The sequence below is a fragment of the Streptomyces sp. NPDC037389 genome, from assembly GCF_040636475.1.
GTDB classification, from domain to species: domain Bacteria; phylum Actinomycetota; class Actinomycetes; order Streptomycetales; family Streptomycetaceae; genus Streptomyces; species Streptomyces hesseae.
On record NZ_JBEZUS010000007.1, the window covers coordinates 277,813 to 327,785 of the forward strand.

General features: G+C 71.2%; 47 protein-coding genes, 1 tRNA gene and 1 riboswitch. Of the genes, 24 read left to right on the forward strand and 24 right to left on the reverse strand.

The window, feature by feature from the left end; genetic code table 11:
* Positions 1–144: 144 nt before the first annotated feature.
* Positions 145–282, forward strand: coding sequence for a hypothetical protein (locus AB0E98_RS17955; protein ID WP_361703291.1), 138 nt, complete (start codon positions 145–147; stop codon positions 280–282).
* Between the two features lie 3 nt (positions 283–285).
* Here the strand turns inward: AB0E98_RS17955 and AB0E98_RS17960 are convergent, their stop codons facing one another.
* From AB0E98_RS17960 to thrC, 5 genes are all read right to left on the reverse strand, one after another.
* Complete coding sequence (locus AB0E98_RS17960) at positions 286–1,935, reverse strand: DNA repair helicase XPB (RefSeq protein WP_361703294.1); 1,650 nt, start codon at positions 1,933–1,935, stop codon at positions 286–288.
* A 172-nt stretch (positions 1,936–2,107) separates the two neighbouring features.
* A complete protein-coding gene (groL, locus tag AB0E98_RS17965; RefSeq protein ID WP_189453299.1) occupies positions 2,108–3,730 on the reverse strand; it encodes a chaperonin GroEL in 1,623 nt (540 codons plus the stop codon).
* A gap of 323 nt (positions 3,731–4,053) precedes the next feature.
* Positions 4,054–4,257, reverse strand: a complete 204-nt coding sequence (locus AB0E98_RS17970) for a cold-shock protein (RefSeq protein WP_004954158.1) — start codon at positions 4,255–4,257, stop codon at positions 4,054–4,056.
* A 493-nt stretch (positions 4,258–4,750) separates the two neighbouring features.
* Positions 4,751–5,026, reverse strand: a complete 276-nt coding sequence (locus AB0E98_RS17975) for a MoaD/ThiS family protein (RefSeq protein WP_361703298.1) — start codon at positions 5,024–5,026, stop codon at positions 4,751–4,753.
* Positions 5,027–5,089: 63 nt separating this feature from the next.
* Positions 5,090–6,373 (reverse strand): threonine synthase, encoded by a 1,284-nt coding sequence (gene thrC, locus AB0E98_RS17980; protein ID WP_361703300.1) that lies wholly within the window; start codon positions 6,371–6,373, stop codon positions 5,090–5,092.
* Between the two features lie 17 nt (positions 6,374–6,390).
* Positions 6,391–6,534, reverse strand: a riboswitch (SAM riboswitch).
* A gap of 152 nt (positions 6,535–6,686) precedes the next feature.
* On the opposite strand from thrC, the gene AB0E98_RS17985 reads away from it, so the two are divergent.
* The 3 genes from AB0E98_RS17985 to AB0E98_RS17995 all read left to right on the forward strand — a co-directional run bounded on the left by AB0E98_RS17985 (position 6,687) and on the right by AB0E98_RS17995 (position 10,211).
* On the forward strand, positions 6,687–7,634 hold the full coding sequence (locus tag AB0E98_RS17985) for a glucosyl-3-phosphoglycerate synthase (protein ID WP_361703302.1): 948 nt from the start codon (positions 6,687–6,689) through the stop codon (positions 7,632–7,634).
* 126 nt (positions 7,635–7,760) lie between these two features.
* Positions 7,761–9,266 carry a trehalose-6-phosphate synthase gene (locus tag AB0E98_RS17990; RefSeq protein WP_361703304.1) on the forward strand — a complete coding sequence of 502 codons (1,506 nt, stop codon included), beginning with the start codon at positions 7,761–7,763 and terminating at the stop codon, positions 9,264–9,266.
* Between the two features lie 186 nt (positions 9,267–9,452).
* The gene (locus AB0E98_RS17995) at positions 9,453–10,211 is read left to right on the forward strand and encodes a hypothetical protein (protein WP_361703307.1); all 759 of its coding nucleotides are present in this window, start codon (positions 9,453–9,455) and stop codon (positions 10,209–10,211) included.
* An 18-nt stretch (positions 10,212–10,229) separates the two neighbouring features.
* On the opposite strand, the gene otsB is transcribed toward AB0E98_RS17995, so the two are convergent.
* The 3 genes from otsB to AB0E98_RS18010 all read right to left on the reverse strand — a co-directional run bounded on the left by otsB (position 10,230) and on the right by AB0E98_RS18010 (position 12,685).
* Entirely contained in the window at positions 10,230–11,069 is an 840-nt protein-coding gene (gene otsB / locus AB0E98_RS18000) for a trehalose-phosphatase (protein WP_361703308.1), read from the reverse strand.
* A gap of 73 nt (positions 11,070–11,142) precedes the next feature.
* Positions 11,143–11,382: a DUF3263 domain-containing protein gene (locus AB0E98_RS18005; protein ID WP_311616289.1), complete on the reverse strand. Its 240-nt coding sequence runs from the start codon at positions 11,380–11,382 to the stop codon at positions 11,143–11,145.
* 49 nt (positions 11,383–11,431) lie between these two features.
* Complete coding sequence (locus tag AB0E98_RS18010; protein WP_361703311.1) at positions 11,432–12,685, reverse strand: extracellular solute-binding protein; 1,254 nt, start codon at positions 12,683–12,685, stop codon at positions 11,432–11,434.
* 265 nt (positions 12,686–12,950) lie between these two features.
* On the opposite strand from AB0E98_RS18010, the gene AB0E98_RS18015 reads away from it, so the two are divergent.
* The 5 genes from AB0E98_RS18015 (at position 12,951) to AB0E98_RS18035 (ending at position 18,168) form a co-directional block, all read left to right on the forward strand.
* Entirely contained in the window at positions 12,951–13,856 is a 906-nt protein-coding gene (locus tag AB0E98_RS18015) for a sugar isomerase (protein ID WP_361703313.1), read from the forward strand.
* 264 nt (positions 13,857–14,120) lie between these two features.
* Complete coding sequence (locus AB0E98_RS18020) at positions 14,121–15,092, forward strand: ROK family protein (RefSeq protein WP_361703315.1); 972 nt, start codon at positions 14,121–14,123, stop codon at positions 15,090–15,092.
* Positions 15,092–16,246 carry an N-acetylglucosamine-6-phosphate deacetylase gene (gene nagA, locus AB0E98_RS18025; RefSeq protein ID WP_361703318.1) on the forward strand — a complete coding sequence of 385 codons (1,155 nt, stop codon included), beginning with the start codon at positions 15,092–15,094 and terminating at the stop codon, positions 16,244–16,246. Before AB0E98_RS18020 ends, nagA begins: the two co-directional genes overlap by 1 nt.
* A gap of 112 nt (positions 16,247–16,358) precedes the next feature.
* Complete coding sequence (locus AB0E98_RS18030) at positions 16,359–17,279, forward strand: 1-phosphofructokinase family hexose kinase (protein WP_361703321.1); 921 nt, start codon at positions 16,359–16,361, stop codon at positions 17,277–17,279.
* A gap of 64 nt (positions 17,280–17,343) precedes the next feature.
* The gene (locus tag AB0E98_RS18035; protein WP_361703323.1) at positions 17,344–18,168 is read left to right on the forward strand and encodes a class II fructose-bisphosphate aldolase; all 825 of its coding nucleotides are present in this window, start codon (positions 17,344–17,346) and stop codon (positions 18,166–18,168) included.
* Here AB0E98_RS18035 and AB0E98_RS18040 read toward each other — a convergent pair.
* Both AB0E98_RS18040 and cdgB read right to left on the reverse strand, forming a co-directional pair.
* Positions 18,161–19,126, reverse strand: a complete 966-nt coding sequence (locus AB0E98_RS18040) for a carbohydrate-binding protein (protein ID WP_361703326.1) — start codon at positions 19,124–19,126, stop codon at positions 18,161–18,163. The two genes, AB0E98_RS18035 and AB0E98_RS18040, sit on opposite strands and share 8 nt — an antisense overlap.
* A gap of 122 nt (positions 19,127–19,248) precedes the next feature.
* On the reverse strand, positions 19,249–21,060 hold the full coding sequence (gene cdgB, locus AB0E98_RS18045) for a diguanylate cyclase CdgB (RefSeq protein ID WP_361703327.1): 1,812 nt from the start codon (positions 21,058–21,060) through the stop codon (positions 19,249–19,251).
* A 425-nt stretch (positions 21,061–21,485) separates the two neighbouring features.
* Between cdgB and AB0E98_RS18050 the strand changes: the two genes are divergently transcribed.
* Entirely contained in the window at positions 21,486–22,049 is a 564-nt protein-coding gene (locus AB0E98_RS18050) for a flavin reductase family protein (protein WP_361703649.1), read from the forward strand.
* A gap of 22 nt (positions 22,050–22,071) precedes the next feature.
* Here AB0E98_RS18050 and arfB read toward each other — a convergent pair whose 3' ends face one another.
* Positions 22,072–22,500, reverse strand: a complete 429-nt coding sequence (arfB, locus tag AB0E98_RS18055; protein ID WP_361703330.1) for an alternative ribosome rescue aminoacyl-tRNA hydrolase ArfB — start codon at positions 22,498–22,500, stop codon at positions 22,072–22,074.
* Positions 22,501–22,699: 199 nt separating this feature from the next.
* Here arfB and AB0E98_RS18060 point away from each other — a divergent pair, with 199 nt between their 5' ends.
* A complete protein-coding gene (locus AB0E98_RS18060; RefSeq protein WP_311613763.1) occupies positions 22,700–23,275 on the forward strand; it encodes a TerD family protein in 576 nt (191 codons plus the stop codon).
* A gap of 105 nt (positions 23,276–23,380) precedes the next feature.
* Here the strand turns inward: AB0E98_RS18060 and AB0E98_RS18065 are convergent, their stop codons facing one another.
* Together AB0E98_RS18065 and AB0E98_RS18070 are read right to left on the reverse strand one after the other, a co-directional pair.
* Positions 23,381–24,034, reverse strand: coding sequence for an NAD(P)H-binding protein (locus tag AB0E98_RS18065; RefSeq protein ID WP_361703651.1), 654 nt, complete (start codon positions 24,032–24,034; stop codon positions 23,381–23,383).
* 17 nt (positions 24,035–24,051) lie between these two features.
* Positions 24,052–24,906, reverse strand: a complete 855-nt coding sequence (locus AB0E98_RS18070) for an EamA family transporter (RefSeq protein WP_361703332.1) — start codon at positions 24,904–24,906, stop codon at positions 24,052–24,054.
* Positions 24,907–25,005: 99 nt separating this feature from the next.
* Here AB0E98_RS18070 and AB0E98_RS18075 point away from each other — a divergent pair, with 99 nt between their 5' ends.
* Entirely contained in the window at positions 25,006–25,503 is a 498-nt protein-coding gene (locus tag AB0E98_RS18075) for a MarR family transcriptional regulator (RefSeq protein ID WP_361703334.1), read from the forward strand.
* Between the two features lie 19 nt (positions 25,504–25,522).
* On the opposite strand, the gene AB0E98_RS18080 is transcribed toward AB0E98_RS18075, so the two are convergent.
* Entirely contained in the window at positions 25,523–26,305 is a 783-nt protein-coding gene (locus tag AB0E98_RS18080) for a MerR family transcriptional regulator (RefSeq protein WP_361703337.1), read from the reverse strand.
* A gap of 170 nt (positions 26,306–26,475) precedes the next feature.
* Between AB0E98_RS18080 and AB0E98_RS18085 the strand changes: the two genes are divergently transcribed.
* Complete coding sequence (locus tag AB0E98_RS18085; protein WP_361703340.1) at positions 26,476–26,667, forward strand: antitoxin; 192 nt, start codon at positions 26,476–26,478, stop codon at positions 26,665–26,667.
* Between the two features lie 15 nt (positions 26,668–26,682).
* On the opposite strand, the gene AB0E98_RS18090 is transcribed toward AB0E98_RS18085, so the two are convergent.
* The gene (locus AB0E98_RS18090) at positions 26,683–27,246 is read right to left on the reverse strand and encodes a GNAT family N-acetyltransferase (protein WP_361703342.1); all 564 of its coding nucleotides are present in this window, start codon (positions 27,244–27,246) and stop codon (positions 26,683–26,685) included.
* A 252-nt stretch (positions 27,247–27,498) separates the two neighbouring features.
* Here AB0E98_RS18090 and AB0E98_RS18095 point away from each other — a divergent pair, with 252 nt between their 5' ends.
* From AB0E98_RS18095 to AB0E98_RS18110, 4 genes are all read left to right on the forward strand, one after another.
* The gene (locus AB0E98_RS18095; RefSeq protein ID WP_361703344.1) at positions 27,499–29,121 is read left to right on the forward strand and encodes a M4 family metallopeptidase; all 1,623 of its coding nucleotides are present in this window, start codon (positions 27,499–27,501) and stop codon (positions 29,119–29,121) included.
* A gap of 111 nt (positions 29,122–29,232) precedes the next feature.
* A complete protein-coding gene (locus AB0E98_RS18100) occupies positions 29,233–29,727 on the forward strand; it encodes a hypothetical protein (protein WP_361703345.1) in 495 nt (164 codons plus the stop codon).
* 136 nt (positions 29,728–29,863) lie between these two features.
* Positions 29,864–30,877: a zinc-binding dehydrogenase gene (locus tag AB0E98_RS18105; RefSeq protein WP_361703652.1), complete on the forward strand. Its 1,014-nt coding sequence runs from the start codon at positions 29,864–29,866 to the stop codon at positions 30,875–30,877.
* A 144-nt stretch (positions 30,878–31,021) separates the two neighbouring features.
* Positions 31,022–32,509 carry an MFS transporter gene (locus AB0E98_RS18110; protein WP_361703348.1) on the forward strand — a complete coding sequence of 496 codons (1,488 nt, stop codon included), beginning with the start codon at positions 31,022–31,024 and terminating at the stop codon, positions 32,507–32,509.
* 42 nt (positions 32,510–32,551) lie between these two features.
* On the opposite strand, the gene AB0E98_RS18115 is transcribed toward AB0E98_RS18110, so the two are convergent.
* Positions 32,552–33,658 carry an aminopeptidase P family protein gene (locus AB0E98_RS18115; RefSeq protein ID WP_361703350.1) on the reverse strand — a complete coding sequence of 369 codons (1,107 nt, stop codon included), beginning with the start codon at positions 33,656–33,658 and terminating at the stop codon, positions 32,552–32,554.
* Positions 33,659–33,908: 250 nt separating this feature from the next.
* Here AB0E98_RS18115 and AB0E98_RS18120 point away from each other — a divergent pair, with 250 nt between their 5' ends.
* Positions 33,909–36,059: an MMPL family transporter gene (locus AB0E98_RS18120; RefSeq protein WP_361703353.1), complete on the forward strand. Its 2,151-nt coding sequence runs from the start codon at positions 33,909–33,911 to the stop codon at positions 36,057–36,059.
* Positions 36,060–36,152: 93 nt separating this feature from the next.
* On the opposite strand, the gene AB0E98_RS18125 is transcribed toward AB0E98_RS18120, so the two are convergent.
* Positions 36,153–36,225 (reverse strand) — tRNA-Thr (locus AB0E98_RS18125).
* Positions 36,226–36,386: 161 nt separating this feature from the next.
* Between AB0E98_RS18125 and ugpC the strand changes: the two genes are divergently transcribed.
* The 3 genes from ugpC to AB0E98_RS18140 all read left to right on the forward strand — a co-directional run bounded on the left by ugpC (position 36,387) and on the right by AB0E98_RS18140 (position 38,885).
* Positions 36,387–37,499 (forward strand): sn-glycerol-3-phosphate ABC transporter ATP-binding protein UgpC, encoded by a 1,113-nt coding sequence (ugpC, locus tag AB0E98_RS18130; RefSeq protein WP_361703354.1) that lies wholly within the window; start codon positions 36,387–36,389, stop codon positions 37,497–37,499.
* Positions 37,500–37,697: 198 nt separating this feature from the next.
* Positions 37,698–38,108, forward strand: a complete 411-nt coding sequence (locus AB0E98_RS18135; protein WP_311613774.1) for a hypothetical protein — start codon at positions 37,698–37,700, stop codon at positions 38,106–38,108.
* A gap of 54 nt (positions 38,109–38,162) precedes the next feature.
* A complete protein-coding gene (locus AB0E98_RS18140; RefSeq protein WP_361703357.1) occupies positions 38,163–38,885 on the forward strand; it encodes a nucleotidyltransferase family protein in 723 nt (240 codons plus the stop codon).
* 136 nt (positions 38,886–39,021) lie between these two features.
* Here AB0E98_RS18140 and AB0E98_RS18145 read toward each other — a convergent pair whose 3' ends face one another.
* From AB0E98_RS18145 to cysS, 3 genes are all read right to left on the reverse strand, one after another.
* Positions 39,022–40,638: a DoxX family membrane protein gene (locus AB0E98_RS18145; protein WP_361703359.1), complete on the reverse strand. Its 1,617-nt coding sequence runs from the start codon at positions 40,636–40,638 to the stop codon at positions 39,022–39,024.
* 192 nt (positions 40,639–40,830) lie between these two features.
* The gene (rlmB, locus tag AB0E98_RS18150) at positions 40,831–41,781 is read right to left on the reverse strand and encodes a 23S rRNA (guanosine(2251)-2'-O)-methyltransferase RlmB (protein ID WP_361703362.1); all 951 of its coding nucleotides are present in this window, start codon (positions 41,779–41,781) and stop codon (positions 40,831–40,833) included.
* Between the two features lie 75 nt (positions 41,782–41,856).
* Positions 41,857–43,251, reverse strand: a complete 1,395-nt coding sequence (cysS, locus tag AB0E98_RS18155) for a cysteine--tRNA ligase (RefSeq protein WP_361703365.1) — start codon at positions 43,249–43,251, stop codon at positions 41,857–41,859.
* A 250-nt stretch (positions 43,252–43,501) separates the two neighbouring features.
* Between cysS and AB0E98_RS18160 the strand changes: the two genes are divergently transcribed.
* A complete protein-coding gene (locus tag AB0E98_RS18160; protein WP_361703368.1) occupies positions 43,502–44,638 on the forward strand; it encodes an acyltransferase in 1,137 nt (378 codons plus the stop codon).
* Between the two features lie 231 nt (positions 44,639–44,869).
* Positions 44,870–46,045: an acyltransferase gene (locus tag AB0E98_RS18165; RefSeq protein ID WP_361703371.1), complete on the forward strand. Its 1,176-nt coding sequence runs from the start codon at positions 44,870–44,872 to the stop codon at positions 46,043–46,045.
* Between the two features lie 11 nt (positions 46,046–46,056).
* On the opposite strand, the gene AB0E98_RS18170 is transcribed toward AB0E98_RS18165, so the two are convergent.
* The 4 genes from AB0E98_RS18170 to AB0E98_RS18185 all read right to left on the reverse strand — a co-directional run bounded on the left by AB0E98_RS18170 (position 46,057) and on the right by AB0E98_RS18185 (position 48,633).
* Positions 46,057–46,458, reverse strand: a complete 402-nt coding sequence (locus AB0E98_RS18170; RefSeq protein ID WP_361703373.1) for a PPOX class F420-dependent oxidoreductase — start codon at positions 46,456–46,458, stop codon at positions 46,057–46,059.
* 110 nt (positions 46,459–46,568) lie between these two features.
* Positions 46,569–47,060, reverse strand: coding sequence for a 2-C-methyl-D-erythritol 2,4-cyclodiphosphate synthase (gene ispF, locus AB0E98_RS18175; RefSeq protein WP_361703375.1), 492 nt, complete (start codon positions 47,058–47,060; stop codon positions 46,569–46,571).
* Positions 47,050–47,826, reverse strand: a complete 777-nt coding sequence (ispD, locus tag AB0E98_RS18180) for a 2-C-methyl-D-erythritol 4-phosphate cytidylyltransferase (RefSeq protein WP_361703378.1) — start codon at positions 47,824–47,826, stop codon at positions 47,050–47,052. The genes ispF and ispD overlap by 11 nt, the downstream gene beginning before the upstream one ends.
* Before the next feature lie 324 nt (positions 47,827–48,150).
* Positions 48,151–48,633, reverse strand: a complete 483-nt coding sequence (locus tag AB0E98_RS18185) for a CarD family transcriptional regulator (protein WP_009716930.1) — start codon at positions 48,631–48,633, stop codon at positions 48,151–48,153.
* A 582-nt stretch (positions 48,634–49,215) separates the two neighbouring features.
* Between AB0E98_RS18185 and AB0E98_RS18190 the strand changes: the two genes are divergently transcribed.
* Positions 49,216–49,890: a DUF461 domain-containing protein gene (locus tag AB0E98_RS18190; protein WP_361703380.1), complete on the forward strand. Its 675-nt coding sequence runs from the start codon at positions 49,216–49,218 to the stop codon at positions 49,888–49,890.
* Positions 49,891–49,973: the final 83 nt, after the last annotated feature.

Here is a 49,973-nt window from a genome sequence, read left to right on the forward strand (position 1 = left end):
TTTTTCCGCGCGCCCCTGGGAAGGCTCAGGGGCGCCGTCCATCTCCGGTAGGGCACCCCATGGGCCTGGGGTAGTACGCCCCACCCGCGCGTTTACACCGGCAGGCCGACGCCCGAGGGCATTCCGGAAACCATCATGGAAGACATGACCACCACTTCCGTCACCCCGGACACCGCCCCCTCGTTCACCTTCGCGGCGGCCCTCCGCGCGATCAAGGCCTTCGCGGGCGCGGCCGTCAGCGTCGTCGTCCTGGGCGAATACGCCGACAAGCGCCAGGCGTAAGGCTCAGGCGTCCTCCCCCGCCAGCAGCGAATCCGCGTCCACGATCCGGTACGCATATCCCTGCTCCGCCAGGAACCGCTGGCGGTGCGCCGCGAAGTCCTGGTCGACCGTGTCACGGGCGACCACCGAGTAGAAGCGCGCCTCGTGCCCGTCGGCCTTGGGGCGCAGCACCCGGCCCAGTCGCTGGGCCTCCTCCTGCCGGGAGCCGAAGGTGCCCGACACCTGGATGGCGACCGTCGCCTCCGGCAGGTCGATCGAGAAGTTGGCGACCTTGGAGACGACCAGTACCGAGATCTCGCCCGCCCGGAAGGCGTCGAAGAGCTTCTCGCGCTGGGCGTTGGACGTCTCACCCTTGATCACGGGCGCGTCCAGGTGCTCGCCCAGCTCGTCCAGCTGGTCGATGTACTGGCCGATGACCAGCGTCTGCTCCCCCTTGTGCTTGCGCACCAGGGCCTCCGTGACCTTCCGCTTGGTGGCGGTCGTCGCGCAGTACCGGTACTTCTCCTCCACCTCGGCCGTCGCGTACGCCAGCCGCTCGGAGTCGGTGAGGTTGACGCGCACCTCGACACAGTCCGCCGGGGCGATATAGCCCTGCGCCTCGATCTCCTTCCAGGGCGCGTCGAAACGCTTGGGGCCGATGAGGGAGAAGACGTCGGACTCCCGCCCGTCCTCGCGCACCAGCGTCGCGGTCAGCCCGAGCCGCCGCCGGGCCTGGAGGTCGGCGGTGAACTTGAAGACGGGCGCCGGCAGCAGATGCACCTCGTCGTAGACGACCAGGCCCCAGTCGCGGGAGTCGAAGAGCTCCAGATGCGGGTAGACGCCCTTCCGCCTGGTCGTCAGCACCTGGTAGGTGGCGATGGTGACCGGGCGGATCTCCTTCCGCGTACCGCTGTACTCGCCGATCTCGTCCTCGGTCAGCGAGGTCCGCTTCACCAGCTCGTGCTTCCACTGACGCGCGGAGACGGTGTTGGTGACCAGGATCAGCGTCGTCGCCTTCGCCATGGCCATCGCGCCCGCGCCCACGAGCGTCTTGCCGGCACCACAGGGCAGCACGACCACACCCGAGCCGCCGTGCCAGAACCCCTCCACGGCCTGCCGCTGGTACGGGCGCAGCGCCCAGCCGTCCTCGGCGAGCTCGATCGGGTGCGCCTCGCCGTCGACGTATCCGGCGAGGTCCTCGGCGGGCCAGCCCAGCTTGAGCAGCGTCTGCTTGATCTGCCCGCGCTCGGAGGGGTGCACGGCGACGGTGTCCGGGTCGATCCGGGCCCCCACCAGCGGCTGGATCTTCTTCGAGCGGAGGATCTCCTCCAGCACGGGCCGGTCGGTGCTCTCCAGCACCAGGCCGTGGGTGGGGTGCTTGAGCAGCTTCAGCCGCCCGTAGCGGGCCATGGTCTCGGCGATGTCGACGAGCAGGGCGTGCGGCACGGGATAGCGGGAGTACGAGACGAGCGCGTCGACGACCTGCTCGGCGTCATGCCCGGCGGCCCGCGCGTTCCACAGCCCCAGCGGGGTCACCCGGTAGGTGTGGATGTGCTCGGGCGCGCGCTCCAGCTCCGCGAAGGCGGCGATGGCGCGCCGGCACTCGTCGGCCCGCTCGTGGTCCACCTCCAGCAGCAGGGTCTTGTCGCTCTGGACGATCAGGGGTCCGCTCACGCCTCGGCCTTCCATTTCGCGCACGGGGAGAAGCTTCCAGTGTCCCCCATCCGGGGCGGTACGGGCGTGGGCGCCCGGAATCGGGGGCGGAAACGCCACCGGGGCGGCACCCCCCGTGAGGAGGGTGCCGCCCCGGTGAACCGCAGGACGGTCGATCAACCTGTCAGGTCGATCAGAAGTCCATGTCACCGCCCGGCATGCCGCCCGGAGCGGCCGCGGCGGCCTTCTCCGGCTTGTCGGCGATGACGGCCTCGGTGGTCAGGAACAGCGCGGCGATGGACGCGGCGTTCTGAAGGGCGGAGCGGGTGACCTTCGCCGGGTCGATGATGCCCTCGGCGATCATGTCGACGTACTCGCCCGTGGCGGCGTTGAGGCCGTGGCCCGGGGTCAGGTTGCGCACCTTCTCCACGATGACGCCACCCTCGAGGCCGGCGTTCACGGAGATCTGCTTCAGCGGGGCCTCCAGGGCCAGCTTCACAGCGGCGGCACCGGTGGCCTCGTCGCCCTCGAGCTCGAGCTTCTCGAAGACCGAGGAAGCCTGGAGCAGGGCCACGCCACCACCGGCGACGATGCCCTCCTCGACGGCGGCCTTGGCGTTGCGGACGGCGTCCTCGATGCGGTGCTTGCGCTCCTTGAGCTCCACCTCGGTGGCGGCACCGGCCTTGATGACGGCCACGCCGCCGGCCAGCTTCGCCAGGCGCTCCTGGAGCTTCTCGCGGTCGTAGTCCGAGTCGCTGTTCTCGATCTCGGCGCGGATCTGGTTGACGCGGCCCTGGACCTGCTCGCTGTCACCGGCACCGTCGACGATCGTCGTCTCGTCCTTGGTGATGACGACCTTGCGGGCGCGGCCGAGCAGGTCGAGACCGGCGTTCTCCAGCTTGAGGCCGACCTCCTCGGAGATGACCGTGCCACCGGTGAGGATGGCGATGTCGCCCAGCATGGCCTTGCGGCGGTCGCCGAAGCCCGGGGCCTTGACGGCGACGGACTTGAAGGTGCCGCGGATCTTGTTGACGACCAGGGTCGACAGGGCCTCGCCCTCGACGTCCTCGGCGATGATCAGCAGCGGCTTGCCGGACTGCATGACCTTCTCGAGGAGCGGCAGCAGGTCCTTGACCGAGCTGACCTTCGAGTTGACGATCAGGATGTACGGGTCCTCGAGAGAGGCCTCCATACGCTCCATGTCGGTGGCGAAGTACGCCGAGATGTAGCCCTTGTCGAAGCGCATACCCTCGGTGAGCTCCAGCTCCAGACCGAAGGTCTGGGACTCCTCGACGGTGATGACGCCTTCCTTGCCGACCTTGTCCATGGCCTCGGCGATGAGCTCGCCGATCTGGGTGTCGGCGGCGGAGATGGAGGCGGTGGAGGCGATCTGCTCCTTGGTCTCCACGTCCTTGGCCTGCTCGAGCAGGGCGGCGGAGACGGCCTCGACGGCCTTCTCGATACCGCGCTTCAGGGCCATCGGGTTGGCACCGGCGGCCACGTTGCGCAGACCCTCGCGGACCAGCGCCTGGGCGAGGACGGTCGCGGTCGTCGTGCCGTCACCGGCGACGTCGTCCGTCTTCTTCGCGACCTCCTTGACCAGCTCGGCGCCGATCTTCTCGTACGGGTCCTCGAGCTCGATCTCCTTGGCGATGGACACACCATCGTTGGTGATCGTGGGGGCGCCCCACTTCTTCTCGAGGACGACGTTCCGGCCCTTGGGGCCGAGGGTGACCTTGACGGCGTCGGCGAGCTGGTTCATCCCGCGCTCGAGACCGCGCCGTGCCTCCTCGTCGAACGCGATGATCTTGGCCATGTGAAGTGGTCCTCCCAGGACGGGGTGGAGAGACTGCTCCGGACCGCGCTGGCGCCCGCGACGGACGGCCTGCGTGCCCTGCGGTTCCTTGCCCCGCTTGGCCCGTAGACCTCACCGACGGTCCAAATCTGTCACTCTCACTCGGAGAGTGCTAAGCCCAATGATTAGCACTCGACCCCTGCGAGTGCAAGCGCCTCACACCAACCTGCCCCGCGCCGGGGGAACCCACACATGGACGTGGCACGGGACGCACGAGGGGCCCGCGTCATGGAAGACGCGAGCCCCTCGGCGAGCTGAGTGAGCCGGTGGTCGATGCGCGCCGGTCAGGCGGTCACCTTGACCATGTCCGCCTGCGGCCCCTTCTGGCCCTGCGAGATCTCGAACTCGACCCGCTGCCCCTCCTCGAGGGTGCGGTAGCCGTCCATCTGGATCGCGCTGTAGTGGACGAAAACATCCGCACCACCGTCGACCGCGATGAAGCCGTACCCCTTCTCCGCGTTGAACCACTTGACGGTGCCCTGAGCCATGCCTAACTCCCCTATTACTGGCCCTTGCGCAGGACCGCACCTCGCGGACCCGGGTCAGACCTCACCCCCAGACAGGATGGGGGTGTGCGCCGGAACGCGTCGACCGCCGCTGAATGTATCTGCACGGATGCCGTCTGCAACAGGTCAGTCGGACGAGAATTCCGGGCGCGGCCGATCGGTTATTACCACCGATTTCGCCAGCTTCTTGGGCAAGTCGGACCGGGCATAACGCAACCAACCCGGCAATTCGTGCACATGTCGTGGGCACAATTTGACGGGTTCTCATATGCGTTCGGCAGTGACACCGGAGGGGGAACGCCCCAACTGTATCGCGCTTCAACAGACGGAATCACCCCGTCCGTTTTACGGGCGGGGTGATTCCGGTGAATTCCGCAGGAACGCTTCGAAAGGGTCGGGCCAAGGGTCCGGCGGCCCGGACCCCGGCACGGCCCCGGGCCGCCCAAGGGCCGTGCCGGGGCCGGGCCGCCCTCGGTCAGCCGCCGGCGACCGCGGGAATGATCGACACTCCGGCGCCATCCGGAGTGGCCGCCTCCAGTCCGCCCTCGAACCGTACGTCGTCGTCATTGACGTACACATTGACGAAACGGCGCAGCTTTCCGCTCTCGTCGAGAACGCGCGCGGCGATTCCGGGGTGGTTCTTCTCCAGTGAGGCGATCACTTCACCGAGAGTGGCTCCCTCGGCGGGGACTTCCGCCTTACCGGCGGTGTAGGTGCGAAGGATGGTGGGGATTCGGACATTGACGCTCATGGGGTCACCTTTGATTGAAAGGCTGGTTTAAGAGACCGGGGAAAGGGAAACGGCGACGTGCGTTTAAAGCCCCGCCGCCCGGAAAGCGTCGAGCGAAGGCGGAATCGTCGCCGTCGGCCCCGCCGCCACCGCGTCCAGCGTCTTGAGGCCGTCGCCCGTGTTGAGCACGACGGTGGTCAGGGACGGGTCCAGCCGCCCGTCCTCCAGCAGCTTCCGGGTCACCCCGACCGTCACCCCGCCCGCCGTCTCCGCGAAGATCCCCTCCGTACGGGCCAGCAGCCGGATCGCCTCGACGATCCGCTCGTCGTCCACGTCCTCCACGGCCCCGCCCGTGCGCCGGGCGATGTCGAGCACGTACGGCCCGTCGGCGGGGTTGCCGATCGCCAGGGACTTCGCGATGGTGTCCGGCTTCACCGGCCGCACCACCTCGTGCCCGTCCTTGAAGGCGCGCGAGACCGGCGCGCACCCCTCGGCCTGGGCGCCGAAGATCCGGTACGGGCGGTCCTCGACCAGCCCCAGCGCGATGAGCTCCTTCAGCCCCTTGTCGATCTTCGTCAGCTGCGATCCCGAGGCCACCGGCACCACGATCTGGTCCGGCAGCCGCCATCCCAGCTGCTCGCAGATCTCGTACGCGAGGGTCTTGGAGCCCTCCCCGTAGTAGGGCCGCAGATTGACGTTGACGAAACCCCAGCCCTCGCCGAGCGGGTCGCCGATGAGTTCGCTGCAGAAGCGGTTCACGTCGTCGTACGTGCCCTCGATGCCCACCAGCTCGCCGCCGTAGACCGCCGCCATCACGACCTTGCCGGCCTCCAGGTCGTGCGGGATGAAGACACAGGACCGCAGGCCCGCGCGCGCCGCCGCGGCGCCCACCGCCCCCGCCAGGTTCCCCGTCGAGGAGCACGAGAGGGTGGTGAAACCGAAGGCGCGCGCCGCCTCGACGGCGATGGCGACGACGCGATCCTTGAAGGAGTGCGTGGGGTTGCCGGAGTCGTCCTTGACGTACAGCCCGCCGGTGACGCCCAGCTCGCGGGCGAGGTTGTCGGCCTTGACGAGCTTGGTGAAGCCGGGGTTGAGGTTCGGCCGGTCCGCGACGTCGGCGGGTACGGGCAGCAGGGGGGCGTAGCGCCAGATGTTCGCGGGACCGGCCTCGATACGGCGGCGCAGCGACTCGGGGTCGCCGACGGGGAGCTCGTACGCCACCTCAAGGGGACCGAAGCAGCCCACGCAGGCGAAGGAGGGGCCGAGCGGGAAGCGCTCGCCGCACTCGCGGCAGGAGAGCGCCACAGCGGGACCGAAGGAGGCGGAAGCGGGTACGGAGGTACGACTTTCAACGGCTTCGACAGCCATGGAGGCGAGGCCCTTTCTCCTCATCTTCCTCGCGGCGAACGTCGCCACGAGACGGAATTGGCACCTTCCCCGCCGGGAGCCTCGCCGTGTGAACGGTGAGACCGGCTGGAGGGTTGCCGGGGCTTCAACGGGCCGTATCCCTCTGCCCCTCTGGATGAGCGGTATGGCGCTGGGCGGACCCAGGCGTTTGTGCGCGCGACGACCCCCGACATAGGACGGCCGTCCGCGTTGTTCAAGACTGTAACGGAAGGGATGGTCGCTTGAGAGGGCCGTCCGAACCGCGAGATGCGTCACAACGACAGGAGTTATGCGCGTGCTGGAAGAGGTGGAACGCTGGCTCGCCCGGCGGTCCTGGTCCGCCGCCGACCGTCCGCTCGACCAGCTGCTGGCCGCAAAGGCGGACACGGGCACCACGGTCAGCGTGGTGCTGCCGGCGCTGAACGAGGAGGCGACCGTCGGCGAGATCGTGGCGACGATCCGCCGCGAGCTGATGTCGGAGTCCGTCCCCCTGGTGGACGAGCTGGTGGTGCTGGACTCCGGTTCCACGGACCGCACCGCCGAGGTCGCCGCGGCGGCCGGCGCGCGCGTCGTGCACCGGGACGGGATCCTGCCGCGGCTGCCCGCGCTGCCCGGCAAGGGCGAGGTGCTGTGGCGGTCCCTGCTGGTGACGACGGGCGACGTCGTCTGCTTCGTCGACGCCGACCTTAAAGACTTCTCCAGCGCCTTCGTCTCGGGGATCGTCGGCCCGCTGCTGACCGATCCCGAGGTGCGGTTCGTCAAAGCGATGTACGACCGCCCGCTGGGCGAGGTCGCGGGGCAGGGCGGCCGGGTCACCGAGCTGGTGGCGCGCCCGCTGCTGAATCTCCACTGGCCGCAGCTCGCGGGCTTCGTCCAGCCGCTGGGCGGCGAGTACGCGGCCCGCCGCTCACTGCTGGAGCGGCTGCCGTTCCCCGTGGGCTACGGCGTGGAGCTGGGCCTGCTCGTGGACTCGCTGCACACGGTGGGCCTGGACGCGCTGGCGCAGGTCGACGTGGGCGTGCGCAAGCACCGCCACCAGGACGGCCGGGCGCTGGGCCGGATGGCCGCGACGATCTACCGCACGGCGCAGCTGCGGCTGGCCCGGGGCCATCTGGTGCGCCCGGAGCTCACCCAGTTCGAGCGCACGGCGGAGGGGTTCGTGCCGCAGACGTACGCGGTGGACACGGAGGAGCGGCCACCGATGGCGGAGATACCGGAGTACGCCCGGCGACGCGCGGCGTAGCGCGCGAAAAGGCGCACGAAGAAGCGCACAGGGAAGCTCCCGGGGAAGGGAACGGGACGTTCCCGTGTGCCACCCGACGGGCCGTGCGTACGTTTGAGCGGTTCCCCGGGCGGCAAGGCTGGCGACATGGTCGCTGAGCATCCCCCGTCCGCCCCGGAAGCCACTGCCCCGGTAACCGCCGCGCCCATCGTCGTGGCGTCCAACCGGGGGCCCGTCTCGTACGCGCTTCGCGAGGACGGCTCGCTGGCGGCGGGGCGGGGCGGCGGCGGGCTGGTGTCCGGGCTGAGCGAGATCGGGCGGGACCCCCGGGGCGCGGCGGCGGTGTGGGTGTGCGCGGCGCTGGGCGAGGGCGACCGGCTGGCGGCGGGGAGCGCGGGCCGAAGACTCGACCCGGCCGACACGGGCGGGCTGCGGGTGCGGATGCTGGACATCCCGGCCGCGACGTTCTCCGCCGCGTACAACGGCGTGGCCAATTCCGTGCTGTGGTTCGCCCACCACATGCTCTGGCAGACCCCGGTCGAGCCGGTGTTCGACAAGGAGTTCCGGGGCCAGTGGGCGGCCTACGAGGCGTACAACACCGCCTTCGCGGACGCGATCGCCGAGGAGGCGGCGGAGGGCGCCGTCGTGCTCGTCCAGGACTACCACCTCACCCTCGTCCCCGGGCTGCTCCGGACCCGCCGCCCCGACCTGCGCATCGGCCACTTCTCCCACACCCCGTGGGCCCCGCCGGACTACTACCGGCTGCTGCCGGACGACATCGCCGAGCAGGTGCTGCGCGGCGTCCTCGGCGGCGACCGGGCGGCCTTCCTGACCCACCGCTGGGCGGAGGCGTTCGCCGCGTGCTGCGCGGACGTCCTGAAGGCCGAGGTCATCCGGGAGGAGGACGGGACGGCGGCGGCGGTCCGCTTCGCGGGCCGTACGACGCGGCTCGGCGTCCACGCGCTCGGCGCGGACGCGGACTTCCTGCGCGAGCGCGCGCACCGGCCCGACGTGGAGGAGCGGCTGGCGGCCCTGCGGGAGCAGGTCGGCCCGGGGCGCCGGACGATCCTGCGGGTCGACCGCACAGAGCTGTCCAAGAACATCGTGCGCGGCCTCCACGCCTACCGCCGGCTGCTGGAGGACCGGCCGCACTGGCGGGGCAAGGTGGTGCACATCGCCTTCGCCTACCCCTCCCGGCAGGACCTGAAGGTCTACCGCGACTACACCGCCGAGGTGGAGCGCGTCGCGGAATCGATCAACGCCGCCTTCGGCACGGCGGAGTGGCAGCCGGTGATCCTCCATGTGAAGGACGACTTCGCCCGTTCCCTGGCCGCCTACCGGATGGCGGACGTGGCGCTGGTCAACCCGATCCGCGACGGCATGAACCTGGTGGCCAAGGAGGTCCCGGCCGTCTCCGACCACGGCTGCGTCCTCGTGCTGTCCCGCGAGGCGGGGGCGGCGGCGGAGCTGGCCGAGGAGGCGATCGTCGTCAATCCGTACGACGTCGAGGCGACGGCGCGCGCCCTGCACCTGGCCCTGCTGATGGACCCGGGGGAGCGGGCGGAGCGGGCGAAGCGGTTGGCGGCGGCGGCGACGCGGTTGCCGCCGGCGCGGTGGTTCACGGAGCAGTTGGCGGCGCTCCAGGGCGGGTAGCCGGCTGTCGGTCCACCGCGGGCCGGTGGGGGCTTGTCGCGCCCACGCGGCGGTAGCCGCATATCGACACTGCCCCGCGCCCCTGCGGGGCGCCGGAGTACGCGGCGCGTTCTGCGACCCTGTCCGTACGGGCCAACGCCTCCACCGCCCGGCACCTCTCCCCCGGCGGGCGGGTAGCCATGGCCCATGCCGAACGCTCAGCGCTGGGCCGCTCTCGTGGCGGCCGCCACCACGCTCATAGCCGTCACCGCCACCGGCTGTTCCTCGGACTCCGACAGCGGCAAGGACGCCGGCTCCAAGGCGGCGAAGGCCGGTCCGTCGGGCACCCCGTCCTCGCCCTCATCCTCATCCTCATCCCCGTCCTCGTCCGGAGGGGGCGCCGTCGCGGTCCCGGCCGGACCGGGTCCCCAAGGCTCGTACACCGTCCAGAACCAGCCCCCGCCCGGTACGTGCTCCTACCGCTACACCGCCGCCAAGGAGCCACTGCCCGACCCCAAGTGCACCCCGGGCGCCACCAATCCCAAGGTCACCCAGGCGACCCTCAAGACCACCATCTGCCGCAGCGGCTACACGTCCGACATCCGTCCCGGCACGAACATCACCAGCCGGGAGAAGACCGCGAACGCGGCCTCGTACGGCTACAAGGGGTCGATGAAGGACGCCGAGTACGACCACCTCATCAGCCTCCAGCTCGGCGGCGACCCCAACGACCCGCGCAATCTGTGGGTCCAGCCGCCCTCTCCCGGCCACAAGGCGGGAGCCGGGCCGAACAATCCGAAGGACGTCGTCGAGAGCAAGCTCAAGGCGGCGATCTGCTCGGGGAAGACCGAGCTGGTGAAGGCCCAGCAGGCGATCGCGAAGGACTGGACGACCGCGCTGTCCGCCCTGGGTCTCACGAACGAGAAGCCGGCGGCCAAGGACCCCAAGGCGGAAGACGGCGAGTAAAGGCGAATAGAAAGGAAATCAGCCGAGCCGCTCGGCCAACCCGGCCAGCAACTCCACCACTCCCACCGGCCCGTCCACCACAAGGTCCGCCCGCTCGGCGAGCACGGCGACCTCGGCGCTGCCGCTGCACACCAGGGTGCCCGGCACCCCTTCGGTGCGCAGCTTCTCGACCGCCGCGAAGGCGGCGAGATCGCCGAGGTCGTCACCGGCGTAGAGGACGGCGGAGGCGCCGGCCTCGCGGACGTACTCGGCGAGGGCCACGCCCTTGTCCATGCCCGGCGGGCGCAGCTCCAGCACCAGCCGGCCGGGTTCGACGATCAGGTCGTGGCGCTCGGCGAGCGCGGCGAGCGGCGCGCGCAGGGCGTCGTAGGCGGCCTGGGGGTCTGCGGCGCGGCGGGTGTGGACGGCGATGGCGCGTCCTTTGTCCTCGACCCAGGTGCCCTGCCAGGCACCCGACCGGTCCAGTACGCCGGGGAGTTCCGCCTGCACGGCGGCGACACCGGGATGGGGGGCGGGGGCGTGGACGGTGCCGGTGACGGCGTCCCAGCGCTCGGCGCCGTAGTGGCCGAGCACCACCAGGTGCTCCAGCCCGGGGACCCCGGCGAAGCCGCCGTAGCGCACGGCGACCCCGGCCGCGCGGCCGGTCACCACGGCCACCGACCCCAAGCGCGGGGCGAGCCGGGCGAGGGCGGGCACGGCGCCGGGGTGGGCGCGGGCCCGCTCGGGGTCGGGCACGATCGGCGCGAGGGTGCCGTCGAAGTCGAGGGCGACGACCGCGCGTTCGGGCCGCGCCAGCAGTGCGGCCAGGCCGTCACGGCCGGCCTCGGTCACGGGTTCCGGGAGGGGGTGGCTGCCCATACGGGCGACCCTACCGGGACGCCCGCCACGGGGACGGGCAGTTGTACGACGTATTACGACGTATACCGTCCGCTCAGCGGCGCTCGCGCCGCTCGTCCCGCAGCCGCCGCAGCCGGTTGACCGTGACGGGGTCGTGGGCGAGGGCGCGCGGGTCGTCGAGGAGGGCGTTGAGCAGCTGGTAGTAGCGGGTGGGCGTGATGCCGAGGCGCTCGCGCACGGCCCGCTCCTTGGCGCCCGGCCCCGGCCAGGACATCCGCTCCAGGGCGAGCACGGCGAGGTCACGCTCGGACAGCCCGCCCTGGTCGTCGCTCATGTCGTCCAACCTAGTCGTCGAACCTGGTCGTCGAACCTGACGGCCCGCCTCAACGGCCCGCGAGCTCCGCGGCCTCCGCCTCGCGCTGGATCTCGCCGAGCACGGCGGCCGGGTCGCCGCCCTTCTGCACGACCGAGCCGATCTTCTCCTTGATCGTGGCGCTGACCTTGGCCCAGGACGTCTTGTCGGCGGGGTAGAAGTCGGCGTTCTGGAGCTGGGAGAGGAACGGCCAGAGGGTCTCGTAGCGGCGGTCGCCCTGCATCGCCGCGGAGGCGGACTCCGTCACGGGCAGCAGCTCGTACTGGCCGACGAAGCTCAGCACGTTGTCCTTGCTGAAGATGAAGTCGAGCAGGGTGCCCAGCTGGTCGCGGTGGCCGCTCTGCTTGAAGGCCATCATCCAGTCGGCGACGCCCATGGTGGAGCTCGCCTTGCCCTTGACACCGGGCAGCGGGGCGGTCTGGAAGTCGATCTTCCCGGCCTTGGCCTGCTGCATCAGGGTCGGGTGGCCGTGGAGCATGCCGACGTCGCCCTTGCAGAACGCGTCGAAGACGTCCTGGCGGTTGGTGCGGGCCGGGTCGGTCGGGCCGGTGAGGCCCTTGCCGACGAGCTCGTCGCGCAGCCAGGCGAAGGCCTTGACGTTGGCCTCGGAGCTGATCGTGTAGGCACCGGTGTTGTCGGTGTAGCCACCGCCGCCGCCCAGCATCCACAGCATGGTCTCGGCGGGCGCCTCCTCGGGGCCCAGCGGCACGCCGAAAGGTATCTTCACGCCCGCGGCCTTGAGCTTGACCGCCGCGGCCTGGACCTCGTCCCAGCTCTCGGGCGCCTTCGCGATGCCCGCCTTGAGGAACAGGGTCTTGTTGTAGAAGAGCATGCGGGTGCTGGAGACGAACGGCAGGCCGTACTGCACCCGGTGGACCTCGCCCGCCTTGGTGAGCGAGGCGATGAAGTCCGCCTGGGTGGGCACGGAGATCATCTGGTCGGCGCTGTAGAGCTTCCCGGCCGCGGCGAAGTCGGCGTACGCGCCGATCTGCGCGATGTCGGGGGCCTTGCCGGCCGCGACCATGTCGGCGACCTTCTTGTCGACCTCGGTCCAGCTGTAGACCTCGACGTCGAGCTTGATGCCCTTGTTCTTGGACTCGAAGTCCTTGGCGAGCTGCTCCCAGTACTTCTTGGAGCTGTTGGCCGGTTTGTCGCCATAGTCCGCCGCGACAAGCTTCAGCTTCTTGTCGCCGCCGGGGCCGGAGCTCCCGCACGCCGTCAGCGTCGGCGCCAACGCCGCAGTCGCGGCACCCGCCGCCGTCATGCCCAAGAACCGCCGCCGCTGCACTACTGCTACCCACCTTGTGGTTCGTGTTCACCGTGTGGAGACCGTGGAATCTCCCCCCTGGGATTCGCGAGTCCCGTGGAGACCGTGAGTTTCTCCCGCGCGCAACCATACGGTCTACGGCTCCGGGGTTTCGCCTCGGTATCGCCGTACCGCTCTTCCCCCAGGTCACGGGGGCTGCTATGCACGGGGACGACGCTCGACCTGCTGTACGCATCCCGCGCATCCCGCAAGGAGCAAGCACATGAAGCCGTCCCCGCCCCCGTCCCTCACCCACCGCGAACTCGTCACCCAGCCGGAGAGCTGGCGCCGCGCGGCCCGCGCAGCGACACGCGCGACGGGCCTCCCCGCCCCGGGCGAACGCGTGGCGGTGACCGGCTGCGGCACGTCGTGGTTCATGGCCCAGGCGTACGCGGCGCTGCGCGAGGCGGCCGGGCAGGGCGAGACGGACGCGTTCGCCGCGTCCGAGTTCCCTCGGGGCCGCGCGTACGACCGCGTCGTGGCGATCACCCGCTCCGGTACGACGACGGAGGTGCTGCGCCTGCTGGAGGAAACCGCGAACACGCCCGCGCTGGCGCTCACCGCGGACCCCAGGACGCCCGTCATGGACGCCGCGACCGACACGGCCGTCCTGGACTGGGCGGACGAGGAATCCGTCGTCCAGACCCGCTTCGCGACGACGGCCCTCGCCTTCCTCCGCGCGAGCCTTTCGCCGTCCGGCGCGGCGGCGATGGCGGAGGCGGCGGACGAGGCGGAACGGACCCTGTCGGCCCCCTTGCCGCCCTCCCTCCCGGCAGCGGAACAGTGGACGTTCCTGGGCCGGGGCTGGGCGTACGGCCTGGCCCAGGAGGCCGCGCTGAAGATGCGGGAGGCGGCGGGGGCGTGGACGGAGGCGTACCCGGCGATGGAGTACCGGCACGGGCCGGTGGCCATCGCCGGGCCGGGGCGGGTGGTGTGGTCCTTCGGACCACTGCCGGACGGGCTGGCGGCCGACGTGGCCGCGACGGGGGCGACGCTGGTCGCGGACGGGGGCGACCCGATGGCGGATCTGGTGCGTGCGCAGCGGCTCGCGGTGGCGGTGGCGGAGTCCAGGGGGCTGGACCCCGACGCGCCGCGCCACCTCACGCGGAGCGTGGTCCTTTCCGGCTGACCGCCGGTGGGGGGCGGGGGCGGGGTGGGGTGGGGTGGGGTGGGGTGCCCGCTCTTCAACGCGCGCCCCCTACCCCCAACCCTTGCCCCCTGCCCGGGCAATCCGTGCCGGGTAATCGGGCGGGAGGGTGGGCGAAACCCGCGCCGAAGGCGCGGAAAACCACCGGCGGTGAGCCGGAACGTCGGCGGAACCCCGCGCCGGAGGCGCCGACGCGCACGGCGAGTGGACTAGACCTTTCGTACCCGCAAGGGCGAAACTACAGACGTGAAACACGTCATCGCCCTGGACGTAGGCGGCACCGCCATCAAGGCCGCGCTGGTCGCCCCGGACCACACCCTGCTGTACGAGACCCGCAGGCCGACCGAGCGCGCCAAGGGCCCCGAAGCCGTCGTGGCCGGCATCCTCGCCCTCGCCGCCGACCTCCGCGAGCACGGCCGCCGCGCGTACGGGGAGCCGGCCGCCGCGGCCGGCATCGCCGTACCCGGCATCGTGGACACCGCCACCGGCACCGCCGTCTACGCCGCCAACCTCGGCTGGCGCGACCTCCCCCTCCGCGACCGCCTCGGCGACCACCTGGCCGGCACCCCCGTCGCCCTCGGCCACGACGTCCGCGCCGGCGGCCTCGCCGAGGGCCGCGTCGGCGCGGGCCGGGGCGCCGACCGCTTCCTCTTCGTACCGCTGGGCACCGGCATCGCCGGAGCGATAGGCATCGACGGCCGCATCGAGGCGGGCGCCCACGGCTACGCGGGCGAGATCGGCCACATCGCCGTACGCCGCGGCGCCGAACCCGACGCCCTCGACTGCGGCTGCGGCGGCCGCGGCTGCCTGGAGACGATCGCCTCCGCGTCGGCGGTCAGCCGCGCCTGGGCGGAGGCGAGCGGCGACCCCGCCGCCGACGCCGCCGGCTGCGCCAAGGCCGTGGCGTCCGGCGACCCGCGCGCCGGGAAGGTGTGGCGGCACGCGGTGGACGCCCTCGCCGACGGCCTGGTGACGGCCCTGACCCTGCTCGACCCGCGCGTGCTGATCATCGGCGGCGGCCTGGCCGAGGCGGGGGACACCCTCTTCACCCCCCTGCGCGCGGCGGTGGCCGAGCGCGTCACCTTCCAGAAGCTCCCCCGGATCGTCCCCGCGGCCCTCGGCGACACCGCGGGCTGCCTGGGCGCGGGCCTGCTCGCCTGGGACCTTCTCGCAACGCATGAAACGCATGACACGGAAACCATGGAGGTATCCGCCTGATGATCGAACGAACGGTTCTCACCGGCGCCCGCGTAGTGCTGCCGACCGGGGTGGCGGAGGGGGGCCGCGTAACGATCGAGGGCGACCGCATCGCGGCGGACCGGCCCCAGGAAGCCGGAGGCATCGACCTGGCCGGCCACTGGATCGTCCCCGGCTTCGTGGACATCCACGTCCACGGCGGCGGCGGCGCGTCCTTCTCGTCGGGCGACGCCGAAGAGGCGCTCACCGCGATCCGCACCCACCGCGCCCACGGCACCACCACGATGGTCGCCTCGACGGTCACGGGCGACCTGGACGACCTGGCCCGGCAGGCGGCGACCCTCGCCGAGCTGACCGAGCAGGGCGACCTGGCGGGCATCCACTTCGAGGGCCCGTTCATCTCCCCGCACCGCTGCGGCGCGCACCAGCCGGAGCTCCTCCGCGACCCGGACCCGGCGGACGTCCGCAAGCTTGTCGACGCGGCGCGCGGCGCGGCGCGGATGATGACGCTGGCGCCGGAGCTGGAGGGCGGCCTGGAATCGGTCCGCCTTCTGGCCGAGCACGGCGTCATCGCGGCCGTGGGCCACACGGACTCGACGTACGAGGCGACCCTGGAGGCCATCGACGCGGGCGCGACGGTCGCCACGCACCTGTTCAACGCGATGCCGTCGCTGCTGCACCGCGCGCCCGGCCCGATCGCGGCACTGCTGGAGGACGAGCGGGTCACGGTCGAACTGATCGACGACGGCACCCACCTCCACCCCGCCGCCCTCCAGCTGGCCTTCAACCAGGCCGGCGCCGACCGGGTCGCGTTCATCACGGACGCGATGGGCGCGGCGGGCATGAGCGACGGGATGTACCCGCTGGGCCCGATGAGCGTCGAGGTCAAGGACGGCGTGGCGCGGATCGCGGACGGCCCGACGGCCGGCTCGATCGCGGGCTCGACGCTCACGCTCGACACGGCGTTCAAGCGCGCGGTGACGGTCGACCGGCTGCCGGTCGAGGACGCGGTACGGGCCCTGTCGACGACCCCGGCGCGGCTGCTGGGCCTGTCGGACCGGATCGGCACGATCGAAGCGGGCAAGGACGCGGACCTGGTCGTCCTGAACGGGACGTTCGACCTCGTCGGCGTGATGCGCAAGGGTGAATGGCTGGTTAAGCCGGAAGTGCGGTAATTCTCCTCCCACTTCGTCGAGGGCGGCGGGTCCAGGGTCTGGGCCTGCCGCCCTCGCTTTGGCATGATCGCTGGCGCCACCACTACCGCCCCGGTCGGGGAGAGAGGCGCCGATGATCCTCACGGTCACGCTCAACGCCGCGCTCGATCTGACCTACCGTGTCCCCCGGTTGCTCCCGCAGACCTCGCACCGCGTCCGGCACTCGGCCGAACGGCCGGGCGGCAAGGGCGTGAACGTCGCGCGGGTGCTGGCCGCGCTGGGCCACGAGACGGTGGTCACCGGCTTCGCGGGCGGCGCCACGGGCGACACCCTGCGCGGGCTCCTCGCGGAGTCCGCGGGCCCGCTGACCGACGCGCTGGTGCCCATCACCGGCGCGACGCGCCGCACGGTGGCCGTCGTGGACGACTCGACCGGCGACGCGACGCAGCTCAACGAGGCGGGCCCGGACGTCACTCCGGCCGAGTGGGCCGCCTTCGACGACCGTTACGGCCACCTCCTGCGCGACGCTAAGGCCGTCGCCCTGTGCGGCAGCCTGCCACCCGGCGTCCCCGTCGGCGCCTACGCGCACCTCATCCGGCAGGCCCGCGCCCGGCACGTGCCCGTCCTCCTCGACACCAGCGGCGAGCCCCTGCGGCGCGGCATCGCCGCCCGCCCGGACGTCGTCAAGCCCAACGCCGCCGAACTGGCCGCGCTGACGGGCTCCACGGACCCCCTCCCCGCGGCCCTGGACGCCCGCCGCCGCGGCGCCCACGCCGTCGCGGCGTCCCTGGGCCCCGACGGGATGCTCGCCATCACCCCCGACGGCACCTGGCGCGCCACCCCGCCGACGCCGCTGCGGGGCAACCCCACGGGCGCGGGCGACTCGGCCGTCGCGGGCCTCCTCTCGGGCCTGACGGAGGGTCTGCCCTGGCCGGACCGTCTGATACGCGCGGTGGCCCTGTCGGCGGCGACGGTCCGGGCACCGGGGGCGGGCGAGTTCGACGCGGGCGCGTACGAGGAGTTGAGGGCGGGCGTACGGGTCGAAGCGCTGTGAGCCGCCGGTCCCCGAAGTCCGGGGCGGAGCCCCGGTTACGGCCACAGAAGGGCGAAGGAGCGTCATGCCACTGACCCGCACCGCCGACCTCATGACCGCAGGCGGAGCCGTGATGGCTTTCAACGTCATCACCGTCGAACACGCCGAAGCGATCGCGCTCGGCGCGGAAGCGGCCGGCGTCCCCGCCGTCCTCCAGATCTCCGAGAACGCCGTGAGGTTCCACGGCGGGAACCTGGCCCCCATCGCCGCCGCGACGGCAGCCGTGGCCCGCGCGTCGACAGCGCGCCTCGCCCTCCACCTGGACCACGTCGAAACCGTGGACCTCCTCCACGCCGCGCACGCCCACGATTTCAGCTCGGCCATGTTTGACGCGTCGAAGCTGCCCTACGGCGACAACGTGAAGGCCACGTCCTCCGCCGCCCGCTGGGCGCACGAACGCGGCCTCTGGCTGGAGGCGGAGCTCGGCCGCATCGGCGGCAAGGCGGGCGACGCCCACACCCCTGGCGTCCGCACCGACCCGGCCGAGGCGGCCGCCTACGTGGCCGACACGGGCGTGGACGCCCTGGCCGTGGCAGTAGGCAGCACCCACGCCATGACCGAACGCACAGCCACCCTCGACCACACCCTCATCGCGACCCTGGCCACCACCGTCCCGGTCCCGCTCGTCCTCCACGGCTCCTCGGGCGTTCCGGACGCGGAAATCCGCCGTGCCATCGCTGCCGGCATGAAGAAAATCAACGTCGGAACGGCCCTGAACACGGCCTACACGGGCGCGGTACGAGCCTTCCTGGAGGCCCGTCCGTCAGCGGTCGATCCCCGGGCATACCTCGCCCCCGCTCGCGAGGCGATGGCGGGGGCGGTGGCGGGGTTCCTGGGGGTCGTCAGCTGATCCAGACCTGGTCGAGGTGGGACTCGCACTGGTCGCCCGGCTCGCAGGAGAACTTGAGGACGTTGGTGCCCTTGTTGAGCGACACCTGGACCCAGCTGGTGAACCAGCCGTTCTCCCAGTCACCCGGCTTGGCGCCGTAGTTCTTCATCTTGATGGAGCTGAAGGTCTTATTGCCGTTCGCCCACGTGGTGAGGGTGGCGTCCTTGCCGGGCACGCCGTAGCGCAGGTTCAGCCGGTAGTCCCCGGCCTTCTCGACGTCCACGGTCCATTCGACGGCCGCGCCCGGCTGGTTCATGCCGGTGATGTAGATGCCCCCGTCGGCCTGGGCGCCCTTCACGGTCTTCTCCGTGGTGGCACCGCCGCTCAGCCGGAGGTTCGACGCGTCACGCTTCGTCTGGGCGTTGACCGAAGGATTCTTCGGCCCCTCGTCCTTGTCCTTCTTTTTCTTCGCGTCGCCGCCCTTGGCCGCGTCGCCGCCTCCAGGCTTCTCCTCGCCGCCGGCGGACGTCTGCTTGTCGTCGGACGAGCTGTTCGTGAGCATCGCCACGCCGATGCCGCCCGCGACCACGAGCACGACCGCTATCGCGGCTATGAGCAGCCCCCGCCGCCTCGGCCGCGGCGCCGCCGGAGCCGCGCCGTGCCCGCCCCGTACGGGCGCCTGGCCCTGCGTGGGCGCACCGCCCAGCGTCTCCGGAGCCGCGTAGTGCGGGTTCGGTCCGGCCGGGCGCGGCGCGGTCGAGCCGACGCCCTGGGCGCCGCCGTATGTGCGCGAGCCCACAGGCCGTACCTGGTTGTAGGACGTGCGGGGAACACCCGGCTGATAGGCAGCGGTCTGCTGCTGACCGCCCTCGGTGGACCCGCCGCCCTCCGAGCGGTACAGGTAGCCGAACGGGTCGTCGTTCTCCGGCGCGCCGGACGCGCCGGAACCGGTGCCCGTGCCGTTGTTACCGGCCGTCATCCCCTGTCACTCCCCATATCCCACATGGTGTCCCCGTCGGCGGTGCCGCATCGGCGAAGCGTACCCCGAGTGGGTGGTTTCACGCCGTGCACCCGGGATCGGGGGGCCGGGCAAACCGGCACTCATCCGGCGCGTCTTCCCGCCTTCGCCCGTGCCCGCTTCTCCATGTACATCCGCTGGTCGGCGGAGTGCAGCACTTCGTCCGCGCTCATGCCGCACCCCGCCCAGCCGATTCCGAAACTCGCCCCCACCCGGACGGCCCGGCCATCGACCCTTATGGGAGGAATGATGGCATTTCGCAGCCGGACGGCAAGATCCTCCGCGTCGGCGAGGGCCAGCCCGTCCGCGAGGACGACGAACTCGTCGCCGCCGAGCCGGGCGACCGTGTCGCCCTCCCGCACGCCGTTGCTCAGCCGCCGGGCGACCTCTATCAGCACCGCGTCGCCCGTGTGGTGCCCGAACCGGTCGTTGATCAGCTTGAAGCCGTCGAGGTCGCAGAAGAGGACGGCCAGGCCCTTGGTGCCGTCGTCGGCGTCCTCGTCCGGGGCGATCGCGTGCTCGTGGTGGTCGTAGGCGTGACCGTGGCCGTGGCCGTAGCCGACGGAGATGCCCGGGCCGCCGCCGTAGTCCTCGGGCGGGAAGTCCGGCGCGTAGTCGGGCCCGGTGTCGGAGCCGAAGCCGTGGCCGTGGCCACCGGCGGCAGCCGGAAGGCCGCCCACGGCGCCCACACCGCCCGCGGGCAGCGCCTCCGGCACATACGCCGCGCTCTCCACGCTCGCGACCTCCGCGAAGCCGTCGAGCGCCCCGTACGGGCCGGCGGCCGCCGCCGCGTGGGTCTCGCTGCCGGGCGGGCGACCGCAGAGGCGGCTGCTGAGGCGGGCGCGGAGCTCGGCGCTGTTGGGCAGGCCGGTCAGGGAGTCGTGGCTGGCGCGGTGGGCGAGCTGGAGCTCGTGCCGCTTGCGCTCCTCGATGTCCTCCACATGGGTGAGCAGGAAGCGCGGGCCGTCGGCGGCGTCGGCCACGACCGAGTTGCGCAGCGAGACCCAGACGAACGTGCCGTCGCGCCGCGCCAGCCGCAGCTCGGCGCGGCCGCCCTCGGCGGAGGTGCGGAGCAGGGTGCCTATGTCCTCGGGGTGGACGAGGTCGGCGAAGGAGTAGCGGCGCATCTGCGAGGCGGAGCGGCCGAGCAGCCGGCACAGCGCGTCGTTGGTGCGGTGGAGGCGACCGTGCTGGTCGCCGCCCATCTCGGCGATCGCCATCCCGCTCGGCGCATACTCGAACGCCTGCCGGAAGCTCTCCTCGCTGGCACGCAGCGCCTGCTGTTCCCGTTCGAGCCGGACCAGAGCGCGCTGCATATTTGCGCGTAGACGAGCGTTACTGATCGCAATCGCCGCTTGCGACGCATACATCTGAAGAGCCTCTCGGCCCCATGCGCCGGGTCTACGGCCATTGCTCGGTTTGTCCACGGAAATGACGCCGAGCAGCTCGCCGCCGGAGGGGCCCGTGGAGTACATCGGGGCGAAGAGCCGGTCCATCGGGTGCCACTCGTCCGCGAAGCGCGGCGCGGGCCCGGCGGTGTGCCACTGGGGGACGTCGTCGTCGTCGAGGATCCAGCCCTCGGTGTACGGGATGAAGCGCAGATCGCCCCACTCGTCGCCCATCGCCAGCCGCCGCTCCCATGACACGCGCGAGCCGACACGCCCCGCCATCAGGGCCTCCGCGCTGGCGCTCCCGGCCACGGCGGCGACGACCAGGTCACCGTCCGGGCGGACGAGGTTGACGGCGGAGAGCTCGTAGCCGAGCCCGGACACGACACCGTCGGCGACGGTCTGCAAGGTGTCCGCGAGGCTGCGCGCGGTATTCAGGTCCGCGATCGCCCGATGGACCTGTTTCAGTGTGGCCAGGCGGACGTACGGCTCCGACTCGGTCTCCATAGCTCGCTCTCCCCCGAGACCTCGACAGCAAACTCCAGGCTTCTTGTTCGTCCGATTACCCGGCCACTGAATCACAGCGAGCTGACCACCCGGTACACAGGGTCAACAATTAGCACCCTCTGTGACTCATGTCACAGGTGGCGTTGAAGTCGCGCCTCTGGCGTTCGAGCGCGCTCTTATGCTTAATGAACGCAAATTCGAGGGCCCGGAAAAGACACGAACGGACATGATCAGATCTCTTCCGGACCGATTCCCACGCGGATGCACGCGGATACCCACCGACGCACGCGGACGTACGCGCACAGGCTCTCAGGACCTAGGACCGGACCGGAACCCCGATCGGTCCCCCGGCCCGATGCGTCTCATCCCCCGGGACGGCTAGCGTTCGAGGCGTGTTGCAGACGACTTCGCCCACCGAGACCGGCATAGCCCATCCTGTTGGAGTGACCGCCGAGCCCGACACCCACCACGAGGGCCGCCCCGAGGGGGTGGCCGCCGACGAATTCCGCGCCGCCCTGACCCGGCTGGCGGCCGGAGTCGTGCTGGTGACCGCGCACGACCCGGAGGACGGCCCCCGCGGCGAGGACGTCGGCATGACGGCCACCGCCTTCGTGTCCGTCTCCCTGGAACCGCCCCTGGTGATGGTGAGCGTCCGCAACGGCTCCCGCATGGACGACCTGCTGGAGCGGCAGCCCCTGTGGGCGGTATCCGTGCTCGCCGAGGGCCAGCGCCCCATCGCGGGCCGCTTCGCCATGAAGGGCCGCGTCAGCGACCGGCTCCTCTTCGCGGACGTCCCCCACGAGCGCGGCGCGATCAGCGGCGCCCTTCTGATCGAGGGCGCCCTGGCGGTCCTCGAATGCCGCACCGAGCAGCGCGTGGTGGCCGGGGACCACACGCTCGTCATCGGCCGGGTGCTCCGGGCGGCCACACCCGCCACGGAGAGCGGCCCGCTCGCGTACTTCCGAGGGCGCTACCGCCACCTGGACTGACCGCGATTGGCACTGATCGCCGTCAGTGCCAATCGCGCCCGGAACGCCCCTTTTTGGTGTCGGCGCGCTGCTTCTTCTCGCGCAGCCGCCGCTCGTTGATGCCACGCGGGATCTTCGTGGCCCGTCGCGGCTTGGGCGGCGGCGCGCTCGCCTCGGCCAGCAGCGCCGCCAGCCGCACGGCGGCCGTCTCGCGGTTCCGCCACTGCGAGCGGTGCTCGGAGGCCCGTACCGTCACGACGCCGTCGGCGAGCCGGCCCGCGAGCCGCTCCAGCGCGCGCTCCTTCCACACCTCGGGCAGCGCGTTCGTCGCCGCGAGGTCGAAGCGCAGCTCGACCTGGCTGTCGCTCGTGTTGACGTGCTGCCCGCCCGGCCCGGAGGAACGCGAGAAGCGCCACATGAGCTCGGCCTCGGGGAGGGAGACGGAGCCGCGGATGACGTGGGGACCGGACATGCGTCCATGTTCCCCCGACGGACGCGGACACGTCACCTCTTTTTGCGCGGGCCGGGCCGACCACCGGGTCGCCGTCAGGAACCGGCAAAGAAAGTAAAGCGGAATGGAACCCCGGGTCCCCCACATGGCGTTATCAGGGGTGAGACGGCGGCCTGGAGAGCGCCGCGAGTCGACATAGAAGCAGAAAGGGACCCATCCCATGGCTGTAAGCCTGTCCAAGGGCGGCAACGTCTCCCTCACCAAGGAGGCCCCGGGCCTGACGGCCGTCACGGTCGGCCTCGGCTGGGACGTCCGCACCACCACCGGCACCGACTTCGACCTCGACGCCAGCGCCATCGCCGTGAACGCGGGCGGCCGGGTCTACTCCGACGGCCACTTCGTCTTCTTCAACAACAAGTCGACGCCGGACCAGACCATCGTCCACACCGGCGACAACACCACGGGCCAGGGCGAGGGCGACGACGAGCAGATCAATGTGAACCTGGCGGCCCTCCCGGCCGACATCACCAAGATCGTCTTCCCGGTCTCCATCTACGACGCCGCGGCCCGCTCGCAGAACTTCGGCCAGGTCCGCAACGCCTACATCCGCATCGTCAACCAGGCCGGCGGCGCCGAGATCGCCCGCTACGACCTCAGCGAGGACGCGGCCACCGAGACGGCCATGGTCTTCGGCGAGCTCTACCGCAACGGCGCCGAGTGGAAGTTCCGCGCTGTCGGCCAGGGCTACGCGTCCGGCCTCGTCGGCATCGCCCAGGACTTCGGCGTCAACGTCTGACGGCTGACGGCTGACGACCGACGCCGGAGGGCCGCCTCATCCCCGCGAGGGGAGGGGCGGCCCTCCGCACATCCGCTTCAGTACGCGACTTCAGTACGCGGCACTTCAGTACGCGACCGTGAACCGGGCCCGCCGGTGTCCGGGCCGCTCGGCCTCGTCCAGCAGGGCCACGGCCAGGTCTTCCATGGAGACGGCCGACCTCCCGTCACCGTCGACGAGCAGTTCGTCGCGGCCCAGCCGGTAGGCGCCCGTCCGCTCGCCCGGCTCCAGCAGCGCCGGCGGGCTCAGATACGTCCAGTCCACGTCCGCGCCGGCGGCACGGACGGCGGCCAGTTGCTCGACGCAGGCCACCGCGATGGGCCGCCACGACTCGGGGACGTACGCCGGGTCGTCGACGACGAGGGTACGGCCGTCCGTGCCCGGCACGGAGAGGTTCCCCGCGCCGCCGACGAGCAGCAGCCGGGTCCCGGCTTCCGCGACGCCGGCCAGCAGGGCCTCCGCCATGGCGGCGAGCTCGCCCTCCTGCCCCGGGGCGGGCCGGGTGGCGCCGATGACCACGTCCTGCCCGGCGCTCAAGGCAGCGACATCCTCAGCGTTTCCCGCATCACCGACGCGTATTTCCGCTGCCTCGGGCAGCCCCACCGCCCGCCCCCGGGCCGGATCGCGGACGACGGCGGTGACGGCATGCCCCCGGGCCAGGGCCTCGGCGACGACGCGGCGTCCGACGTTCCCGGCCGCGCCGATGACGGTGATGCGCAGGGTCTTTCCCATGACTTTCAGATCCTCCGAGCGAGTTGACGGGGTTTGAACTGTGCTTGCGCCAGAACCAGGGCGCCCAGGACGACCAACCCGCCCAGCCCCTGCGCGACGGTGAGGGACTGACCGAGCGCGAGCCAGCCGACCGCCGTGGCGACGACGGGGCTCAGCAGCCCGAGGAAGGTGACGTCCGTGGCGGGCAGCGCCTGTATCCCCCGGAACCACAGCACGTAGGCGAACGCGGAGCCGACGACGGCCAGATAGCCGTACCCGGCGATGTTCCCCGCGGTGAGCGACGTGGGCGGCGCGCCTTCCACGACGAGGGCGACCGGGACCAGCAGCACGCCTCCGGCGACGAGCTGCCAGCCCGTCGCGGCGAGCGGCGACACGTCCGAGGCCCAGCGCTTGCTGAGCACGACGCCGGTGGCCATCACCACCGCGCCGCCGACCGCGGCCGCCACCCCGATCCCGTCGAGCCGGGCGTCGGCCCGCAGGACGAGCATGCTGACGCCGGCCACGCCCACCGCGCCGGCGATCACCGTGCGCGGAGTGAGCCGCTCCCCCAGCAGTCCGGTGGAGAGCCCGGCGGCCAGCAGGGGCTGCACCGCCCCGATGGTGGCGGCGACCCCGCCGGGCAGCCGGTACGCGGCGACGAACAGCAGCGCGAAGAACGCCCCGATGTTGAGCGTCCCCAGCACCAGCGCCCGCCACCACCACACGCCCTTCGGCAGCCTCCGGGTCACGGCCACCAGGACGAGCCCCGCCGGCAGCGCCCGCACGACCGCCGCCAGCAGCGGGCGGCCGGGCGGCAGGAACTCGGTGGTGACGGCGTAGGTGGTGCCCCAGATGGCGGGCGCCAGAGCGGTGAGGAACACGATCCCGATCCGATTGCTTAGCACTAAGCCAATATAACTCAGCACTAAGCTATCGGTGAGTGATCTACCTCACCGCTAAGGCATTGCTAGGCTGGGGTCGTGGCAGATCACGTAGACCGAGTACTGGAACAGTGGGCACGCGAGCGGCCCGACCTGGACCCCTCCCCCATGGCCGTGATCGGCCGCCTGAACCGGCTGCACCAGCTGGTCGGCACCGAGCTCCGGCGCACGTTCGCCGCGCACGACCTGGACGGCGCCTCCTTCGACGTCCTCGCCACCCTCCGCCGCAACGGCCCCCCGCACCGCCTCACCCCGGCCGAGCTGATGCGCTCGTCGATGGTCACCTCCGGCGCCATCACCCAGCGCCTCGACCGCCTGGAGGCCCGCGGCCTCGTCACCCGCACCCGCAGCGACCACGACGGCCGCAGCGTCGTCGTCTCCCTCACGGACGAGGGCCGCGCCCTCATCGACCGCGCCCTCCCGGACCACGTCGCCACGGAGGAACGCGTCCTGGCGGCCCTGAGCCCGGCCGAACGGGAGGCGCTGACGGGATCGCTGCGGGTCCTGCTGGAGTCGCTGGGCGACAGGACGGGGTGAAACGCGACAAGCCCCGGGCTCAGCCCAGCCGCGCGTCCGCGTAGACAACCATCGCGTCACGCTGGTAGACGGCCAGCCCCTCGGCGATCCTGTCGAAGTTCGCGCGGAACCTCGGGTCGTCGACGTAGGTCTGCCCCACCCCCTTGTACGCGCACGCGTTCGGGGTCCAGAAGCCGCACACGCCCTGGTAGTGGACCTCCACCTCGGCCTGTACCGCCGGGTCGGCGACCGGGACGCCGGCCACCATGAACTCCGCCATGCGGATCATCCGCGACGTCACCTCCCGCTGCCACCGCTCCGTGTCCTCGGCGGTCATCGCCTCGACGGCCTGCCGGGACTGCTCCCACTGCCGCGGCCACCGCTCCCGCACCTCCGCCTCGATCTCGGCGGCCTCGATCTCGGTGTCGGCGGTGCCGAAGCCCTCGAACAGGTTCTCCGGACGGTTGATCTTCGTCATGCCGTTGTCGTCCTTTCCCTCCTCCAGTTCGGCGATGGTGCGGCCGACGGTGCGGACGAGCGTCTCCAGGCGGTCGCGTTCGCCCAGCAGGCGCGCGTAGTGCTCGCGGAGCGCGGCCAGCCGGTCGACCTGGCTGTCCAGGACCGCCTGGATCTCGCGCAGCCCCAGGCCCAGCTCCCGCATCAGGAGGATCTGCTGCAAGCGCAGCAGATCGACCTCCTCGTAGTGGCGGAGCCCACCGCTGCCGGTCCACGCGGGCGGCAGCAGCCCGATCTCGTCGTAGTGCCGCAGCGTCCGGGACGTCACCCCGGACATCCGGGCCACATCCGCGATCGACCAGGCCATCCGTCTCAGCCTTCCCTCACCGGGCCGGTCCTTCCGGCCCTGGGGAAGACCGTAGGTGTTGACGCAACGGCAACCGCAAGCCCGTCCGCACGGCCCCCCGCCCCTGGGATGCGGCGCGGCCGGAACGCGGCGATCCTGAAGGCGTCAGGCGTTCCGTAAGGAGGACAACCATGTCCATGCTCGACAAGCTCAAGAGCATGCTCAAGGGTCATGAGGACGCGGCCCGGCAGGGCGTCGAGAAGGCCGGTGACGCGTTCGACGCGAAGACGCAGAACAAGTACCAGAGCCAGACCGACACCGTTCAGCAGAAGCTCAACGAACAGCTCGGCACCCGGGAACAGAAGCCGGACGACCAGCCGTAGCCCCGGTCGGCCCCCTCACCACAACCTGTCGGTCTCACCCGGGTAGAGCCCGATCCGGGCGTCCCGGAACGAAGCGGCGCCCCGTCGCCCCCGCTCGGTGAAGAAGTCCGCCATCGTGACCTTGCCGAACCCCGGGCGGTCGCTGGGGAAGGGGGCCTCGGGGGTGCCCCCGACGAGCACGGCGCCCTCCAGTACGTGCCAGCCGGCCCCTTCGTAGAAGCCCTGCAAGGGGCGGTCGCAGGTGAAGATTCCAAGGTCCGCACCGCTTTTCGCGATGATTTCACGGGCGGCAGCCACGAGCTGCCGCCCGTGTCCTTTGCCCTGGTGCGCCTCGGCCGTGACGACCGAACTCAGGCCCGCCGCCCGGTAACGGACGCCTTCGTGCTCGATGTCCTTCGACAGGACGTCGAGCACCGCCGTGACTTCACCATCCGGCGTTACCAGCAGTATCGTCAGCGGATTCAACGCGGGGTCGTGCGGGATTCCCCCCAGCCCGGGCCATGCTTCTTCGCGCAACGCGTGTGCCTGTACACGGAATTGCTTCGGAACGTAGTCCTCCGCGCACATTCCGATATCCATTCCCGCCACCCCTTTCGCTCTGTTCAACCGCCCTTCCTCACCAGTTGAACACATCGCGTTCGGCCCCCAACTCACCGCATAGCGGATCCAATCCACCGCTCAGCGTTTACCAACAGATCAAATCCTTGTTGCGCCCCTGTCAATCTCTGGCCATCGATGGCACGCTCTCCTCAATTCGCTCCTGCACCACTCCTGACGCAACGGTGCGGCCCTCGCTCGGGCTGCCCGTAACCCCCCTCTTAGGAGATCGAGTTGAGAAGCAACACCGCCACTCCCCGCAAGAACTCCCTGCGTGCCGCCGCACTTGTCGCCTCCGCCGCCATGGTGGTCATCGGCGTGCAGTCGGGTTCCGCGAACGCTTCGGCCGACAAGGCCCAGGGCGGGCAGCAGTTGGCGCTGTCGGCCGGGCAGCGGGCCTCCGCGGTTCAGGAGGCACAGAGCGGGGCGGCCTCGACCGCCGCCAAGATCGGCCTGGACGCCGACAAGGAGAAGCTGGTCGTCCGTGACGTCGTGAAGGACGCCGACGGCACCGTGCACACGCGCTACGAGCGCACGTACGAGGGTCTGCCGGTGCTCGGCGGCGACCTGGTGGTGCATCAGAAGAAGAGCGGCGCCCGCGACGTCACCAAGGCGACCGACGCCAAGATAGCCGTGCCCAGCACCACGCCCGCCCTCGCGCCGGCCGCCGCCAAGAAGAGCGCGCTGAGCGTCGCCGCGAGCGAGAAGACCTCGAAGGCCGACGCCGACCGCGCGCCGCGCAAGGTCATCTGGGCCGCGCAGGGCAAGCCGGTCCTGGCGTACGAAACCGTGGTCACCGGCGTCCAGAAGGACGGCACGCCCAGCAAGCTGCACGTGATCACCGACGCGAACACCGGTGAGAAGCTGTTCCAGGACGAGGCCATCGAGACCGGCACCGGGACCAGCACCTACAGCGGAAAGGTTTCGCTGAGCACCACCAAGTCGGGCTCCGGCTACTCGCTCACCGACGGCGACCGCGGCGGCCACAAGACGTACGACCTCAACCAGGGCACCTCGGGCACCGGCGCGCTCTTCACCAACGCCACCGACGTATGGGGCGGCGGCCGGCAGACCGCGGGCGTCGACGCCCACTACGGCGCGGCCGTCACCTGGGACTTCTACAAGAACGTCCTCGGCCGCAGCGGCATCAAGGGCGACGGCAAGGGCGCCTACTCCCGCGTCCACTACGGCAGCGGCTACGTCAACGCCTTCTGGGACGACGAGTGCTTCTGCATGACCTACGGCGACGGCGAGAACGACTCCCACCCGCTGACCGCGCTCGACGTGGCCGCCCACGAGATGAGCCACGGCGTCACCTCCGCCACCGCCAACCTGCGCTACAGCGGTGAGTCCGGCGGTCTGAACGAGGCCACCTCCGACATCTTCGGCACCGCCGCCGAGTTCTACGCCAACAACGCCACCGACCCGGGCGACTACCTCATCGGCGAGAAGATCGACATCAATGGCGACGGCACCCCGCTGCGCTACATGGACAAGCCGAGCAAGGACGGCCGCTCCAAGGACTACTGGTCGTCCTCCATCGGCAACGTGGACGTCCACTACTCCTCCGGCCCCGCCAACCACTTCTACTACCTGCTGTCCGAGGGCAGCGGTAGCAAGGTCATCGGCGGTGTGAGCTACAACAGCCCCACCTCCAACAACTCCAAGATCACGGGTATCGGCCGGGACAAGGCCACCAAGATCTGGTACAAGGCCCTGACCACGTACTTCACCTCCACCACCAACTACAAGGCCGCCCGCACCGCCACCCTCAAGGCCACCGCGGACCTCTACGGCGCCACCAGCAACGAGTACAAGACGGTCGCCGCCACCTGGACCGCGATCAACGTGAAGTAGCCCCCACCGCTACGCCCCCACGGGTACACCCCCCTCGGTGCCCCCGTCGCCCCTGTGGCGGCGGGGGCACGCCCGTCGTACGCACCCGCCCGGCATACGTACCATCGAAGCGTGATCGACCTCGGCTACTCCCTCTCCCGCCGCTTCCCGGACCCCCCGCAGACGGACTACCGCACCGCCGACGTGCACGCGCTGCGGCACGACCTGTTCTGCGGCGACGTCTATCTGGCCGACGTCAAGGAGGACCGGGAACTGTCCACAGCCTGGGGATGGGTGCCGGTGCTCGACTTCGCCTGGGCGCTGTGCGACACCATGGAGAAGATCGACCGCGACCCCCGGGGCAGCCGTTCGGCGGAGACGCAGTTCGCCGAGCTGGACTTCACCGAGTCCACCGACTGCCTGGTCTTCGAGCGCCGCTTCGGCTGGGTGGAGGTCACGGCCGACTGGGCTCCGGACGACCCGCCGCTGACCTTCGACCACAAGGCCCTGCGCCGTGAAGCCCGCGATTTCCTCCACGACCTGATCGCGGATCTGGCGGACATGCATGAGGGACTCGCCGACAACCCCGTCGTCTGGGACCTCCAGAGCCGCTTCCCCCGGGTCTGAACCCGGGCCTGAGCCCCGGCCTGAGCCCGGGCCTGAGCCCGGGCCTGAGCCCTGGGCGCCGCCACCCCTTGACCTCAATCCTGCTTGAGGTTGAAGACTCGGGACCGTCCCCGTGACGATCTTCGAGGAGAGCGCCATGCACGCCGTCCGTCTGCACGCCTTCGGCCCCGCCGAGAACCTGCGCCACGAGCGCACCGAGGACCCCGTTCCCGGCCCCGGCCAGGTCCGGGTGGCCGTGGCGGCCGCGGGCGTCCACCTCGTCGACACCAGTCAGCGCGCCGGGGACCCCGGCAACCCGTACGGCCTGCCCGGGCTGCCGGCCGTCCCCGGCCGTGAGGTCGCGGGCACCGTCGACGCCCTCGGCGAGGGCACCGACCCCCGCTGGCTCGGCCGGCGCGTCGTCGCCCACCTGGGCCGTACCGCCTCCGGCGGCGGCTACGCGGAGCTGGCCGTCGTCGACGCCGCCAGACTCCACGAGCTGCCGGACGGGCTCGCCGAGGACCACGCCATCGCCATGATCGGTACGGGCCGCACCGCGCTCGGCATCCTGGGCTTCACCGAGCTGGGCGAGGACGACGTCGTGGTCGTGACGGCCGCGGCGGGCGGCATCGGCTCGCTGCTCGTGCAGTACGCCAGGAACGCGGGCGCCACCGTCGTGGGGCTGGCCGGCGGACCGGACAAGGTCGCGCACGTCGGCGCGCTGGGCGCCGACATCGCCCTCGACTACAAGGACCCCGAGTGGGCCGAGCGGGCCCGTACGGCGCTGTGGGGGCGCGCCGCCACGGTCGTGTTCGACGGCGTCGGCGGCCCGGCCGCCCTGGCCGCGATCGATCTGCTGGCGCCCGGCGGGCTCCACCTGGTCTTCGGCTGGTCCGCGCACGGCACGGTCGGCGGCGGACCGCAGGCCCTCGACCCGGCCCGGCTCGCCGAGCGTGGCATCACCTCACGGAGCGTGCTCGGCCCGCCCATGCTGGAACGGTTCGGCGGGGGTGAGACCGGGCTGCGGCGGCTGGAGGAGCTGTCCCTGGCGGAGGCCGCGGCGGGGCGCGTCGTACCGGCCGTGCAGCGCTTCCCGCTCGCCGAGGCCGCGGCCGCCCACCGGGCGCTGGAGACGCGCGGCACGATCGGCAAGGTCGTGCTCGTCCCCTGAGCCTCCTGTTCCGGGATACGCCGAAATGCGGCGAACAGGTGGACGATTACCCGTCGAGGGGCGTATGTCACCCGCCAGGCCTAGGCTGGATTGCGAGCTTCTGCACGTCGCGCACGGCGCGTAAGCACGCGAGAGCGGGTACCCATGAGCTCGAACGAGCCCCCCATAGCCGGTTCCGAGGCCCCTGAAGAAGCCGACTCCGACCCCCGCCGCTGGTGGGGGCTGGTGGTGATCGCACTGGCGCAGCTGATGGTCGTCCTCGACGCGACCATCGTGAACATCGCCCTCCCCTCGGCCCAGCGTGAGCTCGGGATGACCGACGCCCACCGGCAGTGGGTCATCACCGCCTACTCCCTCGCCTTCGGTGGGCTCCTGCTGCTCGGGGGCAGGATCGCCGACCGTGTCGGGCGCAAACGCACCTTCACCCTGGGGCTCGTCGGTTTCGCGGTCGCCTCCGCGCTCGGCGGCGCCGCGCACAGTCAGGGCACGCTCTACGCGGCCCGCGCCCTTCAGGGCGTCTTCGCGGCGGTGCTGGCGCCCTCGGCGCTGTCGCTGCTGACGACGACGTTCACGGATCCGCGCGAGCGCGGCAAGGCGTTCGGGATCTACGGCGCCATCGCGGGCGGCGGCGCCGCCATCGGTCTGATCACCGGCGGTCTGCTGACGGAGTACCTGGACTGGCGCTGGTGCCTGTACGTCAACGTACCGATCGCCCTGGTCGCGCTGCTCGGGGCGGCCTGGCTGCTGCGTGACCACCGGCCGCTCCCCGCCGACCGGCCGAGCCTCGACCTGCCCGGGGTGCTGCTGGGCTGCGGCGGGCTCGTGGCCGTCGTGTACGCGTGCAGCGAGGCCGAACCGCACGGCTGGTCCAGCCCGTTGGTCCTCGGCCTGCTGTGCGGCGGAGTGGTGCTGCTGGCGGCCTTCGCCCGGTGGCAGACGCGGGCACGCAGCCCGCTGCTGCCGCCGCGCGTCATCGGTGACCGCAACCGGGGCGGCGCGGTCATGACGATGGCGCTGGCGGTCGTGGGGATGTTCGGGATGTTTCTGTTCATGACCTACTACATGCAGGTCGTGCTCGGATACTCCCCGCTCCGGACCGGGCTGGCCTTTCTGCCGCTGACGGGCGCGATCGTACTGGCCTCGACGCAGATCTCGGCGCGGCTGATGACCCGGCTGCCGCCCCGGCTGCTGATGGTGCCGGGTGCCCTGCTGGCGGCGACGGGGCTGTTCCTGCTGACGTTCCTGACCGCCGAGCCGGCCTACGCCTCGCACGTCCTGCCCTCCGAGATCCTCGTCGGCCTCGGCATGGGCCTGATCTTCATGCCGGTCGTCAACGTCGCCACGTCCGGGGTGGCGCCGCGCGACTCCGGCGTCGCCTCGGCGACGGTGAACACCGCGCAGCAGGTGGGGGGTTCGATCGGGACGGCGTTGCTCAATACGATCGCGACGTCGGTGGCCGTCGAGGCCGGTGTCGTGCACGGCTTCGCCGTCGCCATGGGATGGGGGGCGGGGATCATGCTGATCGCGGCCGTCGTCGCATGGGTGCTCGTCACCGCGCGGGCGCCACGGCACGGACAGACCGCCCGCGCGCCGGCGCACGACTACGACCCGCACCGCATGCGGGTGGTGTGAGACGGCCGAGGGGGCTCCGCCCCCTCGCACCCCCGGCCGGGGCTAGCTCACCACCCGGAGCTCACGCGCCGTGTTGTTCAGCCTCCGCCCCGCGGTCTCCGTGCACACCACGATGTCCTCGATCCGCACCCCGAAACGCCCCGGCAGATAGATCCCCGGCTCGATCGAGAAGCACATCCCCGGTACCAGCGGCAGGTGTTCGCCCTCCACCATGTACGGCGGCTCGTGCGTCGTGACGCCGATGCCGTGCCCCGTGCGGTGGATGAAGTACTCGCCGTAGCCCGCGCGGCGGATGACCTGGCGGGCCACGCGGTCGACGTCCTGGCAGGCCACCCCGGGGCGGACCGCCTCGAACGCCGCCTGCTGGGCCTCGCGCACCAGGTCGTGGACCTTGCGCTCCTCCGCCGTCGGCTCGCCCACGTGCACCGTGCGGGTCGTGTCGGAGCCGTAGCCGTCCTTGAGGCCGCCGAAGTCCAGGACGACCATGTCGCCGTCCTCGATGACCCGGTCGCCCGCCTCGTGGTGGGGGTTGGCCCCGTTGGGGCCCGAGCCGACGATCGTGAAGTCGACCTGGGAGTGGCCGTGTTCCCGCAGCAGCCGGGCGAGGTCGGCGGCCACCTCGCTCTCGCGGCGCCCGGCGAAGCGCAGGCCGGCCACGGTCTCGTACGTGGCGTCCGCGGCCGCCCCGGCGGCGGCGAGCAGCTCGACCTCGTGGGCGTCCTTCACCGCCCGCAGCATCGGGAGGACCTCCGTGAGCGCCCCGAAGCCCGTTCCGGGGGCCGTTCGCTGGAGGGCCAGCAGGTGCAGCGCCCAGGTGGCGTCGGAGACGCCGTAACGGCCGCTCGGGTCGAGGTGCCCGGCGAGGGTGGCGTAGGGGTCCTCGCCGTCGGCCCAACCGGTGATCGTCAACGCGCCCGCGCCCGGTGAGTGTTGGGCGTCGGGCTGCTCCAGCCGGGGCACCACGAGCAGGGGCTTGCGGCCGGGGAGGAGGAGCAGGGCCGTGAGGCGCTCGGTGACGGCCGGGACGCGGTATCCGCAGAGCCAGCCGAGATCGGGGCCCGGGGAGATGATCAGACCGGCCAGGCCCGCCTCGGTGGCGGCCAGGACGGCGCGCTCCATGCGCGCGGCGTAGAAATCGACATCGCTCATGGGGGCAGCGTAATCCGGACGAAGACGTTCGGCCGGGTGACCCCTACCCCACGGGTGAGAGGGCCTCCACCGGCTCTCCTCCTCAGGGTTGAGAGGGTCCGCGGACTTCCCCACCCCAGGGCCGATTTCCCCCTGATTCCCCGGGATTTTGTTGTGGACGGGGAACTCCACTCCCTAGCGTGTTCATGCCTATACCGCACATACGAACACACGTACACGCATGCTGTTAAGTGGTAGTTGAAGGAGCGTCATGTTCCGTCGAGTCGGGCGGTTCGCCGTCCATCGGCCCTGGCTCACGATCGCCGGCTGGATCATCGCGGCCGTGGTACTCGCGATGTTCGCACCCGGTCTGAAGTCCACCACGGACGAGACCGAGTTCCTGCCCTCGCACTATGAATCGGTGCGGGTGGGGAATCTCCAGCAGAAGGCCTTCCCGCAGACCGAACAGCCCGCCGCGATCGCGGTGTTCCAGCGCGCCGACGGCGGCAAGCTGGACGACGCCGACAAGCGCGACGTCATCAAGGTCGCCACCGGGCTCGACGGCAAGCACCACGAGAAGATAGCCAAGGTGGTCACCGACCCCAAGGCCGTCTCCCCCAATGGCGAGGTGGCCCTGGCCAACATCTACGCCACCACCAAGAATTTCAACGACGAGGAACTGCCGCAGTCGGTCAAGAAGCTGCGCGAGGACGCCAAACCGCTGCTGGGCGGCACCCATCTGAAGATGGGCATCACCGGCCAGGCCGCGACCCAGCTCGACGCGAAGGAGTCCTCCAGCGACACCGACGCCATGGTCATGTCGGCGACGTTCCTGCTGATCATCGTGCTGCTGCTGGTCATCTTCCGCAGCCCGCTGATCGCCATCCTGCCCGTCATCATCATCGCTGTCGTCTCGGTGGTCGCCACCGGCCTCATCGGCACCGCCGCCTCGGTGGGCGGGCTGAAGGCCGACAGCTCCATCTCCGCGATCCTGATCGTCGTCCTCTTCGGCGTCGGCACCGACTACATCCTGTTCCTGCTCTTCCGCTACCGCGAGCACCTGCGCCAGGGCCAGGAGCCCAAGGAAGCCCTCGTCGAGGCCGTGGCCCGGGTCGGCGAGACCATCGCCTCGGCCGCCGGGGCCGTCATCGTCGCCTTCCTCGCCCTGCTGCTCTCCACGCTGGGCATGATGCGGGCGATGGGCCCCTCCCTGGCCATCTCCGTGGCCGTCACGCTCGTCGCGGCGCTCACGCTCGTACCCGCCGTCTTCTCCCTCCTCGGGCGCGCGGCGTTCTGGCCGTCGAAGGGCTGGCGCAAGCAGCCGAGGAACCGCTTCGCGAACGGTGTCGGCCGGCTCGTCGCCCACCGCTCCGGCACGGTCGCGGTCCTGTCCACCGCCGTCCTCGCCCTCCTCGCCGTGGGCGCCTTCAGCTTCAAGCCCCAGTTCGACACCAGCAGCCAGATGCCGCAGAAGCTGGAGTCCGTCCAGGCCATGAAGGACCTCCAGCGGGGCTTCTCCGCCGGCCAGTCCGACCCGGCCATGGTCTACCTCAGCGCCACCAACGGCACCCGCCTCGACCGGGCGGCGCTGGAGACCTTCCGCGGGAAGCTCACCGCCGTCGACGGTGTCGGCACGGCCACGCCCGCCGTCGTCAACGGCGACGGCACCGTCGCCCAGTACAGCGTGGTCCTCAAGTACGCGCCCACCTCCGACGAGGCCATCGACCTCGCGGGCGGCAAGCTGCGCGACGCGGCCCACACGGCCGCGCCCGCCGGCACCGAGGCCCTCGTCGGCGGCACCTCCGGCGTCCTCGCCGACATCGAGGACGCCGTGGGCCACGACTACCGGGTCGTCTTCCCCGCCGCCGGACTGGCCATCATGATCATCCTCGGTCTGCTGCTCCGCAGCCTGGTCGCGCCCTGGTACATGATGATCGCCGTGGCCCTCGGCTTCGGCGCCACCCTCGGCTCCACCGTCTGGCTCTTCCAGGACATCAAGGGCGAGCAGGGCCTGCTCTTCATGCTGCCGGTGATCGTCTATCTCTTCGTCGTGGCGATCGGCACCGACTACAACATCCTCATGGTCGCCCGCCTCCGCGAGGAGGTCCGCCGCGGCGTCCCGCCCAAGGAGGCCATCCGCACGGCCGTGGCCCAGTCCACCCCGACCGTCGCCTCCGCCGCGATCATCCTCGCCGGCACCTTCGGCGTGCTGGTCCTCGCCGACAACTCCATGCTCCAGCAGATGGGCTTCGCCGTCGGCTTCGGCATCCTGCTCACCGCCTTCGTGATGGCGATGCTCCTGGTGCCCACCGTCACCTCGCTGCTCGGCCACAAGGCCTGGTGGCCGGGGCACCAGGACTCGCCCCAGGAGACGCCGGCCGGTGCCCCGGCCGTCGACGACCGGGTGATCCACCGGAGCTGAACACCGGGACGACAGGGCAACGGGACACCGGCCCACAACGCACAGAACCGCAGGCCCTCCTCGGAGGGCCTGCGGTTCCGCGTCTCTGCACCGAGCCGCCTGTCGGACTCGAACCGACGACCTTCGCTTTACAAGAGCGGTGCTCTACCAGCTGAGCTAAGGCGGCATGCGAGACGCAGTCTACCCACAACGACTTCGTGGCCCGCCATCTGCTGACAACGGCCCCCGGCCCCGGTAGCGTCACGGGAAACCCAGCCCGATTGGACTGGACCACTCCCTCTACTCGGATCGTCCGGCACGTTCCTGCCGGTGAAGGGATCACACACCATGGCCACGGTCACTTACGACAAAGCCACCCGGATCTACCCGGGATCCGACAAGCCCGCCGTCGACCAGCTCGACATCGCCATCGAGGACGGGGAGTTCCTGGTCCTCGTCGGCCCCTCCGGCTGCGGCAAGTCCACCTCCCTGCGGATGCTGGCGGGGCTCGAGGACGTCAACGGCGGCGCGATCCGCATCGGCGACCGGGACGTCACCCATCTGCCGCCCAAGGACCGGGACATCGCCATGGTGTTCCAGAACTACGCGCTCTACCCGCACATGACCGTGGCCGACAACATGGGCTTCGCCCTGAAGATCGCGGGCGTGCCGAAGGCGGAGATCCGCCAGAAGGTCGAGGACGCCGCGCGCATCCTGGACCTCACCGAGTATCTGGGCCGCAAGCCCAAGGCCCTCTCCGGCGGCCAGCGCCAGCGCGTGGCCATGGGCCGCGCCATCGTCCGCGAGCCGCAGGTCTTCCTCATGGACGAGCCGCTGTCCAACCTCGATGCCAAGCTGCGCGTCCAGACCCGCACCCAGATCGCGAGCCTCCAGCGCCGCCTCGGCATCACCACCGTCTACGTCACCCACGACCAGGTCGAGGCCATGACCATGGGCGACCGGGTCGCGGTGCTCAAGGACGGCCTGCTCCAGCAGATCGACTCCCCGCGCAACATGTACGACCGGCCGGCCAACCTCTTCGTGGCGGGCTTCATCGGCTCCCCCGCCATGAACCTCGTCGAGGTGCCGATCACCGACGGCGGCGTGAAGTTCGGCTCCGACGTCGTGCCCGTGCCCCGCGAGGCGCTGACCACCGCCGCCGACAAGGGCGACCGCACCGTCACCGTGGGCGTCCGCCCCGAGCACTTCGACGTCGTCGAGCGGCCCGACGGCAAGGGCGACGAGCCCGGCGGCGTCGCCGTGACCGTCAACGTCGTCGAGGAGCTCGGCGCCGACGGCTATGTCTACGGCACCGCCGAGGTCGGCGGCGAGCAGAAGGACATCGTGGTCCGCGTCCACGGCCGCCGCGTGCCCGAGAAGGGCTCCGTGCTCCACGTCGTCCCGCGCCCCGGTGAACTGCACGTGTTCTCCACGTCCTCCGGCGAGCGCATCGGCGACTGAGCGTAACCGACGACGCGCACCCCGCGTCCGGGTCCCGAGGGCCCGGGACGCGGGGTGCGCTTCGGCGGCAAATACCCCGGCACACCGCCCATTTCGAGCCCCGTACGTCAACTCAACCGTCATTCTGATAACCATCGACATCCCCCGACCGGGTGACTAAATGGAGCGGTGTCATTACGCCTCGCTACCATCTGCGGCATGAACCAGGCCGCCCGCCGCATCGGCAGAACCCTCGCTCTCGTCCTCCCGGTCGTTCTCGTGCTCTCGGGGACTCTCGCGGTGACCCGCGTTCCCTGGGCGGCGCCGACCGCCGAGTCGCAGGTCCTCACCGCGTCCTCCGACACCGCCTCGACCGTCGCCAAGGCCCGCGCGCCGCACGAGGTGCTCCGCGACAAGCTCCTCCTGGAGCTCCAGGAGAAGAACCCCGGCGTCGCCCTCACGCACCTTCAGGAGGCGGCCGACGGCCGTCCCTCGCTGGCCCAGCACTGCATGGCGATCGCCCGGGCACTGGGCGAGGCCGCGCGCAAGAAGTACGGGGAGCGCAAGGCCCAGTCCTTCTCCCGCCCCGTCTGCGACACGGCCTTCGCCGCCGGCGTCCAGAGCCACTGACCGCTCCCACCGCCGGCCGCACCTCCACGCGCGGCACCGCATATCGTGCGGAGCATGACCGGCACGCAGCACAGCCCGTTCCCGACCCAAGCCGTGATCCTGGCCGGAGGCCAGGGTTCGCGGCTCCGTCCGTACACCGACGACCGTCCCAAGCCGATGGTCGAGATCCCCGGCACGGGAATCCCGATCATCGGCCATCAACTCGCCTGGCTGGCCGCCGAGGGCGTCACCGACGCCGTGGTCTCGTGCGGCCATTTGGCGCGTGTTCTTGAGGACTGGCTCGCCACGGCCGAACTCCCGCTGCGGGTGACGACGGTCGTCGAGCCCGAACCCCTCGGCCGGGGCGGCGGCCTGCGGCACGCGGCCTCCTCCCTGCCCCGCCCCGACGAGCCCTGGTACGCCACCAACGGCGACATCTGGACCCGGTTCTCGCTGCGCGAGATGGCCGCCTTCCACCATGAGCGGGACGCCACGGCGACGCTCGCGCTGGCCCGGCCACGCATTCCCTGGGGCGCGGTGAAGACCGACGAGTTCGGGCACGTCCTGGACTTCGTCGAGGCACCGCCCTCGCCCTATCTGATCAACGCCGGCGTCTATGTCTTCTCCCCCGCCTTCACGGCCCTGCTGCCCGAGCGCGGCGACCACGAGCGCACCACCTTCCCCCGCCTGGCGCGCGAGCGCCGACTCGCGGGCTTCCCGCTGCCGCAGGGCGCGTACTGGCGGGCGATCGACACGGCGAAGGACCTCGCGGAGGCGGCGAAGGAGCTGGCGCGCTAAACGCTCCGCTTGGACGCGCGATGGTGCGGACTGCGGGCCGTCCGTGGCTGGTCGCGCAGTTCCCCGCGCCCCCTACAACACGCGGAACGGTCCCGCACCCCGAACAGGGCGCGGGACCGTTCGCGTACGGCGGCGACTAGCCGAGAAGCCCCCCAAGGGCCCCTCCGCCGCTGGAGCCGCCCGAACCGCCGCCGGACCCACCCGTGGATCCACCGGTGGAGCTCCCCGTCGTCGCCCCCGAGGAGCTGTGCTGCGGGGCCGCCGGAGCCGGCGCCTGGTGCGGGGACTGCGGCGCCGGGCGGACACTGCCCGCGCTCCCGCTGGACTGCCCGGCGCCGCCCGCGGACGCCGTGGGCGTACGGACCGTGCCGGCCGGCGCGGACGGCGTGGCCCCGGGGGTGGGCGTCTTCCGGTTGGACGCGCTGGGCTTCGGCGTGCCCGACGTCGCCGGGCCGTGCGAGCCGCGCGGCGAGGACGAGGAGGGCCGCTGCGGCAGCGGCGAACCCTGGAGGCTGTTGGACGGCGGGGGCGGGGTGCCGGGCGCCTCGGCGACCCGGGAGGAGCGGACGGCCCCGCCCAGCATCGAGCCGGTGAGCAGCGAGATCCCGATGAGTACCGTGGCCATGACCGCGCCCCGGCGCAGCACGCGCCGCCGCAGCGCCCAGAGCTCGGCGCGCGGCCCGAGCCGCCGCCAGGCCTCGCCGGCGAGCCGGCCGTCGACGGAGTAGAAGGGCGCCCCGGCGATCACCAGGGGGCTCCAGGCGGCCAGGTAGATGATGTCGGGCGCGCCGTAGACCGGGGTGTTCCGCCAGCTGACCGTGACGAGGAGGATCACGGAGAGCAGCACGCCGACGGCGGCGGCGATCCGCTGCCAGAGGCCGAAGATGGTGAGGACGCCGATGACGACCTGTGCGAAGGCGACGCTCAGGCCGGCGCCGACGGGGTGGGCGAGGGCCAGCTCGCGCAGGGGCTCGGCGGCGGCCCAGGGGTGGAGCTGGTGGAGCCATTCGACCAGGGAGCCGCGCTTGCCGCCGTCGAAGTAGACGGGGTCGCAGAGCTTGTTCATCCCGCCGTAGACGGAGATGAGGCCGAGGAAGACGCGCAGGGGCAGGAGGACGACGCCGAGGTTCATCCGGCGCCCGGGGTAGTAGGCGTGCCGGACGGGGTCGCCCTGGCGGCCGCGCCGGAGCTCGTCCTCGTCGGCGTCCTGCTCGTCGGCGAAGTCGTCGAGATCGTCGGGGTGGCCGGCGTCCTCGTCGTAGGCGCTGTGGGTGGGGCGCATGCCGCGCAGGAGCCGGGTCGGCGGTCCGCCGTGCTCCTCGGCGGGCCCGCGCGGGCCGATCACGGTGGCCGGGGCGTCGTCGACGCTGATGCGCGGCAGCACCTGGGTGACGCCCGCGTCCCCGCCGCCGACCGTGGGCAGCGGGGCGGTGAGGCCGCCGGAGTCGCGGACGGCCTGGAGGAGCTGGGTGGAGGCGGAGTCTCCCGGCCCGGTCCGCCCGCTCCACACCACGGGTGCGCGGCGCTTGGCCCCGGCGCTCTTGGCGGCGGGGATCCGTGCCGTGTCCGCTGCCCCGGCGAACTGCCGGGCTGCGCGTGGGGGCCGGGCGAGCTGCACCCGGAAGCTCAGATGGTTGACGATGACCTGCGCGGGGTCGGACGGGACCTTCACCGTACTCAGCGCGGGCTGGTCGTCGTACCCGGAAGAGCTTCCCCCCGTAGGTGTGCGGGGTGTTCTGGTGTCCACACTCATCTAACCGAGTGACCGGAGGTTAGGACACTGCCTTGACCGGTTGGATGTGTCCAGGACCCGTCAATATCTTCAGAACGTCTTCGGCCGAACGTCTTCCGTTAAACGCGCGACGGCGGGTAAACGCGCGGCGGCCGGGGAGGATCCTCCCCGGCCGCCGTCGTACAGCTGGTCCCGCTGGTCCCGCCCGGCGCGTCAGGCGCGGCGGCGCGACGCCTCGTAGAGCACGACGCCTGCCGCGACACCGGCGTTCAGCGACTCGGCGCCGCCCGGCATGGGGATGCGCACACGGAAGTCGCAGGTCTCGCCGACGAGGCGGGAGAGGCCCTTGCCCTCGCTGCCGACGACGATCACGACCGGACCCTCCAGGGCGTCCAGCTCGTGGAGCTCGGTCTCGCCGTCCGCCGCGAGGCCGACGACCATCAGGCCCTCCTTCTGGTACGCCTCGAGCACCCGCGTCATGTTGGTGGCGCGGGCGACGGGCGTCCGGGCGGCGGTGCCGGCGGAGGTCTTCCAGGCGCTGGCGGTCATACCGGCCGCGCGGCGCTCGGGGACGACCACGCCGTGGCCGCCGAAGGCGGAGACGGAGCGGACGACGGCGCCGAGGTTACGCGGGTCGGTGATGCCGTCGAGGGCGACGATCAGCGGGTCCTCGGCGTTGCCGGCGGCGGCCGCGGTCAGGTCCTCGGGGTGCGCGTAGTCGTACGGGGGCACCGACAGGACCAGGCCCTGGTGGTTCAGGCCGTTGGTCATGCGGTCCAGCTCCGGACGCGGGGCCTCCATGAGGTTGAGGCCCTTCCCCGTGGCGAGCTGGATGGCCTCGCGCACGCGCTCGTCGCTGTCGACGAACTGCTGGACGTAGAGCGTGTTCGCGGGCACGCCCTCGCGCAGCGCCTCGACGACCGAGTTACGGCCGACGACGAGCTCGTTGGTGCCCTTGGGGCCGCCGCGGCGCGGGGCCGGGCGGCGGGCTTCCTGCCTGGCCTGGGAGGCGGCCACGCGGTTCTTCTTGTGTCCCTTGCGCATGCTCGCGGGCGGGGTCGGGCCCTTGCCCTCCAGGCCCCGGCGCCGCTGGCCGCCGCTGCCGACCGTCGCGCCCTTCTTGTTGGACGTGCGACGGTTCCTGCGCTGGCTGTTGCCGGCCATGGGGGTCACCTATCTCTTTACTGCTCAGAGCCGCATGGGGCGAGGCTCAGTAGACGTGCGTACGAAAAGTGTCCCTCAGGACAGGGTCCAGCGGGGGCCGGAGGGGGTGTCCTCGATGGCGAGGCCGGACTGCTGGAGCTGATCGCGGATGGCGTCGGCGGCCGCGTAGTCCTTGCGGCCCCGGGCGCCCTCACGCTGCTCCAGCACCATCCTGACCAGGGAGTCCACCACACCGTGGAGATCGCCGCCACGGCCCGTGGCGGCGCCGGCCCAGTGCTCGTCCAGCGGGTCCAGGCCCAGGACGCCGAGCATGGCGCGGACCTCGGCCAGCCGGGCGACGGCCGTTTCCTTGTCGTCGGCGCTCAGGGCGGAGTTGCCCTGGCGGACGGTGGTGTGGACGATCGCGAGCGCCTGCGGGACGCCCAGGTCGTCGTCCATGGCCTCGGCGAAGGCGAGCGGGACCTCGGCGGCGGGCTCGACGGGTCCGGCGAGCTCCACGACGCGCTGCATGAAGCCCTCGATGCGGGCGAACGCCGCCTCGGCCTCGTGCAGGGCCTCCGGGCTGTACTCGATCATCGACCGGTAGTGCGGGGTGCCCAGGTAGTAACGCAACACGATCGGGCGCCACTGCTTGACCATCTCCGAGACCAGGACCGAGTTGCCCAGCGACTTGGACATCTTCTCGCCGCTCAGGGTCACCCACGCGTTGTGCACCCAGTACGCGGCGAAGTCGTCCCCGAAGGCCTTGGCCTGGGCGATCTCGTTCTCGTGGTGCGGGAAGATCAGGTCGAGGCCGCCGCCATGGATGTCGAAGGACTCGCCCAGGTACTTGTGCGCCATGGCGGAGCACTCCAGGTGCCAGCCCGGGCGGCCGCGGCCCCAGGGGGTCTCCCAGCTGGGCTCGCCTTCCTTGGCGGCCTTCCACATGGCGAAGTCGCGCGGATCCCGCTTGCCGGTCTCGCCCTCGCCCGAGGGCTGGAGGAGATTGTCCAGCTCCTGGTTGGAGAGCTGGAGGTAGCCGGGGAAGGAGCGCACGTCGAAGTAGACGTTGCCCTCGGCGGCGTAGGCGTGGCCGCGCTCGATCAGGCCGCGCATCATCTCGACCATCTCGGTGATGTGGCCGGTGGCACGGGGCTCGACGGTGGGCGGCAGGCAGCCCAGGGCGGCGTAGCCGTCGTTGAACGCGCGCTCGTTCTCGTAGCCGATCGCCCACCAGGGGCGGCCCTGGTCGGCTGCCTTCGCGATGATCTTGTCGTCGATGTCCGTGACGTTGCGCACGAACGTCACGTCGTAGCCGCGGTAGGCGAACCAGCGGCGCATGATGTCGAAGTTCAGACCGGAACGGATGTGCCCGATGTGCGGCGCTGCCTGTACGGTCGCCCCGCACAGGTAGATCGAGACGCAGCCCGGGATCAGCGGGGAGAAGTCACGGATCTGCCGGGCGCTGGTGTCGTACAGGCGAATGGTCACGGCACCAGGGTAGTGGCCCTGAGGGGGTGCATCGCCCCTGGCGGCACGGGCTGACTCGATAACGGGTACGAGCGCGGAGCCCTACTGCGGCGGAGCGACAGCTTCCGTGGAACCCGTGGCGGGTCTTTGACCTCTCCTTACTATCTGCACATGATAGGGGGCCGCATGGTAGCTTCCCCGGCGGTCGTGCCTTCCCGGCCAGGCCCCCGATAAAACCAGCGAAATCCGGACACAGGACTCAGGAGGGACGTTGACGTCCTCCGTGACGGTGCAGCAGCGGCAGAAAGAACGTCCTGCCTCACCACTCCCGCGAATAGCGCCCAAGGGGAGACTCGCCGCGCTGGATGGTCTGCGTCTGCTCGCAGCCCTCATGGTCGTGCTCTATCACTACATCGCCTTCAACAGCGCCGCGTGGTCCAAACCTGCCACCGAGCGCTTCCCGGTGGCGTACGTGCCGGCGTCCTACGGGTGGCTGGGCGTCCAGCTCTTCTTCCTCATCAGCGGCTTCGTCATCTGTATGAGCGCCTGGGGCAGAAGCATCGGTGATTTCGCGACCTCGCGCGTCACCCGCCTCTACCCCGCCTACTGGTTCGCCGTGCTCGCCGCGACGCTCGTCGTCTCCATCTGGCCCGTGAACGGCCCCGGACCCTCGCTGAGCGATGTCGCGGTCAACCTCACGATGTTCCACGAGCCGATGAAGGTCGCCCCCGCGGACGGGGTCTACTGGACGCTGTGGGCGGAGATCCGCTTCTACCTGCTCTTCGCGCTGCTCATCGCCTGGAGAGGGCTGACCTACCGGAACGTCGTCGGGTTCTGCGTGGTCTGGGCCATGGCCGCCTCCGTCGCCGCGGGCCTCGACGTCGACGCGCTGGACGCGGTGCTGATGCCGAACGACTGCTGGTTCTTCATCGCCGGCATGGCGTTCTACCTGATGTACCGCTACGGCCCGAATCTGCTGCTGTGGGGCATCGTCGCCGCGACCTTCGTGGCCGGTCAGCACTTCGCGTTCAATACGCACCACAACGTGCAGAAGTACGTGGGGCACAAGCTCCCGCTGTGGCCCTTGGTGATGCTGCTCGCCCTCTTCTACCTGGCGATCGCGGCAGTGGCGCTCGGTAGGACGAGCCGGATCAACTGGCGCTGGCTGCCGACGGCGGGCGCGCTGACGTACCCGCTCTACCTGCTGCACGAGCGCATCGGCTGGACGGTCATCAAGGAGTTCGAGAACGACGTCTCGCGCTACGTCCTGGTCCCCGCCCTCGTCGCGCTGATGCTGGCGGCCTCCTGGCTGCTGCACCGCTACGTGGAGCGCCCCGTCGCCCGTTTGCTCAAACGCGGCATGACCAAGGCGCTGGCGGACATGCGCGCACCGCGCGAGCGCACCTGACGCCACCCGGCGGCTCCCGCGAGCCCGCCCGCCCCGCCCCGACGGCGGCCCCCCGGTCATCCGGGGGGCCGCCGTTGCTCCTTTCGGGGGACCCGCCATGGGCATCGGGCGGAAACCGGGAGGCCGACGGCCCGGCCGTGACATTCGGTCACCCGTCGGGCACGTTCGGTGTGCCAGCATGCAGGGTGGCCCGTAAGCGCAGCGGGCCGACAGCCAACGGGAGAGGACGACATGCGTTTCGCCAGCGGCGGCGAAAACGATGGCGTCCGACCGGGTGGGCCTGGTCCCAGGCTCTGCATCCTGGACGGACTCCGTCTGCTCGCGGCCCTCATGGTCGTGCTGTACCACTACACGAGTCTGAACGGCGGCTGGAACCGCGACCCGCGCCTGCTGTTCCCGGGCATCGAGCCGATAACGCGCTACGGCTGGCTGGGCGTGGAGATCTTTTTCCTCATCAGCGGCTTCGTCATCTGCATGAGCGCCTGGGGCAGGTCGCTGGGCGACTTCGTGGTGTCCCGGGCCGGGCGGATCTACCCCGCCTACTGGGTGGCGATCCTGCTGACCGGTGGCGTGGTCATGCTGTGGCCGGAGGTCCGCTCGGTGGCGGGCCCGGAGACCGTGTTCACCAACCTGACCATGCTCCAGCAGGGACTCGGCGTCTGGGACGTGGACGGCGTCTACTGGACGCTCTTCGTGGAGCTGAAGTTCTACGTCCTCTTCGCCCTCGTCGTGGCCAGGGGCGTCACCTACCGCCGCTGTGTGATCTTCTGCGGCGTCTGGACCCTGGCCGCCGCCATCGCCCCGACCGCCGACAGCAGGCTCCTCACGCTGTGGACGACGCCCTTCGCGGCGCCGTACTTCGTCGCGGGCATCGCCTACTACCTCATGCACCGCTACCGGCCCACGGCCCTGCTCTGGGGCATCGTCGCCATCTCGTACCTGCTCGCCAACCACCAGGTGGCCAAGCGGGTGCACGACAACGCCAACCACGCGACGGCGCTCTTCCCCGCGCAGGCCATGGTCTTCGCGATCTTCGCGGTGATGGCGCTGGTGGCGCTGGGCACCTTCGACCGGGTGCGGTGGCGCTGGCTGACCACGGCGGGCGCGCTCACCTACCCGATGTACCTGCTGCACCAGTACATCGGGATGACGATCATCTACGCGCTGCGCGAGACCGTCCCCCCGCTGCCGCTCGTCACCGGGCTGATCACGGTGATGCTGGGCGCCGCCTGGCTCATGCACCGCTACGTCGAGCGCCCGCTCGGCCGGCGGCTGCGCTCGGCGCTGCGCAGGGGCATGGAGGACATCCGCCACAGCGGGGCGGCACCCGCGCTCGACGGACTGCCGCTGCTGAACGAGCCGCGGCGCTCCGACCGGGTGGGCGCCGTGCGGTCGGAGGGCGGCTGAGAGGCGGACGCCTAGAGGGAGCCGACGACCTTGCGCGGCGTGATGCGGACCACGACGCGCTGGGCGTCGTCCTTGGCGGCCGGGTTGAAGTCGGCGTAGTCCTTGCCGGTGTACTTCCGCGACAGCTCGTCGATCAGCTCGGGACCGCCCTCGGTGGTGATGCTGGCGGTGCCGCGCACCTCGGCGTAGGTGTACGGCGCGTTGGGCGGGTTGACCATGACGGTGACGCGGGGCTCGCGGCGGAGGTTGCGCTCCTTGCGGCGGCCGACCGTCGTGGAGAACAGCAGGTCGTCGCCGTCGCGCTTGATCCAGGTGACGGAGAGCTGGGGGCTGCCGTCGGGCTGGACGGTGGCGATGGTGGCGAAGACGGGGTTGTCGTCGATGTACTTCTTGAGGTCGGCGGAGAGCGGCATGGGGGGCCTTTCCTGGTGGGGCGGGTGCGGGTCCGTGGATCTTTCCCCTGACCCTTCCCCCAGCTAACGCTGGGAGGTGCCCCACTTCCCGAAACCGGGGGCTCCGCGCGTCAGACGCGATACACCAGCGCCGTCGCCATGGCCGCCAGGCCCTCCGCCCGGCCCGTCAGGCCGAGACCGTCCGTCGTCGTGCCCGACACCGCCACAGGGGCCCCCACGGCGGCGGAAAGCGCCTTCTGCGCCTCTTCCCGCCGCTTCCCGATCTTCGGCCGTACCCCGATCACCTGAATGGCGACATTGCCGATCTCGAACCCGGCCGCGCGCACGATCCGCGCCGCCTCCGTCAGGAGCGTGACGCCGGACGCGCCCGACCACTCGGGCCGGTCCGTGCCGAAGTGGGCGCCGAGGTCGCCGAGCCCGGCCGCGGAGAACAGCGCGTCGCAGGCGGCGTGGGCGGCGACGTCGCCGTCGGAGTGACCCGCGAGGCCGTGGCTCGCGCCCTCCCACAGCAGGCCCGCGCACCACAGCTCGCGGCCCTCCTCGAAGGCGTGCACATCGGTGCCGATGCCCACCAGGGGCAGCACGGGGCGGTCAGAAGCCATCGTTGGCCCTCCTACGGGCGAGTACGGCCTCGGCCAGGACGAGGTCCAGCGGGCGGGTCACCTTGAACGCCTCCTCGTGGCCGGGCACGACCACGACCTGGACGCCGAGCCGCTCGACCAGGCCGGCGTCGTCCGTGGCGCCCTCGCCCTCCACGGCGACCTTCTCGTGGGCCTCGACGAGTACCGCCCGGTCGAAGCCCTGCGGCGTCTGCACGGCCCGCAGCAGCGCCCGCTCGGGCGTGCCCACCACGGGCTCCGGCTCGCCGGCGCGCTCGCCGACGCTCGGCTCGACCTGCTTGACGGTGTCCGCGAGCGGCAGCGCCGGCACGACGGCGGGCGCGCCCTCGCGGACGGCGGCGGCGACGGCGTCGACGGTGTCGACGGGCACCAGCGGGCGGGCGGCGTCGTGGACGAGGACGGCGGTGACGTCGGCGGGCAGGGCCGCGAGACCCAGCCGGACGGACTCCTGGCGGGTCGCGCCGCCGGGGACGACCACGACGTCGGTGCGGGTGCTGTCGCGGTCGGCCAGCGGATGGGCGTCGAGGAGGTTGCGGACCTCGGCGGCGCCGTCCGGCGGGGCGACCACGACGACGAGCGAGACCGCGCGGGAGGCCGCCATGGCCCGTACCGCGTGGACCAGCATGGGGGTACCGCTCAGGGCCCGCAGGGCCTTGGGGGCACCCGGTCCGAGCCGGACGCCGCGGCCGGCGGCGGGAATGACGGCGGCGGTACGCGAAAACGTCTGAGAGCTGCCTCGATCAGACATTGGGTTGGCGTTCAGGTTTGTTTCCTTCGCCGAATTGGGTATGGCCTGGGGTACCCCCTGCTCCAAGAGCTTGGGCCCGAAGAGCTGGGGGAGTGCCGGGCACGATGCCCCGACCAGCCCCTTCCGTGACGACTGGTCGGGCCGGCTGCCCGGGCCCGGCACGCCAAGCACGCGATGCGTAGGCACAAAAGCTGTAGAGCCAAAAGCTGTAGAGCCGAAGACGCCGCAGCGCCCGCCGGATGACTCTTGAGTCATCACGCGGGCACCGCGGCACTTCTATGAAGCCAGTTGCGGGGCACAGCCGCCGGCACCTGTGCTGTTACGTCAGGACGCGAGAACCTCGTCGAGCAGGGCCTCGGCCTTGTCCTCGTTGGTGCTCTCCGCGAGGGCGAGCTCGCTCACCAGGATCTGCCGCGCCTTGGCGAGCATGCGCTTCTCACCTGCGGAAAGACCGCGCTCACGCTCACGCCGCCACAGGTCGCGGACGACCTCGGCAACCTTGATCACGTCGCCGGACGCGAGCTTCTCGAGATTTGCCTTGTAGCGACGGGACCAGTTCGTCGGCTCCTCGGCGTACGGTGCGCGGAGCACCTCGAAGACCCGGTCAAGCCCGTCCTGGCCGACCACATCGCGAACGCCGACGAACTCGGCATTGTCCGCCGGCACCCGAACCGTCAGGTCACCCTGGGCGACCTTCAGCACCAAGTAGGTCTTGTCCACGCCTTTGATCTGGCGAGTTTCGATGGCCTCGATCAGCGCGGCCCCGTGATGGGGATAGACCACGGTGTCGCCAACCTTGAACGTCATGTGACAGGTACCCCTTCCGTGGCTATCCAGTCTAACACGGGAACTGTCCGTTCTGAATGGCGTTTCCGCAGGTCAGGGCATATCTCAGGGCTTGACAACAGCAACCGGAACGTGCTGCGGAGCCCTTCCGGAAGCAGGTATTCGCAGGTCGGAGCGGTTGTCCGGGTCAGGCGAAACGCACACGTTACGCCTGTCGGACAGGCCCCGCGAGCGGCCGAACGTCCCGATTTGCCGGGCTCCGGTCGGCCGACTTCCGGTACTCCGTTCGGGGCGCGCATCCCTTCCGTACTTCCCTTCCGGAATTGATCAAGTTCGGCTTGATCAATTCCGGAAGGGCCTTCCCGGGACCTCTCGCATTCATTGCCGATATTTCCTCGCGTCACCCGGCCGGACGTTCCGCGGCGGCCGAAGTTCCGGCCGTCGTCGATATTCGGCCGTGGGGCCGTCGCGGCGCCGAGTTGACCATGGGGGCGGGTCGGGTGCGGACGCCGTACGACGGCTCGGTAACCTAAGCCCGCTGACAAGACCCTTATCCCGTGCGTACCTCGTACGTGAACCCTCGTCCAAGGAGATGCCGCCGCCGTGAGCAGCAGCCTTCGACGCGGCGCTCTCGCCGCTTCCGCCCTCGTGGTCTCGATCGCCTCGCTCTCCGCCTGCGCCGCGGGGAACAAGGCGCAGACGCTGGAGGTCAAGCCGGACAACGCCGCCACTTCGGTCGGCGACATCCGGCTCCAGAACGTCAATGTGATCACCCAGGAGGACCTCAAGGCCGGTGGCCCGGCGGTCGTCACGGGCAAGGTCTTCAACAACGGCCGCAAGGACCAGGAGCTGCGCTCGATCAAGCTCACGGGCGTGGACTCGCCCGTGACGCTGGCCCCGGCGAAGGGCTCCGGCCCGGTCGTCGTGCCGGCGGGCGGCTCGATCGTCCTGGGCGGCAAGGACAACCCCTCCGCGGTGCTGCCGAAGGGCCGCGAGGGCCTGAAGGACGGCGCGACCCAACGGCTGTCCTTCGACTTCAGCTCCACGGGTGAAGTGAAGATCGCCGCGTTCGTCGTCCCGGCGAAGAGCTTCTACAAGGACTGGGGCCCGACCCAGTCCCCCGCCGGCCAGCCGAGCGCCCCCGCGGGCGCCTCCTCGGCCCCGGCCGGCGCGCCTGCGGGCCAGCCGCAGGGCGCCGGCCACCAGGCGGGCACCAAGCCGGGCGCGGGCGCCTCGGCCACCCCGCAGGGCGGCCAGCAGCAGCACGCGGGCCACTGACGGTATGAGAAGGGGGGGGGGGGGGGGGGAGAGGCGGGCCCGGGCCCCCGCCCAAACCCCGGCGGGGTTAAGGGGGGAGCGAG

Excerpts from the sequence above, each read along its gene's own strand:
- AB0E98_RS17955 (WP_361703291.1), top strand. The coding sequence starts at position 145 with ATGACCACCACTTCCGTCACCCCGGACACCGCCCCCTCGTTCACCTTC.
- groL (WP_189453299.1), bottom strand. The coding sequence starts at position 3,730 with ATGGCCAAGATCATCGCGTTCGACGAGGAGGCACGGCGCGGTCTCGAG.
- AB0E98_RS17970 (WP_004954158.1), bottom strand. The coding sequence starts at position 4,257 with ATGGCTCAGGGCACCGTCAAGTGGTTCAACGCGGAGAAGGGGTACGGC.
- AB0E98_RS17975 (WP_361703298.1), bottom strand. The coding sequence starts at position 5,026 with ATGAGCGTCAATGTCCGAATCCCCACCATCCTTCGCACCTACACCGCC.
- thrC (WP_361703300.1), bottom strand. The coding sequence starts at position 6,373 with ATGGCTGTCGAAGCCGTTGAAAGTCGTACCTCCGTACCCGCTTCCGCC.
- AB0E98_RS17990 (WP_361703304.1), top strand. The coding sequence starts at position 7,761 with ATGGTCGCTGAGCATCCCCCGTCCGCCCCGGAAGCCACTGCCCCGGTA.
- AB0E98_RS17995 (WP_361703307.1), top strand. The coding sequence starts at position 9,453 with ATGCCGAACGCTCAGCGCTGGGCCGCTCTCGTGGCGGCCGCCACCACG.
- otsB (WP_361703308.1), bottom strand. The coding sequence starts at position 11,069 with ATGGGCAGCCACCCCCTCCCGGAACCCGTGACCGAGGCCGGCCGTGAC.
- AB0E98_RS18005 (WP_311616289.1), bottom strand. The coding sequence starts at position 11,382 with ATGAGCGACGACCAGGGCGGGCTGTCCGAGCGTGACCTCGCCGTGCTC.
- AB0E98_RS18010 (WP_361703311.1), bottom strand. The coding sequence starts at position 12,685 with ATGACGGCGGCGGGTGCCGCGACTGCGGCGTTGGCGCCGACGCTGACG.
- AB0E98_RS18015 (WP_361703313.1), top strand. The coding sequence starts at position 12,951 with ATGAAGCCGTCCCCGCCCCCGTCCCTCACCCACCGCGAACTCGTCACC.
- nagA (WP_361703318.1), top strand. The coding sequence starts at position 15,092 with ATGATCGAACGAACGGTTCTCACCGGCGCCCGCGTAGTGCTGCCGACC.
- AB0E98_RS18030 (WP_361703321.1), top strand. The coding sequence starts at position 16,359 with ATGATCCTCACGGTCACGCTCAACGCCGCGCTCGATCTGACCTACCGT.
- AB0E98_RS18035 (WP_361703323.1), top strand. The coding sequence starts at position 17,344 with ATGCCACTGACCCGCACCGCCGACCTCATGACCGCAGGCGGAGCCGTG.
- AB0E98_RS18040 (WP_361703326.1), bottom strand. The coding sequence starts at position 19,126 with ATGACGGCCGGTAACAACGGCACGGGCACCGGTTCCGGCGCGTCCGGC.
- cdgB (WP_361703327.1), bottom strand. The coding sequence starts at position 21,060 with ATGGAGACCGAGTCGGAGCCGTACGTCCGCCTGGCCACACTGAAACAG.
- arfB (WP_361703330.1), bottom strand. The coding sequence starts at position 22,500 with ATGTCCGGTCCCCACGTCATCCGCGGCTCCGTCTCCCTCCCCGAGGCC.
- AB0E98_RS18060 (WP_311613763.1), top strand. The coding sequence starts at position 22,700 with ATGGCTGTAAGCCTGTCCAAGGGCGGCAACGTCTCCCTCACCAAGGAG.
- AB0E98_RS18080 (WP_361703337.1), bottom strand. The coding sequence starts at position 26,305 with ATGGCCTGGTCGATCGCGGATGTGGCCCGGATGTCCGGGGTGACGTCC.
- AB0E98_RS18085 (WP_361703340.1), top strand. The coding sequence starts at position 26,476 with ATGTCCATGCTCGACAAGCTCAAGAGCATGCTCAAGGGTCATGAGGAC.
- AB0E98_RS18090 (WP_361703342.1), bottom strand. The coding sequence starts at position 27,246 with ATGGATATCGGAATGTGCGCGGAGGACTACGTTCCGAAGCAATTCCGT.
- AB0E98_RS18105 (WP_361703652.1), top strand. The coding sequence starts at position 29,864 with ATGCACGCCGTCCGTCTGCACGCCTTCGGCCCCGCCGAGAACCTGCGC.
- AB0E98_RS18110 (WP_361703348.1), top strand. The coding sequence starts at position 31,022 with ATGAGCTCGAACGAGCCCCCCATAGCCGGTTCCGAGGCCCCTGAAGAA.
- AB0E98_RS18115 (WP_361703350.1), bottom strand. The coding sequence starts at position 33,658 with ATGAGCGATGTCGATTTCTACGCCGCGCGCATGGAGCGCGCCGTCCTG.
- AB0E98_RS18120 (WP_361703353.1), top strand. The coding sequence starts at position 33,909 with ATGTTCCGTCGAGTCGGGCGGTTCGCCGTCCATCGGCCCTGGCTCACG.
- ugpC (WP_361703354.1), top strand. The coding sequence starts at position 36,387 with ATGGCCACGGTCACTTACGACAAAGCCACCCGGATCTACCCGGGATCC.
- AB0E98_RS18135 (WP_311613774.1), top strand. The coding sequence starts at position 37,698 with ATGAACCAGGCCGCCCGCCGCATCGGCAGAACCCTCGCTCTCGTCCTC.
- AB0E98_RS18140 (WP_361703357.1), top strand. The coding sequence starts at position 38,163 with ATGACCGGCACGCAGCACAGCCCGTTCCCGACCCAAGCCGTGATCCTG.
- AB0E98_RS18145 (WP_361703359.1), bottom strand. The coding sequence starts at position 40,638 with ATGAGTGTGGACACCAGAACACCCCGCACACCTACGGGGGGAAGCTCT.
- rlmB (WP_361703362.1), bottom strand. The coding sequence starts at position 41,781 with ATGGCCGGCAACAGCCAGCGCAGGAACCGTCGCACGTCCAACAAGAAG.
- AB0E98_RS18165 (WP_361703371.1), top strand. The coding sequence starts at position 44,870 with ATGCGTTTCGCCAGCGGCGGCGAAAACGATGGCGTCCGACCGGGTGGG.
- AB0E98_RS18170 (WP_361703373.1), bottom strand. The coding sequence starts at position 46,458 with ATGCCGCTCTCCGCCGACCTCAAGAAGTACATCGACGACAACCCCGTC.
- ispF (WP_361703375.1), bottom strand. The coding sequence starts at position 47,060 with ATGGCTTCTGACCGCCCCGTGCTGCCCCTGGTGGGCATCGGCACCGAT.
- ispD (WP_361703378.1), bottom strand. The coding sequence starts at position 47,826 with ATGTCTGATCGAGGCAGCTCTCAGACGTTTTCGCGTACCGCCGCCGTC.
- AB0E98_RS18185 (WP_009716930.1), bottom strand. The coding sequence starts at position 48,633 with ATGACGTTCAAGGTTGGCGACACCGTGGTCTATCCCCATCACGGGGCC.